General features: G+C 70.2%; 50 protein-coding genes (2 of these 50 running past the window's edge). 17 read left to right on the top strand and 33 right to left on the bottom strand.

Translation table 11 applies throughout. The features are described 5' to 3' along the window. Both ACWD3I_RS09465 and ACWD3I_RS09460 read right to left on the bottom strand, forming a co-directional pair. Window positions 1-123, bottom strand: the start of a protein-coding gene (locus tag ACWD3I_RS09465; RefSeq protein WP_365401666.1) for a pyridoxamine 5'-phosphate oxidase family protein. Its footprint begins 390 nt before the window's first position; the window shows 123 of its 513 coding nt (coding positions 1-123); the start codon lies at window positions 121-123; its stop codon lies beyond the left edge, outside the window. Window positions 124-175: 52 nt separating this feature from the next. Continuing rightward, window positions 176-904 carry a helix-turn-helix transcriptional regulator gene (locus ACWD3I_RS09460; protein ID WP_365401663.1) on the bottom strand — a complete coding sequence of 243 codons (729 nt, stop codon included), beginning with the start codon at window positions 902-904 and terminating at the stop codon, window positions 176-178. A gap of 157 nt (window positions 905-1,061) precedes the next feature. On the opposite strand from ACWD3I_RS09460, the gene ACWD3I_RS09455 reads away from it, so the two are divergent. Together ACWD3I_RS09455 and ACWD3I_RS09450 are read left to right on the top strand one after the other, a co-directional pair. Next, window positions 1,062-1,946 carry a hypothetical protein gene (locus ACWD3I_RS09455; RefSeq protein ID WP_365401660.1) on the top strand — a complete coding sequence of 295 codons (885 nt, stop codon included), beginning with the start codon at window positions 1,062-1,064 and terminating at the stop codon, window positions 1,944-1,946. Between the two features lie 357 nt (window positions 1,947-2,303). After that, window positions 2,304-5,300, top strand: coding sequence for a bifunctional [glutamine synthetase] adenylyltransferase/[glutamine synthetase]-adenylyl-L-tyrosine phosphorylase (locus ACWD3I_RS09450; RefSeq protein WP_365401657.1), 2,997 nt, complete (start codon window positions 2,304-2,306; stop codon window positions 5,298-5,300). Here the strand turns inward: ACWD3I_RS09450 and ACWD3I_RS09445 are convergent. Beyond that, window positions 5,288-6,238 carry a DMT family transporter gene (locus tag ACWD3I_RS09445; RefSeq protein WP_365401654.1) on the bottom strand — a complete coding sequence of 317 codons (951 nt, stop codon included), beginning with the start codon at window positions 6,236-6,238 and terminating at the stop codon, window positions 5,288-5,290. The two genes, ACWD3I_RS09450 and ACWD3I_RS09445, sit on opposite strands and share 13 nt — an antisense overlap. Window positions 6,239-6,309: 71 nt before the next feature. Here ACWD3I_RS09445 and ACWD3I_RS09440 point away from each other — a divergent pair, with 71 nt between their 5' ends. Beyond that, a complete protein-coding gene (locus ACWD3I_RS09440) occupies window positions 6,310-7,206 on the top strand; it encodes a LysR family transcriptional regulator (protein ID WP_365401651.1) in 897 nt (298 codons plus the stop codon). Here ACWD3I_RS09440 and ACWD3I_RS09435 read toward each other — a convergent pair. Then, a complete protein-coding gene (locus tag ACWD3I_RS09435; RefSeq protein ID WP_365401647.1) occupies window positions 7,169-8,035 on the bottom strand; it encodes a phosphatase PAP2 family protein in 867 nt (288 codons plus the stop codon). The two genes, ACWD3I_RS09440 and ACWD3I_RS09435, sit on opposite strands and share 38 nt — an antisense overlap. 132 nt (window positions 8,036-8,167) lie before the next feature. After that, the gene (locus ACWD3I_RS09430; protein ID WP_046257830.1) at window positions 8,168-9,202 is read right to left on the bottom strand and encodes a LacI family DNA-binding transcriptional regulator; all 1,035 of its coding nucleotides are present in this window, start codon (window positions 9,200-9,202) and stop codon (window positions 8,168-8,170) included. Window positions 9,203-9,614: 412 nt separating this feature from the next. On the opposite strand from ACWD3I_RS09430, the gene ACWD3I_RS09425 reads away from it, so the two are divergent. From ACWD3I_RS09425 to ACWD3I_RS09405, 5 genes are all read left to right on the top strand, one after another. Then, window positions 9,615-10,886 (top strand): extracellular solute-binding protein, encoded by a 1,272-nt coding sequence (locus ACWD3I_RS09425; RefSeq protein WP_365401642.1) that lies wholly within the window; start codon window positions 9,615-9,617, stop codon window positions 10,884-10,886. 102 nt (window positions 10,887-10,988) lie between these two features. Beyond that, window positions 10,989-11,993 carry a carbohydrate ABC transporter permease gene (locus ACWD3I_RS09420; RefSeq protein WP_365401639.1) on the top strand — a complete coding sequence of 335 codons (1,005 nt, stop codon included), beginning with the start codon at window positions 10,989-10,991 and terminating at the stop codon, window positions 11,991-11,993. A gap of 13 nt (window positions 11,994-12,006) precedes the next feature. Continuing rightward, the gene (locus tag ACWD3I_RS09415; protein WP_365401636.1) at window positions 12,007-12,927 is read left to right on the top strand and encodes a sugar ABC transporter permease; all 921 of its coding nucleotides are present in this window, start codon (window positions 12,007-12,009) and stop codon (window positions 12,925-12,927) included. 214 nt (window positions 12,928-13,141) lie between these two features. After that, window positions 13,142-14,824, top strand: coding sequence for a glycoside hydrolase family 13 protein (locus ACWD3I_RS09410; RefSeq protein WP_365401633.1), 1,683 nt, complete (start codon window positions 13,142-13,144; stop codon window positions 14,822-14,824). A 161-nt stretch (window positions 14,825-14,985) separates the two neighbouring features. Next, window positions 14,986-15,783 carry a tetratricopeptide repeat protein gene (locus ACWD3I_RS09405; protein WP_365401630.1) on the top strand — a complete coding sequence of 266 codons (798 nt, stop codon included), beginning with the start codon at window positions 14,986-14,988 and terminating at the stop codon, window positions 15,781-15,783. A 29-nt stretch (window positions 15,784-15,812) separates the two neighbouring features. Here the strand turns inward: ACWD3I_RS09405 and ACWD3I_RS09400 are convergent, their stop codons facing one another. Then, window positions 15,813-17,879, bottom strand: a complete 2,067-nt coding sequence (locus ACWD3I_RS09400) for a carbohydrate-binding module family 20 domain-containing protein (protein ID WP_365401627.1) — start codon at window positions 17,877-17,879, stop codon at window positions 15,813-15,815. A gap of 191 nt (window positions 17,880-18,070) precedes the next feature. On the opposite strand from ACWD3I_RS09400, the gene ACWD3I_RS09395 reads away from it, so the two are divergent. Further along, window positions 18,071-19,456: an alpha-amylase gene (locus ACWD3I_RS09395; protein WP_365401624.1), complete on the top strand. Its 1,386-nt coding sequence runs from the start codon at window positions 18,071-18,073 to the stop codon at window positions 19,454-19,456. Here the strand turns inward: ACWD3I_RS09395 and ACWD3I_RS09390 are convergent. Then, on the bottom strand, window positions 19,432-19,797 hold the full coding sequence (locus tag ACWD3I_RS09390) for a hypothetical protein (protein WP_365401621.1): 366 nt from the start codon (window positions 19,795-19,797) through the stop codon (window positions 19,432-19,434). The genes ACWD3I_RS09395 and ACWD3I_RS09390 overlap by 25 nt on opposite strands. Before the next feature lie 173 nt (window positions 19,798-19,970). Between ACWD3I_RS09390 and pulA the strand changes: the two genes are divergently transcribed. The 3 genes from pulA (at window position 19,971) to ACWD3I_RS09375 (ending at window position 27,490) form a co-directional block, all read left to right on the top strand. Beyond that, complete coding sequence (gene pulA / locus ACWD3I_RS09385; protein ID WP_365401618.1) at window positions 19,971-25,376, top strand: pullulanase-type alpha-1,6-glucosidase; 5,406 nt, start codon at window positions 19,971-19,973, stop codon at window positions 25,374-25,376. 71 nt (window positions 25,377-25,447) lie between these two features. Then, complete coding sequence (locus tag ACWD3I_RS09380) at window positions 25,448-27,070, top strand: fused response regulator/phosphatase (RefSeq protein ID WP_365401615.1); 1,623 nt, start codon at window positions 25,448-25,450, stop codon at window positions 27,068-27,070. A gap of 66 nt (window positions 27,071-27,136) precedes the next feature. After that, a complete protein-coding gene (locus ACWD3I_RS09375; RefSeq protein ID WP_365401612.1) occupies window positions 27,137-27,490 on the top strand; it encodes a 5-carboxymethyl-2-hydroxymuconate Delta-isomerase in 354 nt (117 codons plus the stop codon). On the opposite strand, the gene ACWD3I_RS09370 is transcribed toward ACWD3I_RS09375, so the two are convergent. The 5 genes from ACWD3I_RS09370 to ACWD3I_RS09350 form a co-directional block, all read right to left on the bottom strand. Then, a complete protein-coding gene (locus tag ACWD3I_RS09370; protein WP_365401609.1) occupies window positions 27,487-28,176 on the bottom strand; it encodes a TetR/AcrR family transcriptional regulator in 690 nt (229 codons plus the stop codon). The genes ACWD3I_RS09375 and ACWD3I_RS09370 overlap by 4 nt on opposite strands. A gap of 56 nt (window positions 28,177-28,232) precedes the next feature. Beyond that, window positions 28,233-29,246: a PDR/VanB family oxidoreductase gene (locus ACWD3I_RS09365; RefSeq protein WP_365401606.1), complete on the bottom strand. Its 1,014-nt coding sequence runs from the start codon at window positions 29,244-29,246 to the stop codon at window positions 28,233-28,235. Further along, complete coding sequence (locus ACWD3I_RS09360) at window positions 29,246-30,133, bottom strand: metal-dependent hydrolase (RefSeq protein WP_365401603.1); 888 nt, start codon at window positions 30,131-30,133, stop codon at window positions 29,246-29,248. The genes ACWD3I_RS09365 and ACWD3I_RS09360 overlap by 1 nt, the downstream gene beginning before the upstream one ends. Window positions 30,134-30,234: 101 nt before the next feature. After that, window positions 30,235-32,154, bottom strand: a complete 1,920-nt coding sequence (locus tag ACWD3I_RS09355; protein WP_365401600.1) for a hypothetical protein — start codon at window positions 32,152-32,154, stop codon at window positions 30,235-30,237. A gap of 49 nt (window positions 32,155-32,203) precedes the next feature. After that, window positions 32,204-32,716, bottom strand: a complete 513-nt coding sequence (locus tag ACWD3I_RS09350) for a tetratricopeptide repeat protein (RefSeq protein ID WP_365401597.1) — start codon at window positions 32,714-32,716, stop codon at window positions 32,204-32,206. Between the two features lie 116 nt (window positions 32,717-32,832). Here ACWD3I_RS09350 and ACWD3I_RS09345 point away from each other — a divergent pair, with 116 nt between their 5' ends. Further along, complete coding sequence (locus ACWD3I_RS09345) at window positions 32,833-33,246, top strand: hypothetical protein (RefSeq protein WP_266893378.1); 414 nt, start codon at window positions 32,833-32,835, stop codon at window positions 33,244-33,246. Window positions 33,247-33,300: 54 nt separating this feature from the next. Here ACWD3I_RS09345 and ACWD3I_RS09340 read toward each other — a convergent pair whose 3' ends face one another. The 10 genes from ACWD3I_RS09340 to ACWD3I_RS09295 all read right to left on the bottom strand — a co-directional run bounded on the left by ACWD3I_RS09340 (window position 33,301) and on the right by ACWD3I_RS09295 (window position 43,332). After that, on the bottom strand, window positions 33,301-34,875 hold the full coding sequence (locus ACWD3I_RS09340) for a DUF1996 domain-containing protein (RefSeq protein WP_365401594.1): 1,575 nt from the start codon (window positions 34,873-34,875) through the stop codon (window positions 33,301-33,303). A gap of 180 nt (window positions 34,876-35,055) precedes the next feature. Next, window positions 35,056-35,709 (bottom strand): LuxR C-terminal-related transcriptional regulator, encoded by a 654-nt coding sequence (locus ACWD3I_RS09335; RefSeq protein WP_266893382.1) that lies wholly within the window; start codon window positions 35,707-35,709, stop codon window positions 35,056-35,058. Beyond that, window positions 35,694-36,959 (bottom strand): sensor histidine kinase, encoded by a 1,266-nt coding sequence (locus ACWD3I_RS09330; RefSeq protein ID WP_365401590.1) that lies wholly within the window; start codon window positions 36,957-36,959, stop codon window positions 35,694-35,696. Before ACWD3I_RS09330 ends, ACWD3I_RS09335 begins: the two co-directional genes overlap by 16 nt. 54 nt (window positions 36,960-37,013) lie before the next feature. Then, window positions 37,014-38,039, bottom strand: coding sequence for an SDR family oxidoreductase (locus ACWD3I_RS09325; protein WP_451084057.1), 1,026 nt, complete (start codon window positions 38,037-38,039; stop codon window positions 37,014-37,016). A 69-nt stretch (window positions 38,040-38,108) separates the two neighbouring features. Beyond that, window positions 38,109-38,681, bottom strand: a complete 573-nt coding sequence (locus ACWD3I_RS09320) for a winged helix-turn-helix domain-containing protein (protein WP_365413673.1) — start codon at window positions 38,679-38,681, stop codon at window positions 38,109-38,111. Between the two features lie 299 nt (window positions 38,682-38,980). Continuing rightward, the gene (locus ACWD3I_RS09315) at window positions 38,981-39,901 is read right to left on the bottom strand and encodes a DUF6891 domain-containing protein (RefSeq protein ID WP_365413671.1); all 921 of its coding nucleotides are present in this window, start codon (window positions 39,899-39,901) and stop codon (window positions 38,981-38,983) included. An 87-nt stretch (window positions 39,902-39,988) separates the two neighbouring features. Next, complete coding sequence (gene glnII, locus ACWD3I_RS09310; RefSeq protein WP_365413669.1) at window positions 39,989-41,017, bottom strand: glutamine synthetase; 1,029 nt, start codon at window positions 41,015-41,017, stop codon at window positions 39,989-39,991. A gap of 351 nt (window positions 41,018-41,368) precedes the next feature. Then, window positions 41,369-42,025, bottom strand: coding sequence for an RlpA-like double-psi beta-barrel domain-containing protein (locus ACWD3I_RS09305; protein ID WP_365413667.1), 657 nt, complete (start codon window positions 42,023-42,025; stop codon window positions 41,369-41,371). Between the two features lie 97 nt (window positions 42,026-42,122). Further along, window positions 42,123-42,914, bottom strand: a complete 792-nt coding sequence (locus ACWD3I_RS09300; protein WP_365413665.1) for a hypothetical protein — start codon at window positions 42,912-42,914, stop codon at window positions 42,123-42,125. Window positions 42,915-42,972: 58 nt separating this feature from the next. Continuing rightward, window positions 42,973-43,332, bottom strand: a complete 360-nt coding sequence (locus ACWD3I_RS09295; protein ID WP_365413663.1) for an arsenate reductase family protein — start codon at window positions 43,330-43,332, stop codon at window positions 42,973-42,975. Between the two features lie 174 nt (window positions 43,333-43,506). Between ACWD3I_RS09295 and ACWD3I_RS09290 the strand changes: the two genes are divergently transcribed. Beyond that, the gene (locus ACWD3I_RS09290) at window positions 43,507-43,815 is read left to right on the top strand and encodes a hypothetical protein (RefSeq protein WP_365413661.1); all 309 of its coding nucleotides are present in this window, start codon (window positions 43,507-43,509) and stop codon (window positions 43,813-43,815) included. Between the two features lie 64 nt (window positions 43,816-43,879). Here ACWD3I_RS09290 and ACWD3I_RS09285 read toward each other — a convergent pair whose 3' ends face one another. Next, a complete protein-coding gene (locus ACWD3I_RS09285) occupies window positions 43,880-45,067 on the bottom strand; it encodes a winged helix DNA-binding domain-containing protein (protein WP_365413659.1) in 1,188 nt (395 codons plus the stop codon). Between the two features lie 420 nt (window positions 45,068-45,487). Here ACWD3I_RS09285 and ACWD3I_RS09280 point away from each other — a divergent pair, with 420 nt between their 5' ends. Further along, window positions 45,488-46,846 carry a DUF2252 domain-containing protein gene (locus ACWD3I_RS09280; RefSeq protein WP_365414100.1) on the top strand — a complete coding sequence of 453 codons (1,359 nt, stop codon included), beginning with the start codon at window positions 45,488-45,490 and terminating at the stop codon, window positions 46,844-46,846. 18 nt (window positions 46,847-46,864) lie between these two features. On the opposite strand, the gene ACWD3I_RS09275 is transcribed toward ACWD3I_RS09280, so the two are convergent. Then, a complete protein-coding gene (locus ACWD3I_RS09275) occupies window positions 46,865-48,469 on the bottom strand; it encodes an alpha/beta fold hydrolase (protein ID WP_451084056.1) in 1,605 nt (534 codons plus the stop codon). 29 nt (window positions 48,470-48,498) lie between these two features. After that, the gene (locus ACWD3I_RS09270; RefSeq protein WP_365402841.1) at window positions 48,499-49,011 is read right to left on the bottom strand and encodes a DUF1269 domain-containing protein; all 513 of its coding nucleotides are present in this window, start codon (window positions 49,009-49,011) and stop codon (window positions 48,499-48,501) included. 230 nt (window positions 49,012-49,241) lie between these two features. Here ACWD3I_RS09270 and ACWD3I_RS09265 point away from each other — a divergent pair, with 230 nt between their 5' ends. Next, the gene (locus tag ACWD3I_RS09265) at window positions 49,242-49,526 is read left to right on the top strand and encodes a hypothetical protein (protein WP_365402838.1); all 285 of its coding nucleotides are present in this window, start codon (window positions 49,242-49,244) and stop codon (window positions 49,524-49,526) included. 31 nt (window positions 49,527-49,557) lie between these two features. Here the strand turns inward: ACWD3I_RS09265 and pspAB are convergent, their stop codons facing one another. The 5 genes from pspAB to glnA form a co-directional block, all read right to left on the bottom strand. After that, window positions 49,558-50,142, bottom strand: a complete 585-nt coding sequence (pspAB, locus tag ACWD3I_RS09260; protein ID WP_365402835.1) for a PspA-associated protein PspAB — start codon at window positions 50,140-50,142, stop codon at window positions 49,558-49,560. Window positions 50,143-50,147: 5 nt separating this feature from the next. Further along, window positions 50,148-51,065, bottom strand: coding sequence for a zinc metalloprotease HtpX (htpX, locus tag ACWD3I_RS09255; protein WP_365402833.1), 918 nt, complete (start codon window positions 51,063-51,065; stop codon window positions 50,148-50,150). Window positions 51,066-51,161: 96 nt separating this feature from the next. After that, window positions 51,162-52,598: a hypothetical protein gene (locus ACWD3I_RS09250; protein WP_365402830.1), complete on the bottom strand. Its 1,437-nt coding sequence runs from the start codon at window positions 52,596-52,598 to the stop codon at window positions 51,162-51,164. A gap of 76 nt (window positions 52,599-52,674) precedes the next feature. After that, window positions 52,675-52,932 (bottom strand): SCO2583/SCO2584 N-terminal domain-containing protein, encoded by a 258-nt coding sequence (locus ACWD3I_RS09245; protein WP_365402828.1) that lies wholly within the window; start codon window positions 52,930-52,932, stop codon window positions 52,675-52,677. A gap of 121 nt (window positions 52,933-53,053) precedes the next feature. After that, window positions 53,054-54,463, bottom strand: coding sequence for a type I glutamate--ammonia ligase (gene glnA / locus ACWD3I_RS09240; protein ID WP_365402825.1), 1,410 nt, complete (start codon window positions 54,461-54,463; stop codon window positions 53,054-53,056). A gap of 199 nt (window positions 54,464-54,662) precedes the next feature. Between glnA and ACWD3I_RS09235 the strand changes: the two genes are divergently transcribed. Further along, window positions 54,663-55,133: an RDD family protein gene (locus ACWD3I_RS09235; protein WP_365402822.1), complete on the top strand. Its 471-nt coding sequence runs from the start codon at window positions 54,663-54,665 to the stop codon at window positions 55,131-55,133. A 65-nt stretch (window positions 55,134-55,198) separates the two neighbouring features. On the opposite strand, the gene ACWD3I_RS09230 is transcribed toward ACWD3I_RS09235, so the two are convergent. From ACWD3I_RS09230 to lipA, 3 genes are all read right to left on the bottom strand, one after another. Further along, on the bottom strand, window positions 55,199-55,900 hold the full coding sequence (locus tag ACWD3I_RS09230) for a DUF4191 domain-containing protein (protein WP_365402819.1): 702 nt from the start codon (window positions 55,898-55,900) through the stop codon (window positions 55,199-55,201). A 60-nt stretch (window positions 55,901-55,960) separates the two neighbouring features. Beyond that, window positions 55,961-56,161 (bottom strand): SCO2195 family GlnR-regulated protein, encoded by a 201-nt coding sequence (locus ACWD3I_RS09225; RefSeq protein ID WP_361477094.1) that lies wholly within the window; start codon window positions 56,159-56,161, stop codon window positions 55,961-55,963. Between the two features lie 258 nt (window positions 56,162-56,419). Next, a protein-coding gene (gene lipA, locus ACWD3I_RS09220; protein WP_365402816.1) for a lipoyl synthase crosses the window boundary here: on the bottom strand, window positions 56,420-56,500 show its final stretch. 909 nt of this gene lie beyond the right edge of the window; the window shows 81 of its 990 coding nt (coding positions 910-990); its start codon lies beyond the right edge, outside the window — the gene reads right to left on this strand; it ends in the stop codon at window positions 56,420-56,422.

Raw genomic sequence — 56,500 nt, 5'->3', positions numbered from 1 at the left:
CGTGGAGATCCAGAACAGCTCGGCCTGGTTGAGGATCTTCAGCGCCTCGGACCAGTCGGTCGCGGTGGCCGTGCCGTCGCTGTAGCGGGTGTCGAGGCGGGCGTCGGGTTGTCTGTCGGACATCAGCGGCCTCCCTTCGCAAGGGCAGACCCGCGGCGGATCCGGAACTCATCGGTCAGGGCGCTTCCGCCTCGGGGAACACCCGCGCCACCGCCGCGATCCTGCTCGACACCCCCAGCTTGCCGAAGGCGTTCTCGAGGTGCTTGCGGACGGTGCTGGGGGAGACGACCAGTTGTTCGGCGATCCGCGGAGTGTCGAGCCCCCGGGCCACGCAGCGCAGGACGTCCAGTTCCCGGTGGGTCAGCGGTACGGGAGGCCGACGCCTGTGGGCGGCCTCGCGGTAGATCGCGTAGATGTGGGGCGCCAGCAGTTCCAGGGTCGTCATCTCGAGGTCGCTGAACGGCCTCGGTTCCGTGCGGAAGAACTGGAAGACGCGGGTGCGGCCGGGGGCGGTGGGCAGGGCGATGACGGCGATGGAGGGGAACGGGCGGAGGAACTCGGTGTAGATCGGCAGGTTCCGCAGCTCGCGCAGCGACAGGAAGTCGGCCATCTGAGTGGTCTCGGGGCCGGCGCGCGCCAAGGTGACCTGACGGCACTGCGGGTGCTGGTGACGCCACTGCCAATAGGCCTCCATCGGGCCCTGCTCCTCGTCGAACGGCGTCTCCTGCTCGTTGAGGCAGATCCTGGTCGGGATGTCCAGCTCCGAGAACCAGGCGCAGTCGCAGGGGACGAGCTGTTGCAGGCCGACCAGCAGGGACTTCGGCGGCACGTCGTCCGAGGGGGCGCGCCGGGCCTCCTCCAGGACGTCCGCCATGCGCCGCAGATGAGCCTCCGCCGTCGTCATGCCGCCTCCCGAGGACAGTCCCCGCCTCCCGCGAACGTACTCCCGCGCTGTCCGTGAACACCGGGGATTCGTCAAATGACGAATGGGCCCGGGCGGTCGCCAGGAGCATCGTCGGTTCCGGCAGCACTCCGGCTGCCGGAGGACACGGAGGCATCCCATGCGTTCCCACCTGCGCCCCTACGACGGTCGCGGCCACCCGCGTCCGCACCGGCGCGCCGCCCTCGCCACGGGCGCCGCCATGCTCGTCGCGGCCCTGCTCGCCACCGGCTGCCAGGCCGGGACCACCAAGGCCGCCCCCGAGGCCGCGCCCGACAAGGCCGAGGCCTTCACCACCGTGCGCTTCACGCTCGGCCCCCGCGGCGGCGTCCAGTTCCACGGGGCCTCCCGCGAGGCGGTCACCGCGGCCGGGTCCTACGCCGTCTCCGCGGGCCGCGCACACCCCTTCGCCCGCCCCGACGGGCGGCTGCTGGTGGTGCTGCGGCACTGGCCCGAGGCCCGTACGGAACGGGCCTCGCGCGGGTGGGCGCCCCGGCGGCTGGTGCCGCCCGAGGAGGCCGCGATCGAGACGGGCTTCCTGGTCGACACCGGGGACTGGGTGCGGGCCGACCTCGACGGACACCCGTTGCAGTGGTTGCGTGACGACACGATCCGCGTCGACACCACGAACGGCACCGTCGGCGACCTCAGCAGTCTGACCCTGTCCGGACCGCACGGGGGTCGGTCCGGACAGCCCGTCCCGCCGCCGGGCGACCCCGGTTGCGAGAAGCCCTCGCAGCTGGTCCTCCCGTCGGTCGAGCCGGGCGCGTCCGTGACGGCCGTACTGACCCGGCTGCGCGCCCGCTGCCTCGACGTCCAGTACGCCACCCTGCCCGGCAAGGGCACGCCCGGCACCGTCCAGCGGGTGTACGTCCCCCTCGCCGGTCACCCCGTCGCGGCCGCCTTCCTGCCGCCCCTCGAAGGCACCACGGCCCCGGGCCGCATGCCCGGCGACAAGGTCCTCACCGACGCATCCCGCCCGGCCACGGTGGTGGTAACCCGCTGACACCGTCCCGGCGCCCGGGCGACCACATCCTCCGCCCGGGGCGTCTCGGGCGTCCCGGTGTCCTGACGCCCGGCGGGCGCTGCCTGGCCTCGGTGTCCGGTGCATCCTCGCTTCGCCGCCCTGGCGTACGGCCACCACTTCCGAGCCCCGAGCCCCGAGCCCCGAGCCCCGAGCCCCGAGCCCCGAGCCCCGGCGTCCAGACGCTTCCTCGCCCCCGGCGCCCCGCGTCCCGCGCTCATTCCCCGTGCCCGACCCCCGGCGCCAACCCGCCCCCACCCGCTCGATCCGCCCCGGCGCTTCTCTCACCCTCTCCGGTTAGGCTCAAGCTCGTACGACCTTGATCGGAGGAGGCCGAGGATGACGGCGCCGGGGCGCAGGAGCAGTACCTTCAGTCGGCTGCTGCGGCACGGGTTCACCGATCCCTCGGCTGCCGAGCGGCTGCTGGACGGCCCGGAGCTGACCGGCGTACGCAATGATCCGGTGCTCCTCGAAGCCCTCGGCGCCACCGCGGACCCCGATCTCGCCCTGCACGGCCTGGTGCGGCTGCTGGAGGCGCAGCCCGGTCCCACCGCCCGGCGTGAGCTGCTGGACACGGTGATAGCGGCCAAGCCGTTGCGCGACCGGCTGCTGGGTGTACTGGGGGCCTCCGCCGCGCTCGCCGAGCATCTGGCCCGGCATGCCGGGGACTGGCAGGCGCTCGTCATGTACGAGCCGCGCGATCTGCACCCCGGCGTGGAGGAGTTCGAGCGCGGGCTCGCCGAGGCCGACGACCCCGTCTCCCTGCGTGTCGCCTACCGGCGCTGTCTGCTGTCCATCGCCGCCCGTGACGTGTGCGGCACCACCGACCTCGCCGAGACCGCCGCCGAGCTCGCCGACCTCGCCACCGCGACCCTGCGCGCGGCCCTCGCCATCGCCCGCGCCGCCGCCCCCGACGAGGCCGCGCTGTGCCGGCTCGCGGTCATCGCGATGGGCAAGTGCGGTGGCCATGAGCTCAATTACGTGTCCGACGTCGATGTGATCTTCGTGGGGGAGGCCGTCGAGGGTGCCGACGAGGGCAAGGCCCTGCGGTCCGCCACCAAGCTCGCCTCGCACATGATGCGGATCTGCTCCGAGACGACCGTCGAGGGGTCGATCTGGCCCGTCGACGCCAACCTCCGGCCCGAGGGCCGCAACGGTCCGCTGGTGCGGACGCTCGCCAGCCATCTCGCCTACTACCAGCGGTGGGCCAAGACCTGGGAGTTCCAGGCCCTCCTCAAGGCCCGTCCGGTCGCCGGGGACATCGAGCTCGGCGAGGAGTACGTCAGCGCGCTGGAACCCCTCGTCTGGAAGGCCGCCGAGCGCGAGAACTTCGTCGCCGACGTGCAGAAGATGCGCCGCCGGGTCGTCGAGAACATTCCGGTCGCCGAGGTCGAGCGCGAGCTGAAGCTCGGCCCCGGTGGCCTCCGCGACGTCGAATTCGCCGTGCAGCTCCTGCAGTTGGTGCACGGCAGGGCCGACGCCTCCCTCCGCAGCGGCACCACCCTCGACGCGCTCCAGGCCCTCGCCGCCGGCGGGTATGTCGGCCGCGACGACGCCGTGCAACTCGACGACGCCTACCGCTTCCTGCGCTCCATGGAGCACCGCATCCAGCTCTACCGGCTGCGCCGCACCCACCTCGTCCCCGAGGACGACGCCGACCAGCGCCGTATCGGCCGCTCCCTGGGCCTGCGCACGGATCCGGTCGTCGAGCTGAACCGCGAGTGGAAGCGGCACACCAGTGTCGTACGGCGGCTGCACGAGAAGCTCTTCTACCGGCCGCTGCTCGACGCCGTCGCCCAACTCGCGTCCGGTGAGACCCGGTTGAGGCCGGAGGCGGCTCGGGAGCGGCTGGTCGCGCTCGGGTACGCCGACCCGGCGGCGGCCCTGCGGCACCTGGAGGCGCTCGCCTCCGGCGTCACCCGCAAGGCCGCGATCCAGCGAACCCTCCTTCCGGTACTGCTGGGTTGGTTCGCCGACTCCGCCGACCCGGACGCGGGGCTGCTCAACTTCCGCAAGGTGTCGGACGCGTTGGGCAAGACCCCCTGGTATCTGCGGCTGCTGCGCGACGAGGGTGCCGCCGCCGAGAACCTCGCGCGCGTGCTGTCCGCCGGGCGCCTGGCCCCCGACCTGCTCATGCGCGCACCGGAAGCCGTGGCGCTGCTGGGCGACAGCGACAGCGCCGGACTCGCCCCGCGCGGCCGGGCCGGCCTGGAGCAGGAGATCCTCGCCGCGGTGAGCCGCGCGGACGGTGCCGAACAGGCGGTCACCGCGGCCCGCGGAGTACGCCGCCGCGAACTGTTCCGTACCTGCGCCGCCGACATCGTCGGCTCCTACGGCACCGAGACCCAGCCCGCCGAGGCCGACCAGGGAGCCCTGGTGGACCGGGTCGGCGGCGCCGTCTCCGACCTCAACGCGGCGACCCTCGCGGGCACCCTGCGCGCCGTGGTCCGCGACACCTGGGGCGACACCCTGCCCACCCGGTTCGCCGTCATCGGCATGGGCCGCTTCGGCGGTCACGAACTCGGCTACGGCTCCGACGCGGACGTCCTGTTCGTCCACGAGCCGCGCAACGGCGTGCCCGAGCAGTCGGCCTCCGAGGCCGCCAACAAGGTCGTCTCCGAGATGCGCCGCCTGCTGCGGCTCCCGAGCGCCGACCCGCCCCTGCTGATCGACGCGGACCTGCGCCCCGAGGGCAAGTCCGGGCCGCTCGTAAGGACGTTGAAGTCGTACGAGGCGTACTACCGCCGGTGGTCCTTGGTCTGGGAGTCACAGGCGCTGTTGCGGGCCGAAGTCGTCGCCGGCGACGAGGATCTGGGGCAGCGTTTCATCGAGCTGATCGATCCGCTGCGGTATCCGGCGGAGGGGCTCGGTGACGATGCCGTACGGGAGATTCGGCGGCTGAAGGCGCGGATGGAGTCGGAGCGGCTGCCTCGCGGCGCCGACCCGAAGCTGCACACCAAGCTGGGGCCGGGGGGACTGTCCGACGTCGAGTGGGTCGTGCAGCTCATGCAGTTGCAGCACGGGTGGGCGGAGCCGGGGCTGCGGACCACGCGGACGCGGGAGGCGCTTGCCGCGGCGTGCGCCGCGGAGCTCATCGCCGGGGAGGACGCCGAGATCCTCGATGAGGCCTGGGTGTTGGCGACTCGGGTGCGGAATGCGGTGATGCTGGTGCGGGGGCGGGCCGGGGACACCTTCCCCACGGACCCTCGTGAACTGGCCGCCGTGGGGCGGTACTTGGGGTACGGGCCAGGGCATGTGGGGGACATGCTGGATGACTATCGGCGTACGGGGCGGCGGGCCCGGGCTGTGGTGGAGACGCTGTTCTACGGGGCGTGAACTCCAGTTTTCGGCTGCGGCGCCGTCGTGGTTGCTCGCGCCCGCGCGGCGGCAGCCGCAGATTCAACACAGCCCCGCGCCCCTTTGGGGCGCGTCATGGCCACGCCGGTCAACACGATCGCCATGCCTGCCAGCACGCGGATCCCCACCTCCTCGCCCAGTAGCAGTGCACCCAGCGCCACCGAGACCACCGGCAGCAAGTAGCCGACCGTCGCCGCGGTCGTCGCGCCCTCGTCCGCGATCAGGCGGTAGTTGAGGTAGAAGGTCACGCCCGTGCCCAGGACGCCCAGGGCGGTCACCGCGAGGAGGGCGGTCATGTCGGCGTCGACCGGGCCCGCGACCGGAAGGGACAGCGTCGTCCAACCCGTCGCCATGAGCAGTTGCGCCGCGGACATCGCCATCGGCGCCTGCTTGTCGGTGAGTTTGCGGGCCATGTACGCGAACGCCACGGCATAGCTGGCCGCGGCCCCCAGCAGGGCCAGCGCGCTCCAGCTCAGCAGGCCCGAGCGGTGCCAGGGGGCGAAGATCAGGACCGTGCCGGCGAAGCCGAGGAAGAGACCGGCGAGGCGTACGGGGTGCAGGCCGCGGTCGGTGCCGAGGAGCAGGCCGATCAGCAGTGACCACAGGGGCGTTGTCGCGTTCAGGACGCCCGCGATACCCGAGTCGAGGCTCTGCTCACCCACCGCGAACAGGGCGAACGGGATGGCGTTGCAGAACAGCGCGGCCACGACCAGATGACCCCAGGTGGCCCGTGAGCGGGGCAGTCGCTGACCGGCCGAGCGGGCCAGTACCAGCAGGGTCGCCGTGCCCAGCACGCAGCGGACGATGGTGATCTGCGCGGGGGAGAGGCCGTGGTTGAGGGCGAGCTTGATCCAGAGGAACCCCGAGCCCCACAGGAGGGCGAGGGCGGCCATGCGGAGCGTGGAGGCGGGAGACATGCCTCTACGGTCCGGGAGGGGACGCGTGAGGACAAGTGAAGAGTTCTGGATGAGTTGTTAAGCTGTGCTACATGCTGGATGTGCGTCGGATGCAGGTGCTGCGGGCCGTGGTGAGCAGCGGGTCGGTGACGGGGGCGGCGACGCTGCTGGGCTACACGCCCTCCGCCGTGAGCCAGCAGATCGCCGCGCTGGAGAAGGAGACGCGGACGGATCTGCTGGAACGGGTCGGGCGGGGGGTGCGCCCCACGGCGGCGGGGCTGCTCCTGACCGAGTACGCGGACGCGATCAGCCGCCAGGTCGCCGAGGCGGAGACCGCCCTGGCGGATCTGCTCGCGGGGCGGACGGGCCGGCTGTCGGTGCGGTACTTCGCGACGGCGGGCGCGTCCCTGGTCGCCCCGGCGGTCGCCCGGCTGCGGACGGAGCATCCCGGCGTGCAGATCGAGCTGAAGCTCATCGACCCCGAGGATCCGTTGCCGGACGTGCGGGAGGGCCGGGCGGATCTGGCGCTGGTGGTGGGGCCACGAGCCTCCGGCCAGGAGGGCGTCCGGTTCCTGCACCTGCTGGACGACCCGTACCTCGCGGTACTTCCCGAGGGCCACCGTCTGGCGCATGCCGAAGTGCTGGAGATGTCCGACCTCGCGGAGGAACCCTGGGTCGGCAGCGAATGGCCCGGCCCCTGTCTCGACGCCCAGCTCGCCGCGTGCGAGACGGCGGGCTTCCGGCCACGCTTCGTGGTCGAGAGCGAGGACTACGTCACCGCCCAGGGGTTCGTCGCGGCGGGGCTCGGGGTGAGCCTCATCCCGCGGCTCGGGCTGGGCGTCGGCGTCCGGCCGGGAGTGGTCGTACGGGAACTGCGGAGCCCGCAGCCCGCGCGCTCGATCTACGCGGCCGTACGCGAGACGGCCCCGCCCCAGCCTGCGCTACGGGCGTTCATCGCGGCGATGCGGGCTGCGGCCGGGGCTGCTTGAGGGCCGCCGCAGGCACCAGCTGCGGCAAGCGGTACGGCAGGGCGCCGTACCAGAGCCGTGCCACCGTGAAGCCGAAGGCCAGGCACAGGATGCCGCCCACCGCGTCGAGCCAGAAGTGGTTGGCGGTGGCGACGATGACCACGAGGGTGGCCGTCGGGTAGAGGAGGCCCAGGACGCGCACCCAGGGCACCGACGCCAGCGCGAAGATCGTCAGGCCGCACCACAGGGACCAGCCGATGTGCATGGACGGCATCGCGGCGTACTGGTTCGACATGTTCTTGAGGTCGCCGGAGGCCATCGAGCCCCACGTCTGGTGGACCATGACCGTGTCGATGAAGTCGCCGCCGTTCATCAGGCGGGGCGGGGCCAGCGGATACAGGTAGTAACCGACGAGGGCCACGCCGGTCGTCGCGAACAGCACCATGCGGGTCGCCGCGTAACGGCCGGGATGACTGCGGAAGAGCCACACCAGGACACCGAGCGTCACCACGAAGTGCAGCGTGGCGTAGTAGTAGTTCATGCCCACGATCAGCCAAGTCACGGAATTCACCGCGTGGTTGACCGACTCCTCGACCGCGATCCCCAGGTCGTGCTCGACCCGCCAGATCCAGTCGGCATTGCGCAACGCCTCGGCCTTCTGCTCCGGGACCGCGTTGCGGATCAGTGAGTAGGTCCAGTAACTCACAGCGATCAGCAGGATCTCGAACCAGAGGCGGGGGCGGCGCGGGGAGCGTAGCCGGCGCAGGAAGCCCGGCCTCGTATCGGCCGCGACAGGCTGGTGAACGGCCTCTTCGCGGCCTTCCAGTGTCGTCACGGTCGAATCACCCATGGACACAGAGTCTGCCAGAAAAGCCCTTGCCCCCAGATCATCCCTCGGTCCTGTCCGGGACGCATGTCCTACGGCGGGACGAGTCCCCGGACTCCTACCAGCGCAGGGGAACAGAAACCCGGATTCTCCGCCTTAAGGACGATTCCGGTCCCCAGGGGCCGAAGCTGTCGAACCGCGCACCACCAGCTCCGGCATGAACACGAACTCACTGTGCGGAGCGGGCGTCCCGCCGATCTCCTCGAGCAGCGTGCGCACCGCGGCCTGGCCCATCGCCGGCACCGGCTTGCGGACCGTGGTGAGAGGCGGGTCGGTGAAGGCGATCAGCGGGGAGTCGTCGAAGCCGACCACCGAGATGTCCTTCGGCACGTCCAGACCGAGCTGCCGCGCCGCCCGTATCGCACCCAGCGCCATCATGTCGCTCGCGCACACCACCGCCGTGCAGTTGCGGGAGATCAGCGCCGTGGCGGCCGCCTGACCGCCCTCCAGGGTGTACAGCGAGTGCTGGACGAGCTCCGTCTCGACCGTCTCCGCGGTCAGGCCCAGCTGGTCCTGCATCGCGCGGACGAAGCCGTCGATCTTCCGCTGGACGGGCACGAACCGCTTGGGGCCCAGTGCCAGGCCGATCCGCGTGTGCCCCAGCGAGATCAGATGCGTCACCGCGAGCGTCATCGCCGCGCGGTCGTCGGGGGAGATGAAGGGCGCCTGCACCTTCGGCGAGAAGCCGTCCACGAGGACGAACGGCACACCCTGGCCGCGCAGCTGCTCGTAGCGCTGCATGTCGGCGGAGGTGTCCGCGTGCAGTCCGGAGACGAAGATGATGCCGGCCACGCCCCGGTCGACGAGCATCTCGGTGAGCTCGTCCTCGGTGGAGCCGCCCGGGGTCTGGGTGGCGAGGACGGGGGTGTAGCCCTGCCGCGTCAGCGCCTGGCCGATGACCTGGGCCAGTGCCGGGAATATGGGGTTCTCCAGCTCCGGCGTTATCAGACCCACCAGGCCCTCGCTGCGCTGCCGCAGACGCACCGGGCGTTCATAGCCGAGCACGTCGAGTGCGGCCAGCACGGACTGGCGGGTGGTGGAGGCGACGCCGGGCTTCCCGTTGAGGACGCGGCTGACAGTCGCTTCACTGACCCCCGCCTGTGCAGCGATGTCGGCAAGCCGTGTGGTCACAGGGGTGGACTGTACCGCCCGTATCTGCCCTTGCACACCAATTGGACGTCGCGACCGACCTGTTGGCCGGCCGGGTCCGGGTTGCTGCGTCATCGCGCTCCCTCGTGAAAGTGATGGCAAGAGCTTGCAGAGTCTTGCACAACCCCTGTTGTGCCGCCCCACCGCCGGAAACAAGCGTCTCACGGCGGTTGCCGAGAGGTCACGCCCGGATAACTTCGATGATGTCTTGCACTTTTTTGCTGCAAGACCTTTCGCGTCGCTTACATCGCTGTTACGTTCGGCCACGCCCGGCGGCCGCAACGGCGCAGTCGGACAGCGGCAGGGACGGCGGACGGGACCGCCACCTGCACAAGCAGGGCGGCAGACGGGGCCATCCCTGCAGCACACGGGCTTTCACCCTCAAGGAGAACTCATGCGGCGTGGCATAGCGGCCACCGCGCTGGTGGCGTCCCTCGCCCTCGCGGCGACGGCCTGCGGCGGAGACAGCGACAGCGGCGACAAGGCCGACGGCCCGGTCACCATCACCTGGTGGGACACCTCCAACGCCACCAATGAGGCGCCGGTCTACAAGGCCCTCATCAAGGAGTTCGAGGCCGCCAACAAGGGCGTCAAGGTCAAGTACGTCAACGTCCCCTTCGACCAGGCGCAGAACAAGTTCGACACCGCCGCCGGCGCCTCGGGCGCCCCGGACGTGCTGCGCTCCGAGGTCGGCTGGACCCCCGCCTTCGCCAAGAAGGGCTTCTTCCTGCCGCTGGACGGCACCGAGGCCCTGGCCGACGAGAGCAAGTTCAAGTCCAATCTGATCGAGCAGGCCAAGTACGAGGGCAAGACGTACGGCGTCCCGATCGTCACGGACACGCTCGCCCTTGTGTACAACAAGGAGCTCTTCGAGAAGGCCGGCGTCGAGGCCCCCAAGACCTGGGACGACCTGAAGAAGGCCGCCGCCACGATCAAGGACAAGACCGGCGTCGACGGCTACTGGGGCTCCACCCAGGCCTACTACGCCCAGTCCTTCCTCTACGGCGAGGGCACCGACACCGTCGACGCCGACGCCAAGAAGGTCACGGTCAACTCGGACGCCGCGAAGAAGGCGTACGGCACCTGGCTGAGCCTCTTCTCCGGCAAGGGCCTGCACAAGGCCGACACCACCGCCGACGCCTACGCCCACATCCAGGACGCGTTCGTCAACGGCAAGGTCGCCTCGATCATCCAGGGCCCGTGGGAGATCACCAACTTCTACAAGGGCGCCGCGTTCAAGGACAAGAACAACCTCGGCATCGCCACCGTCCCGGCCGGCTCCACCGGCAAGGCGGGCGCCCCCACCGGCGGCCACAACCTCTCGGTCTACGCCGGCTCCGACGCCGCCCACCAGAAGGCCTCGCTGAAGTTCCTCAACTTCATGACCTCCGCGAAGTCCCAGGCGACCATCGCGCTGAAGAACTCCACGCTGCCGACCCGTGACGACGCCTACACCACCGAGGTCAAGGCCGACCCGGGCATCGCCGGCTACGGCACGGTCCTCTCCGCCGCCCAGCCGCGCCCGGCGCTGCCCGAGTACAGCTCCCTGTGGGGCCCGCTGGACACCGAGCTGCCCAAGATCGCCGGCGGCAAGGAGTCCCTGGACAAGGGCCTGAGCAACGCCGAGACCGCGATCGCCAAGCTGGTCCCGGACTTCTCCAAGTAAGCCCCGAGCGGCCGCCGGATCCCCCGGTTCACGGGGGGAGGGATCCGGCGGTCATCGGCCTGTGAGCCGTACACCCCTTGAACTCCCAGAAGGTGTCGAACCATGACAGTCGCCATCGACCGCGCGACCGGCAAGCGCCGCGGTGACCGCGGGCAACGCCCCGGGCTGGGCCAGCGCCTGCGGCACGGATACCAGAAGCACTGGTACGCGTACGCGATGATCGCCCCGGTGGCGGTCGTGCTCGGTGTCCTCGTGCTGTACCCCCTGGTGTACGGCCTCTACCTCACGCTCACCGACGCCAACAGCCTCAACACGGCGCGGCAGATCGGCGTCAACCACATCGACGCCACCTACAAGTTCATCGGCCTCGACAACTACGCCGACATCCTCTGGGGCGACACCGCGTACGACCGCTTCTGGTCGCACTTCATCTGGACGATCGTCTGGACGGCCGCCTGTGTGGCCCTGCACTACGGCATCGGCCTCGGCCTCGCCCTGCTGCTCAACCAGAAGCTCCGCGGCCGCACCTTCTACCGGCTGATCCTGATCCTGCCGTGGGCCGTGCCGACCTTCGTCACCGTCTTCGGCTGGCGGTTCATGCTCGCCGACGGCGGCGTCATCAACAGCTTCCTGGAGACCCTCCATCTGCCGACACCACTGTGGCTGGAGGACACCTTCTGGCAGCGGTTCGCCGCGATCATGGTCAACACCTGGTGCGGTGTGCCGTTCATGATGGTCTCGCTGCTCGGCGGACTCCAGTCCATCGACGCCTCGCTCTACGAGGCCTCCGAGATGGACGGCGCCAACGCCTGGCAGCGGTTCCGGTACGTCACGCTGCCGGGTCTGCGGTCCGTCAGCTCCACCGTCGTACTGCTCGGCATCATCTGGACCTTCAACCAGTTCGCCATCATCTTCCTGCTGTTCGGCAACACCGCCCCGGACGCCCAGATCCTGGTCACCTGGGCCTACTACCTCGGCTTCGGACAGCAGCCGCGTGACTTCGCCCAGTCGGCCGCCTACGGCATCCTGCTGCTGGCCGTCCTGATCGTCTTCACCTCCTTCTACCGCCGCTGGCTGAACCGCAACGACCAGCAGCTCGCGATCTGAGGCAGGAGTCACCATGAGTACCTCAACCCCCTCCGAGATCAAGGCGGACCGTCCGGTGACCCCGCAGGTCCTCGAAGCCTCCCGGCCGCGCAAGGGGCGCGGACGCGAGCAGCGCAGCCTCGCCGGCTCGCTCGCCTCCCACGGCATCCTGACCGTCGCGAGCCTGATCGCGCTGTTCCCGATCGCCTGGCTGGTCTATCTCTCCCTCGGCCCGGACAAGGACGACTACCTCCACCCGGGCGGCATCTGGGACAAGATGACGCTGGACAACTACTCGTTCGTCCTGGAGCACACGAACTTCTTCGACTGGCTGAAGAGCTCGCTGATCGTCTCCCTCGGCACCACCGTCATCGGTGTCTTCGCGGCGGCCACCACCGGCTACGCGGTCTCCCGCATGCGGTTCCCCGGCTACAAGAGGTTCATGTGGGTGCTACTGGTCACCCAGATGTTCCCGATAGCCGTACTCATCGTGCCGATGTACCAGATCCTCTCGGAACTGCAGCTCATCGACACCTACCTTGGGCTGGTCCTCGTCTACTGCGCGACCGCGGTGCCCTACAGCGCCTGGCTGTTGAAGGGCTACTTCGACACCATCCCGTTCGAGATCGACGAGGCAGGACGCGTCGACGGACTGACCCCCTTCGGCACGTTCTTCCGGCTGATCCTGCCGCTCGCCAAGCCGGGTCTGGCGGTCGCCGCGTTCTACAACTTCATCACCGCCTTCGGTGAGGTCGCCTTCGCCACCACCTTCATGCTCGACGACCAGAAGTACACGCTCGCCGTCGGCCTGCAGAGCTTCGTCAGCGAGCACGACGCGCAGCGGAACCTGATGACGGCGGCGGCGGTGTTGATCGCCATACCGGTGTCGGCGTTCTTCTACCTCGTGCAGAAGAACCTGGTGACCGGCCTCACCGCGGGCGGAACAAAGGGGTAGGTGCCGCGTTCTGCCGTCGGTCGGCCTCAGCGCCGTCGTGGCTGGTCGCGCAGTTCCCCGCGCCCCTGTGTGTGGGGGCGTTGCCCCCTCCACACACCTAGTACCCGAGGCGGCCGTGGTTGCCATCCGACCCCGCTGTGACCGCGGCCGCCTCGTCACCACCCGCCCCCCCGTACCCCCACCTGAACCGATGACTCCGTTACGCAAGGACGCCATGAGCCAGCAGCACACTGCCGACCCGGCCCCGACCTCCGCCGTAGCCACCGTCGCCCGGCACCGCGACTGGTGGCGGGACGCGGTGATCTACCAGGTCTATCCGCGCAGCTTCGCCGACAGCAACGGCGACGGCATGGGCGACCTGGAAGGCGTACGCTCCCGACTCCCGTACCTGCGCGACCTCGGCGTGGACGCCGTGTGGCTCAGCCCCTTCTACGCCTCCCCGCAGGCCGACGCCGGCTACGACGTCGCCGACTACCGGGCCGTGGACCCCATGTTCGGCAACCTGCTCGACGCGGACGCGCTGATCCGCGACGCGCACGAACTGAACCTGCGGATCATCGTCGACCTGGTCCCCAACCACTCCTCGGACCAGCACGAGTGGTTCAAGCGGGCCCTGCGCGAAGGCCCCGGTTCGGCCCTGCGGGACCGCTACCACTTCCGCCCCGGCAAGGGCGAGAACGGCGAACTCCCGCCCAACGACTGGGAGTCGATCTTCGGCGGCCCGGCGTGGACGCGGGTCACCGAACCGGACGGCTCGCCCGGTGAGTGGTACCTGCACCTCTTCGCCCCGGAGCAGCCCGACTTCAACTGGGAACACCCGGCGGTCGGCGACGAGTTCCGCTCCATCCTGCGCTTCTGGCTGGACATGGGCGTCGACGGCTTCCGTATCGACGTGGCGCACGGCATGGTGAAGGCGGAGGGTCTGCCGGACCTCGGCGACCACGACCAGCTGAAGCTGCTGGGCAACGATGTCATGCCGTTCTTCGACCAGGACGGCGTGCACGACATCTACCGCCAGTGGCGGACGATCCTCGACGAGTACTCCGGCGAGCGCATCTTCGTGGCCGAGGCATGGACACCGACGGTCGAGCGGACCGCCAACTACGTCCGCCCGGACGAGCTCCACCAGGCCTTCAACTTCCAGTACCTGGGCACCGCGTGGGAAGCGGCGGAACTCCGCGAGGTGGTGGACCGCACGCTGGAGGCGATGGCCCCGGTGGGCGCACCGGCGACGTGGGTGCTGTCGAACCACGACGTGACCCGCCACGCGACCCGCTTCGCCAACCCGCCCGGCCTCGGCACCCAGATCCGCACGGCGGGCGACCGCGAGCTGGGCCTGCGCAGGGCCAGGGCGGCAACCCTGCTCATGCTGGCGCTGCCCGGCTCGGCATACGTCTACCAGGGCGAGGAGCTGGGCCTCCCGGACGTGGTGGATCTGTCCGACGACGTCCGCCAGGACCCGGCGTACTTCCGGGGCGCCGGCCAGGACGGCTTCCGCGACGGCTGCCGGGTGCCGATCCCGTGGACACGGGAGGGCTCGTCGTACGGCTTCGGCACGGGCGGCAGCTGGCTGCCCCAGCCGGCGAGCTGGGCCGAGCTGAGCGTGGAGGCCCAGACGGGCGTGCCGGGCTCGACGCTGGAGCTGTACCGCACGGCACTGGGTCTGCGCCGCTCCCAGCCGGACCTGGGCGCCGGCGAGTCGGTGGAGTGGCTCCGCGCCCCCGAGGGCGTACTCGCCTTCCGCCGCGGCGAGTTCGTCTGCGTCGCCAACACCAGCGGCGAGTCGGTCACGACCCCGTCCTACGGCCGCGTCCTGCTCACCAGCGGTGAGATCACGGAGGCGGACGGCGAGACGAAGGTCCCCTCGGACACGACGGTGTGGTGGACGACGGCCTGACGGTCGTCCTCCCCGGACAGGGCCCGCTGCCTGCTGAGGCGGCGGGCCCTGTGCTGTCGGGGCCGCCGGCCGTATCGGTGTCCGGCGTGCGTCCTCACGTAGCCTCACCACCTGTGAACATCGCATGGGCGGTACGGGGAAGCGCGCAGGACGGGGCTGACATGGAGCGCCTCTCCGAGCTCTGGAACGAAGACGCGTACGAACAGGTCGAGGCCGAGGCCAGGGCGCTCCAGGCGAAAGCGGAACGCCTGCGCAAGCGTCCCCGGGGTCTTGTCCTGGGGCAGTTCGCCAGGTTCATGGCCACGGCCGCGGCGTGTGGCCACGGGCGCGGTGCGCGGGTGCTGGACGAGATGGAATCCCTCGCGGCGGAGCTGCACGACACCGCCGGGCCGTACCGGCTGCTCCTGCTGGGTGTGCGCAGGAACCGCATGGTGGTCCTCAACGCCGAGCGGCGCTTCGGTGAGGCCGAGGCGGAAGGGGCGGCCGTACTGCGCGAACTGGCGCGGCTCCAGCATCTGACGCAGGTGTGGCGCCTGGAGCTGTCCGTGCTGGCCGGCCTCGTCGACGCGCTGTGCGGACAGGCCCGCCACGAGGAGGCCGAGGACATCGCCCGAGGGAATCTGCCCCGCGCCGAAGGACGCTCGCTCGTCGCCCTGCACTGCGGCCTGGTCGACAACCTGAACGCCCAGGGGCGTCACACCGAAGCGCTCACCGAGGCACGTCGATTCGCCCCGCCCCGGGTCCGGGAGCAGAGCGGAAGACTGGACATGGGCACGGCTGCCGCCCTGCACGGTCTGGGACACCGGAGCGAGGCGGAAACGGCAGCCCGCCAGGCGCTGACCGACTGCGAACGGTCTCTGCATCCGGAACACCCGCGCCTCCGGCAGGTCCGCACCCTGCTGGCCGGCATCACGGCCGACGACCCACCGGAGCCGACAGCCGAAGGGACCGCCCACTGATCGAGCGGCCCCTTCGGGTCAGGGACGGGTCACTTCCAGGTGTCGCCGGTGCTGTAGCCCGACGAACTGCCCGTCGTGTACGCGCGGTTGGTGCCGGACTCCCAGGTCACGGTCCCGGAGCTGTTCTTCTTGATGAATTTGTACTCGAAGGCCGTGCTCTTCGGCACGATCACCAGCTTGCTCCACGTCGGGTACGAGGCCGACGACAGCGGGATCGCATCAGCCGTGTTCCAGGAACCGAGGGCGGCGATGGAGCCGACCACGTAGACGCTCGTGCCCAAGTCGGTCGTGGCGGTGACATTGAAGGTCACGTCGGTGGCGTTGGCGCTCGCCACGTTCCAGGAGTTGTTGAACCCGACCGCCGAAGTCGTGCTGGACGCCGACCTGTTGGCGTTGGACTCCCAGGTGACATTGCCTGAACTGTCCTTTTTGATGTACTTGAACTCGAACGACGTGTTCACCGGCACGCTCACCGACCCCGACCAGACCGGGTAGCCGGACGACGACAGCTTCACCGCCTTCGACGTGTCCCACGAACCCAGTGCCGAGATCGAGCCGACCACGTACACGTCCTGACCGGACGTCGTCGCCGCGTACTCGTTGAACGTCGCCGTCACCGTCGAGGTCGAGTCGTCATCGTCCTCGCACGTCGTGCACGGCGTGAACTCACCGTCGTAGAAGGCGATCGCGCTCTTCGCGGGAATCGTGAGGGTCGCACTGCCGCCCGACACGGTCACCGTCGTCGCGCCGTTGTCGACGACGTTCGCGTACGTGCCGTCGGCCATGCCCGTCGCGAAGGTGTACGTCACCGCCGACGAGCCGTTGTTGATGGCCACGTAGCCCGCCGTGCCCCGCCCGAAGCCGATCACGCTCGACGACTTGGTCGACCAGTTGGACACCGACTCCGAACCGACCGCGTTGTGCCACTTCACCATGCCGGTGATGGCGGTGTCCCGCTGGAGGCAGTACCAGCCGCCGGCGCAATCGGTGTCGGTCACGAAGCCGCTGGAGTTCGGCGGGGCCTGGTCCGAGGAGGAGAACTCGAAGCCCGAGTAGACCGTCGGGGTGGACCACTTGTAGGCGAGCTGGAAGACGTTCGCCAGCCGGTAGGTGTCGCCGTCCTTGTAGCTCATGTGCAGACCGTTGCGCTCGGTGTCGTGGTTCGTCACGAAGGACACCGAGTTCGCCGGGGTCAGCGCACCGGACGAGGGCAGGGACTCCAGGTCGGACACGTTGCCCTGGAACGACGACTTCAGCTTGCTCGCGTAGTCGAAGTCGAGGACGTCACCGGCGGAGTAGTAGTCGGAGGCGGCCGGCGTCGCACCCGGGTACACCTCCTGGAAGATGTACGGCGCCGAACCGGCCGTCGTCGTGTTCAGCTTCGCCCGGATCGCGTTCAGGTCCGCGACCGGCATGTGCTTCGCCGCGTCGATCCGGAAACCGTCCACGCCCAGCGCGATCTGCTTGTTGAGGTACGCCGCGATGCCCGAGCGGACGTCGTCGTCCTCCGTCTCCAGGTCCGGCAGGCCGAGGAGTTCGCAGTTCTGGATCTCGTTGAGGTTCGACCAGTCGTCGATGATCAGGTCGGAGTCGCTGCACTCGGCCGACGTGTGGAAGTCGTCCGGGTCCCAGTCGGGGGTGTCGTACTTGTTGGTGATCGTCGTGCCGTTGTAGCCGGTGCCGGTCTGCGCGGCGGTGTGGTTGATCACCGCGTCCGTATACACCTTCACGCCCGCGTCATGGCAGGCGTCCACCATCGAGGCGAACTGGGCCGCCGTCCCGAAGCGGCCGCTGAGGTTGTAGGAGTACGGCTGGTAGACGTCCCACCAGTAGTAGTTGGACTGCTTCAGCGACTCCGACGGTGGTGCGACCCACACCGCGCCGTAGCCGTTGGGGCCGAGCACGTCCGTGCACTCGGAGGCGACCGAGTTCCAGTTGTAGGACCAGAGGTTGGCGATCACATCGCCCGAGGTCGTGGCGTCCGCCTGGGCGGGTGTCGCGGGCAGCGCCATCGCGCCGGCCAGCGCGAGAGCACCGGCGGCCGCGGTGGTCGCGGCACGGCGGAGGACACCCGGGGGACGGTGTCTGGCGGTCATCGGCGGCTCCGGGGGAGAAGGGGCGGCATTCAACAACTCGTGAGCGTGGGGGAGTTGAGAAGGGCACGTCAAGGTTGTGGATGAAAGTTCTTGCTGTGAGTTTCAAGCCCCTTGCTGTAAACCTTTCGTTAGCGGTACGTTCTCGCCGGCGCCGGGCAAAGACGCCTGGCCGTCACGCAAGGAGCCCCCACGTGATATCGAGATGGTCCGCAACCGCCGGCGCCGCGGCCACCGCGCTCGCCACCGCGGCAGCCGTCCTGGCCCCCACGACCGCCGCCGCCTCGCCGCCCGGCACCAAGGACGTCACCGCCGTCCTCTTCGAGTGGAACTTCGCCTCGGTCGCCAAGGAGTGCACCAACACCCTCGGCCCCGCCGGCTACGGCTATGTCCAGGTCTCCCCGCCAGCCGAGCACATCCAGGGCTCGCAGTGGTGGACCTCGTACCAGCCCGTGAGCTACAAGATCGCCGGTCGTCTCGGCGACGCCGGCGCATTCCAGACCATGGTGACCACCTGTCACAACGCGGGCGTGAAGGTCGTCGTCGACACCGTCATCAACCACATGTCCGCGGGCAGCGGCACCGGTACCGGCGGCTCGTCGTACACCAAGTACAACTACCCGGGCCTGTACTCCTCGTACGACTTCGACGACTGCACGTCGACCATCAGCGACTACACCAACCGCACCAACGTCCAGAACTGCGAGCTCGTGGGCCTCGCCGACCTGGACACCGGTGAGGAGTACGTCCGCGCCACCATCGCCGGGTACATGAACACCCTGCTCGGCTACGGCGTCGACGGCTTCCGTATCGACGCGGCCAAGCACATCCCGGCGACCGACCTGGCCAACATCAAGTCGCGGCTCGGCAACACGTCGGTCTACTGGAAGCAGGAGGCCATCTACGGCAGCGGAGAGGCCGTCCAGCCGACCGAGTACACCGGCAACGGGGACGTGCAGGAGTTCCGTTACGCCTACGACCTCAAGCGGGTCTTCAACAGCGAGAACCTCGCCTATCTGAAGAACTACGGCGAGGGCTGGGGCTACATGAGCAGCTCGGTCGCCGGTGTCTTCGTCGACAACCACGACACCGAGCGCAACGGCAGCACCCTGAACTACAAGGACGGCGCCAACTACACGCTGGCCAACGTCTTCATGCTCGCCTACCCGTACGGCGCCCCGGACATCAACTCCGGCTACGAGTGGTCCGACACGGACGCGGGACCGCCCAACAGCGGCTCGGTGACCGCCTGCTGGCAGGACGGCTGGAAGTGCCAGCACGCCTGGCCGGAGATCCTCCGCATGGTCGCGTTCCGCAACGTGACCCGCGGTGAGTCGGTCACCGACTGGTGGGACAACGGCGGCGACGCGATCGCCTTCGGCCGGGGCGGCAAGGGCTACGTCGCGATCAACCACGAGTCGAGCAGTCTGAGTCGTACGTACCAGACCTCGCTGAGCGCCGGGACGTACTGCAACGTGCAGAACAACACGACGGTGACCGTGAACTCCAGCGGCCAGTTCACCGCCACCCTCGGCGCCAACACCGCGCTCGCGATCTACACCGGCAAGCCCAGCTGCTGAACCGCTCCACCCTCGGGACGGCCACCCCCGCCGCGGCGCATGGGTGGCCGTCCCAGTATCTCGATGTACATGATCCGGCCGTACACGACGTCGAGGATCAGATCGCCCTTCGAGGGCAGCAGCGGCACGCAGCGATGACCCGGGCCGTAGGGCTGCCCGTTCGGATGCTCCGCCGTCCGGATGCTCTGGCAGAAGTCGTCGCCGCAGCCGCAGTCGCCGAACATCCGGACGTCCCAGACGCAGATGGCCAGCCAGTGTTCCCCCTCCTCCGTCAGGAGGGCGGCCAGTTCGGCGACGAGCTCCGGGTGGAGGTCGCGAACGAGGGGCGGTTCGTGCTCCATGCCGGGACGGTAGCCAGGGGTGACCGCGTAGGCGACCGATTATCAGACCAACTTCCCCTCCTGAAAGTTCTTTCCGTTACTTTCAGGACTCTTGCTGTAAGCATTACGGCGGCGATACGTTTCGCGCGGGGTCGGACCCACGTAGAGCCGCCGCAATCGCAAGGAGTCCATCTGTGATACCGAGATGGCCGTCGCCGTCGAGGCGTCGTTCCGCCCATGCCGGACGGGTCGCCGCGGTCACCGTGACCGCGCTGGCCGCAGCGCTCGTCCAACCCCTCGTGGCGCGGGCGGACACCCCGCCTCCGCCCCCCTCCGACGCCAAGCTCGCCTCGGCGCCCGCCCGGCACGACTCCACCCGCGAGCAGTTCTACTTCGTCCTGCCGGACCGCTTCGCCAACGGCGACACCGGCAACGACAAGGGCGGGCTGACGGGCACCCGCCTCGCCACCGGGTACGACCCCACCGACAAGGGCTTCTACCAGGGCGGCGACCTCAAGGGTCTGACCAAGAAGCTCGACTACATCAAGGATCTGGGCACCACCTCCATCTGGATGGCCCCGATCTTCAAGAACCAGCCCGTGCAGGGGACGGGGAGCGACGCCTCCGCCGGCTACCACGGTTACTGGATCACCGACTTCACCCAGGTCGACCCGCACTTCGGCACAAACAAGGACCTGGAGACCCTGATCTCCAAGGCCCACGCCAAGGGCATGAAGGTCTACTTCGACGTCATCACCAACCACACGGCCGATGTCGTCGACTACGAGGAGAAGTCCTACGACTACCTCTCCAAGGGCGCGTTCCCGTACCTGACCAAGGACGGCGAGCCCTTCGACGACACCGACTACGCCGGAACGGGCGACTTCCCGGACGTCGGTTCCGGTTCCTTCGCGCGCACGCCGACCGTCGCCGCCGCGAAGAAGACCGCCAAGGTCCCGTCGTGGCTCAACGACCCGACGATGTACCACAACCGTGGGGACTCCACCTTCGCAGGTGAGAGCTCCGACCAGGGCGACTTCTCCGGCCTCGACGACCTGTGGACCGAGCGTCCCGAGGTCGTCAGCGGCATGGAGAAGATCTACGAGAAGTGGGTCCGCGACTTCGACATCGACGGCTTCCGGATCGACACCGTGAAGCACGTCAACCTGGAGTTCTGGACCCAGTGGGCGACCGCCCTCGACTCCTACGCGGCCGAGCACGGCCGCGACGACTTCTTCATGTTCGGCGAGGTCTACTCCGCCGACACGTCGATCACCTCGCCGTACGTCACCCAGGGCCGCCTCGACGCCACGCTCGACTTCCCCTTCCAGGAGGCGGCACGGCAGTACGCCTCCCAGGGCGGCAGTGCGCAGAAGCTGGCCTCCGTCTTCGGCGACGACTACAAGTACACGACCGACAAGGCCAACGCGTACGAGCAGGTCACCTTCCTCGGCAACCACGACATGGGCCGCATCGGGTACTTCCTGAACCAGGACAACCCGAAGGCGACCGACGCCGAGCTCCTCGCCAAGGACAGGCTCGCCAACGAGCTGATGTTCCTCAGCCGCGGCAACCCGGTCGTCTACTACGGCGACGAGCAGGGCTTCACCGGCGCCGGCGGCGACAAGGACGCCCGCCAGACCATGTTCGCCTCGAAGACGGCGGACTACCTCGACGACGACGAGATCGGCACCGACCGCACGCACGCGAGCGACGCGTACGACACGAGCGCGCCGCTGTACCGGCAGATCGCCGCGCTGTCCAAGCTCCGCAAGGCCAACCCCGCCCTCGCCGACGGCGTCCAGACCGAGCGCTACGCGGCCGACGGCAGCGGGGTCTACGCCTTCTCGCGCACCGACGCCAGGACGGGCACCGAGTACGTCGTCGCCTTCAACAACGCCGGTGAGGCGAAGTCGGCGACCTTCGCGACCGGTTCGGCCGGGATGGCGTTCAAGGGGATCTACGGCGGTGACGCTTCCCTCAAGAGCGACACCGACAAGAAGATCACCGTCACCGTCCCCGCCGGCTCCGCGATCGTCCTCAAGGCGGCCGGCAGGCTCGCCAAGCCCGCCACCGCGCCGACGCTCACCCTCAAGGCCCCCGCCACCGGCGCCACCGGCACGGTCGAGATCAGTGCCGACGTCGACGGCGGACAGCTCAACCGCGTGGTCTTCGCCGCGCAGGTCGGCAACGGCAAGTGGCGGACGCTCGGCTCCGCCGACCACGCGCCGTACAAGGTCACGCAGGTCATCGGGGAGGACGTGGCGGCCGGAACGGCCCTGCGGTACAAGGCCGTTGTCATCGACTCGGCCGGCCGCACCGCGAGCACCACGGCGGCCTCCACCACCGGCACCCCGCCCGCCGAGGAGACCCCCACCGCCTCCTCCCGCGACTACGCGATCGTCCACTACAAGCGCACCGACGGCGACTACGCGAACTGGGGCCTGTACGCCTGGGGCGACATCGCCGACGGCGAGGCCACGAACTGGCCGGACAGCCACCCCTTCGTCGGGCGTGACGCCTACGGTGCCTTCGCCTACGTCAAGTTGAAGCCGGGCGCCTCCGGTGTCGGCTTCCTCGTCATCGACAAGGACGGCAACAAGGACGTCTCCGCCGACCGCACGATCGACGTCACCAAGACCGGCGAGGTCTGGATCGAGCAGGGCAGGACGGACGTCGTCACCGAGAGGCCCGACTACCCCGCGCAGGACAAGACCAAGGCGGTCCTGCACTACCACCGGTCCGACGGGAACCACGACGGCTGGGGACTGCACGTCTGGACGGGCGCCGCGGACCCCACGGACTGGTCCAAGCCCCTCGAGCCGGTGAAGACTGACGCCTATGGCGCGGTCTACGAGGTACCGCTCACCGACGGGGCCACCAGCCTCAGTTACATCCTCCACAAGGGCGACGAGAAGGACCTGCCCAGCGACCAGTCGCTCGACCTCACGGCCAACGGCCACGAGGTGTGGCTGGTGAACGGCCAGGAGAAGTACCTGCTCCCGCAGCCCGCGGGCTCCGCGGCCGCCCTCGACCTGACCACCTCCAAGGCGGTCTGGATCGACCGGAACACGGTCGCGTGGAACGGCTCCGACGCCGCGGTCTCCACCCAGCTGCTGTACAGCCGCGACGGCTCGATCGCGGTCAAGGACGGCGCGCTGACCAGCGACGACGAGCGCTGGCTCCGTCTGTCGAAGACCACCCTGACCGATGCGCAGAAGGAGAAGTTCCCGCACCTGGAGGACTACACCGCCTGGTCCGTCGACCCGCGTGACCGGGACCGGGTGCGCGAGGCCCTCAAGGGCCAGCTCGTCGCCTCCCAGCGGGCCGTGAACGGTGCCGTGCTCGCGGCCACCGGCGTGCAGATCGCCGGCGTGCTCGACGACCTCCACCCGGCCGCGACCAAGGCCGACCTCGGCCCGACGTTCGACAGGAGCGGCCGTCCGACGCTGTCCGTCTGGGCACCGACCGCGCAGAGCGTCGCACTGGAGCTCGACGGCTCCACGGTGAAGATGAGGCGCGACACATCCACCGGCGTCTGGTCCGTCACCGGCCCCAAGTCCTGGAAGGGCAAGGAGTACCGGTACGTCGTGAAGGTCTGGGCGCCCAGCGTCCAGAAGGTCGTCACCAACAAGGTCACCGACCCCTACTCGGTCGCCCTGACCGCGGACTCCGAGCGCAGCCTCGTCGTCGACCTGGACGACAAGTCCCTCGCCCCGAGCGGCTGGTCGACGTACACCAAGCCGAAGGCCACCCCGCTCAAGGACGCCCAGATCCAGGAGCTGCACATCCGGGACTTCTCCGTCGCGGACAAGACGGCCACTGACCCGGGTACGTACCTCGCCTTCACCGACAAGAACAGCGACGGCTCCAAGCACCTGAAGGAGCTCGCCAAGTCGGGCACCTCCTACGTCCATCTCCTCCCGGCGTTCGACATCGCCACCATCCCCGAGAAGAAGTCCGACCAGACGACCCCCGACTGCGACCTGGCCTCCTACTCGGCCGACTCCGACAAGCAGCAGGAGTGTGTGGCGAAGGCGGCCGCGAAGGACGCCTACAACTGGGGCTACGACCCGTACCACTACACGGTCCCCGAGGGCTCCTACGCCACCGACCCCGACGGCACCGGGCGCACGGTCGAGTTCCGCGAGATGGTCAAGTCCCTGAACGAGGACGGCCTGCGGGTCGTCATGGACGTCGTCTACAACCACACGGCGGCCGGCGGCCAGGCCGACACCAGCGTCCTCGACAAGCTCGTCCCCGGCTACTACCAGCGGCTCCTCGCCGACGGCTCGGTCGCCAACAGCACCTGCTGCGCCAACACGGCGCCCGAGAACGCCATGATGGGCAAGCTGGTCGCCGACTCGATCGTCACCTGGGCCAAGGAGTACAAGGTCGACGGCTTCCGCTTCGACCTCATGGGCCACCATCCGAAGGCCAACATCCTGGCGGTCCGCAAGGCCCTGGACGGGCTGACCCTCGCCAAGGACGGCGTCGACGGCAAGAAGATCATCCTGTACGGCGAGGGCTGGAACTTCGGCGAGGTCGCCGACGACGCCCGTTTCGTGCAGGCCACTCAGAAGAACATGGCCGGAACCGGCATCGCCACCTTCTCCGACCGGGCCCGTGACGCGGTGCGCGGCGGCGGCCCCTTCGACGAGGACCCCGGCGTACAGGGCTTCGCGTCCGGGCTCTACACCGACCCCAACTCCTCGAAGGACAACGGCACCACGGCCGAGCAGAAGGCCCGTCTGCTGCACTACCAGGACCTCATCAAGGTCGGGCTGAGCGGCAACCTCGCGCAGTACACGTTCACCGACACCGACGGCAAGGAGGTCACCGGCGCCGAGGTCGACTACAACGGCCGGCCCGCCGGTTACGCGGACGCGCCGGGCGACGCCCTCGCCTACGCCGACGCGCACGACAACGAGTCGCTGTTCGACGCGCTGACGTACAAGCTGCCCGCCACGACCGGCGCGGACGACCGCGCCCGGATGCAGGTCCTCGCCATGGCGACCGCGACCCTCTCGCAGGGTCCGTCGCTCTCCCAGGCGGGCACCGACCTGCTGCGCTCCAAGTCCCTGGACCGCAACTCCTACGACAGCGGCGACTGGTTCAACGCCATCCACTGGAGCTGCCAGGACGGCAACGGCTTCGGACGCGGGCTGCCGATGGCGGCCGACAACGAGTCCAAGTGGTCCTTCGCCAAGCCCCTGCTGGGTTCGGTGAAGGTGGGCTGCCCGCAGATCGAGGGGACCTCGGCGGCGTACCAGGACCTGCTGAGGATCCGTTCGACGGAGAGCGTGTTCTCCCTCGGCACGGCCGCGCAGGTGCAGTCGAAGCTGTCCTTCCCGCTGTCGGGCAAGGAGGAGACACCGGGCGTGATCACCATGGAACTCGGCGACCTCGTCGTGGTGTTCAACGCGACCCCGCAGGCCCAGGAGCAGCGGGTGGCCGCCCTGGCCGGCACGGCATACGGGCTGCACGAGGTCCAGGCGGCGGGCGCGGACTCTACCGTCAAGACGTCGTCCTACGAGCGGGTTTCGGGCACCTTCGCCGTTCCGGGACGGACTGTGGCCGTATTCTCCCGCAAGTCCTGACAAGGGCATTACCTTGGTGGGGCAGACCCGGATCCGGGTCTGCCCCATCGTGCTGTCCAAGGGCTGAACACATGGACGTCAACGGAGACCTGACAGGCACGACCGTGATGGTCGTGGACGATGCGGAGGCAAGCCGGTACGCCATGAGCACCCTGCTGAGCCGTGCGGGCCACCGGGTCGTTCCGGTCGCCACCGGTCACGAGGCGCTCGCCGAACTCGACGATCGGCTGCGCAAGGGCACCCTGCCGGACGTGGCCCTCGTCGACGTGGGCCTGCCGGACATGAGCGGCTTCGAACTGTGCCGTCTGTTCAAGGAGCGGCCGCACACGGCCGGGCTGCCCGTCGTGCACTTCTCGGCCGCCAACGTGGCGCCGGTCGACTGCTGCGAGGGCCTGGACGCGGGGTTCGAGGCCTATCTGAGGGTGCCCGCCGAGCCCCTGGAGATCGAGGCCGTGGTCCGCGCCGCCGTGCGCAACGCCCAGGTGCGGGCCGACGACCGGGCGCTGGTACGACGGCTGACACTGCTGTCGGAGACGATCGTCACCATCCAGGCGGCGCGCTCCCTGCCGGAACTCACCGACGCGGCCGCCGAGGGCATCTCGCGGGTCACCGGCACCCCCGCCGCCGTCTTCGTGCTGGACCAGGACGACCGGCTGTACCGGGGCCTGTCCCGGGACCGCATCCGTGTCGCCCTGCCGGACGAGGGGGCCGACCGGGCGGTGGCCGCTCTGCTCCAGCGGCTCACCCGGGGACAGGCCGTCGGCGTACAGCTCACGACGGTGCCCTCGCCGCTGTGGCCGGCCGGGTACTTCCGGCCCGGCGTGGAGCACGATGCCCGGCTGGCGCTCGTCCGCACGCAGGACGGCAGGGCCACGGTGTGCCTGGCCGCGCCCGCGCGCGGGATGCGGAGGCTGGGACCCGAGCGCGAGAGCCTGCTCGCCCAGCTGACCCAGGCCACCGCGTTCGCCGCAGAACCGCTGCTCATGTACCAGGTGGAGCGGCATGTCGCCCTCACGCTCCAGCACAGCTTCCTGCCCCAGCCGCACAAGCTGCCCGAGCTGCCGGGCATGGACGTCGTGGTCCGCTATGTGCCCGCCTCCCCGGAGACCGAGATCGGCGGCGACTTCTACGCGGCGCTGCGTACCGACGAGGGTGTGCTCACCGCGGTCGGCGACGTCGTCGGGCACTCGCTGGACGCGGCGACCGTCATGGTGGAGCTCCGGCACGCGCTGCGCGCCTACGCCGTCGAGGACAGCGACCCCGCCGTGCTCGCGGAGCGCCTCGACCGGCTGCTCCAGCGCTACCACCCCGACCTCACCGCCACGGTCTGCCTGGCCCTGATCGACCCCGGCACCGGGCGCACCCTGATCGCCAACGCGGGTCACATCCCCCCGCTGATCGTCCGGGACACCGGCAGCGCCGACTACGTCAAGGCGGCCGGTCCGCTGCTCGGTGTCGGGCTGCCCCACCCGCCGACCACCGAGCTCTTCCTCGAACCCACCGACCGGCTCCTCATGGTCACCGACGGCCTGATCGAGACCCGGGGCACGGACCTCTCGGCCTCGATGGAGCACCTCCGCGCGGCCGCCGCCGGCTCCCTGCCCGGCCTGGACGCCCTGTGCGACACCCTGCTGGCCTCCTTCGGCCACGACCGGGAGGACGACATCGCGATGCTGGCGCTGCGGCTGCGGTGAGACGGTCCTGTGAGGGCTTTCGTACGACGGTTAGGGTGCCCTCGTCGACCTAGAACAGGAGTCCTCATGCCGCAGATCACCGTCGAACGCTCCCCGTATTTCGACCATGTCGACTGGGAGGAGTTCGCCCTGGCGCTGCACCCGGTCGTCGTCGAGACGGCCGCCGCGAAGCTCGAGGCGTGCAAGACCCGGGTGCTGCGCACCGAGGACGAGGCGGTCGGCGGCGAGAAGCAGAACCACGCGATCGTGAACGTCTCGATCGCCCTGCTCGCCGGACGGTCGGACGAGACCAAGGCGAAGCTCACCGAGGCCGTCGTGGACCTGTTGCGCAAGCACGTCGGGCCCGAGGACGGCGTCACCGTGCACCTCTCCGCCGAGGTACGCGACCTGGACGCGTCCTACACCAAGGCCGTGCTCTAGGACGCCAGCGCGATCAGCCGGGCCGCCAGGTCGGTAAAGGGGCCGTCGGTCGGCTCGTCCCTGAGCATGTGGCGCAGCAGCGCGGCCATCTCCTCGTCGTGGGCCGCGCTCACCGCGGCCAGGGCGGCGAAGTCGTGCACGAGCTGAACCTCCAGCTCGTCGCGCGGGATGCGCCGGCCGTCCAGCCAGATCAGCGCGGTCGACTCGGCGAGCGAGATCCAGGAGCGGATGATCAGTTCCAGCCGCGCGGGCGGGTTCTCCACCCGCAGATGCGAAAGGATCTGGTCATACGCGGCCTGCCGTACGGAGTCGATGAGCGCGTTGGTCGCCGAGGAGCCGACGGCCGGGCCGCCCCGCATCAGCGCCGCGAAACCGGGCCCGTGGTCGTCCACGAAGTCGAAGTACCGGCGCATCACCCGCAGCAGCCGCGTGCCCAGCGGCCCTTCCTGCGCCTCGACGAACCGGTCCGCCAGATCGTCGGCCGCACGCTTCAACGCGGCCTCGTAGAGGCTGAGTTTGCCGGGGAAGTAGTGGTAGACCAGCGGGCGGGAGATGCCTGCCGCGGTCGCTATCTCGTCGATGGAGACATCGTCGGGCGAGCGTTGGCTGAACAGTTCGAGGGCAACGCCGATCAGCTGCTGCCGCCGCTCCTCGACTCCCATTCTTCGCCGTACCCCGGTAGTCATGCGAACACCTTACCGATCGGATCCGGCCCGGAACGGCCCGGTCCGGACACGCGTGTTCACATATCCAGCACAAGTCGCTCACTTCGCGCGCGCGAAACGCAGATCAGCATCGAGTCCCCGCGCTCCGCGTCCGTCAGCAGCTCGTCCCGGTGGTCCACCTCGCCCTCCAGCACCCGCTGTTGGCAGGTCCCGCAGAAACCCTGCTCGCAGGAGTAGAGCGTGTTCGGCAGTTCCCGGCGCACCGCGGCCAGTACGGAGGAGTCCGCCGGGACTGTCAACGTCCGCCCGCTGCGCCGGAGTTCGACCTCGAACGCGGCGCCCGGCGCGGTGGCGCGGGGCGTGAACCGCTCCAGGTGCACCTGCGGGAACCGCTCCTCGACCGCCGCCATGAGCCCTTCGGGACCGCAGCAGTAGACGGCGGCCCCCTCGGGCACGTCCAGCGCGCCGAGTTCGGGCGCACCGGCGACGACGGTCACCTGGTCCAGTTCCTCGAGCTCCGCCACGAACGGCATCGACTCCCGTGACCGCCCGCAGTACAGCAACCGCCACTCCGCCCCGTCCGGCAGCGCCCGCAGCATCGGCAGGATCGGTGTGATCCCGATGCCGCCCGCGACGAAGACGTACGAGGACGCCTCGACGAGCGGGAAACGGTTGCGCGGCCCGCGCACCTCCAGCTCCATGCCCGCGGCCACCTGCTCGTGCACCTCGCGCGAGCCGCCCCGCCCGTCCGTCACCAGCCGGGTCGCCACGGTGTACGACGAGGTGTCCGCCGGGTCCCCGCACAGCGAGTACTGCCGGACAAGGCCGGACGGCAGGACGAGGTCCAGGTGCGCGCCGGGCTCCCAGCGTGGCAAGTCCCTTCCCTCCAGGCGCAGTTGCACGACCCCGTCGGCGGCCTCCTCGCGCGAGGCCACCAGCAGCCGCAGCGCCCGCGACCGGGGCCGCCCGGAGACCGGCTCGTCCAGCGCGGGCATCGGCCACAGCGGCGAGGCCCGGATACGGCGGCGCATCGATCGGCGGGTGAGGAACGCGGCCCCCGCGACGAGCGCGACGGTCAGCGGCTTCGGCATCACGCGGCCCCCTTCTCGGCCGCGAGGGCCGCGACGGCGGCGGGGGAGGAGGCCAGATAGGCGACGGCCTGCTCGGTGCACCCCTCCTGGGAGGGGTGGTAGGCGCGGCTCAGATAGCGCGGTATCGACCTGAGCATGTCGCCGGTCCCGGGCAGCACACCGCGCCGCCCCCGGACGTGGAAGTCCTTGAAGCTCGCCCTGCCGTCGGTCAGCGTCGGGTCGTTCGCCATGAAGAAGCGGGCCCCGCGCTGCCACAGGAACACCAGCGTCGTGAACGCCGTGGCCCAGGTGCGCACCCGGCGCCGGTAACTGCCGTCCACATGCTGGAAGAGGTCGAAGGCGACCGAGCGGTGCTCGACCTCCTCGGCGCCGTGCCAGCGCAGCAGGTCCAGCATGGTGGGATCGGCGCCTCGCCGGTCCAACTCCTTTGCGTTCAGCACCCAGTCGCCGAGGAAGGCGGTGTAGTGCTCGATGGCCGCGATGAGGGCCACGCGCTCCAGGAGCCACCACTTGCGCGCCTTGCCCGGCGGCAGGGTCCGGTCGCCGAGCAGCTTCTCGAAGAACCAGTCGATCTGCGCGGTGTAGGGCGTCGGATCGAGACCCAGCTCCTTCAGATGCGGCAGCACCTCGTCATGGGCCTGCGAGTGCATGGCCTCCTGGCCGATGAACCCGATGACGTCCTCGCGCAGTCGCTCGTCCCTGATGAGCGGCAGCACTTGCTTGTAGACGTGCACGAACCAGCGCTCGCCGGCCGGCAGCAGAAGATGGAGCACATTGATGGTGTGCGTGGTGAAGGGATCGCCGGGCACCCAGTGCAGCGGGGTGTCCTCCCAGGCGAAGGACACCTTCCGCGCCTTGAGCGGCACCCGGTCCGGCGTGTTAGACATGGCGTCAATGTACTGACGGGTAAGTCTTCCGGGAACCCTTGTGCACACTCTTGTTTACGTCAGTGTCAGCAAGCCCGTTCCCGACACGGCCCGCTCCCGGCCTACCGCAGCCCGTTGATCGACCGGCCGTCCTCCAGCGTCCCCTTCAGCCCGGCCTGCGCGCCTTCCTTCGTCTTCACGGTCAGCAGGTTGCCCCGGGCGGAGCCGCTGACCGCACCCGTCGCACCGACCGACGCCGTGTCCTTGCTGCCGGCCGCCAGCAGATACCAGTTGCCCGCCTCCGACTTCCACAGCACACCCGCCAGCACATGCGGGTCCCGCGGTCCGCACGCCGGGACGTTCTCGGCCTTCGCCGCGACCGCCCCGTACGCCCCGCCCGGTGTGCGGAACTGCGCCAGCACACGGGTGCCGCCACCACGCCAGGTCTCGGCGCGCGTGCACACCCAGTCCGCGGCACCGCTCGCGTCGGGCAGCCGCTGCTCGGCGTACGGCCACGCGTTCACCGTCCGTACGCCCGCCGAGCGCATCGCCGACAGGGAGCAGGCGTACGGCGCCCAGGTGCGCAGCGCCTCCGCGCCGGACGCCTCGTGGAGGGCGCCGGGGCGGCCGGTGGTGAGCCGGGCCGGGACCAGTTCGCCGAGGTCGCTCATCAGACGGGTGCCGCTGCGGTCGGTCAGCTGGAGGACGTTCCAGGACGTGCAGCTGCCGGTCTGCTGGGCGGGGCCGGCCAGCGGCGAGGTCACCCCGTCGGTCACGGTGAGGGCCATCGTGCCGGCGGAGGGCTTCAGAAGGTCCCGCTCGGCGGCCTTCGTCACCCAGGGCGCCATGAGATAGCGGACATTGCCGTCGGCCCGGCCCAGCACGACCGCGCTCGCCTCGGCCGACGTCGCCCCGTCGACCCGCGCGAAGTCGAGGGCCGCGCCCTGCGTGCCGTCCCTCGGCTCGGCGTAGCGGGCGATGCGCAGACCGTCGTAGAGGATCACCACGCGCGCGTTGTCGACGTTCCCGGCGTACAGGAGCTGGGCCGGTCCCGAGGGGCCGCCGGACGGGGTGGCGGGGGTCGCGGAGACCCGTACCGTCTCGCCGGGGCGGGCCCAGACGGCGAGGGCGCGGCGCAGCAGCGCGGTGTCGTCGGTGAGCTCGCCGCGGGCGGGCCACACGGAGAAGTCGTTGCGCGAGGCGGCCTGCCAGGCGGTGGCCGGGACCCTCGTCACCTGGCCCGGGTCGAGGGCGGCCTGGGCGGCCGGGTTCTGCGCGTACGCGGGAGCGGCCGCGCCGTCCGGCCCCCAGCCGTCGCCGGGCAGGCCGAGCAGTGCCCCGCACACGGTGACGGCCACGGCGGCGGCGAGCGCGGCCTTCATGTGCTGCCGGCGCCGCATCAGATCGGTGGGCCGGGCCTGGAGCGAGCAGGGGTCGAACTCGGCGGAGTCGAGGAGCGGGTACTGAGCCGGGACGGTGTCGGCCTCCTCCAGCGCCTCGTCCGGCTCCGCCGCACCGGCCGCCGTCAGTACCCGGCGGACATCGCCGTCCGGGAGCCGCTCCAGGCCGCGCAGTACGTAGGCGGCGCGGCCGGGGCCGGACAGGGCGGACAGTTTCTGGTCCAGGGCGAGTTCATCGGCCCCGCCCGAGCGGGGGAAGAGCCTGAGCCCCCACACCTGGGGGAGCAGCGGCGGCAGCTGGGAGCGCTTGGGCCACGCCTTGCGGGCCAGTGGCAGGCCCGCCTCCAGCGCCGTACGCAGCACTTGGAGGCGGACGAGGGCGTATCCGGGGTCGCCGTCGCGGCCGGTCGACTGGGCCGGGATGACGGGCGTGGAGGCACGGCCCCGGGGCAGGGCGCGCTGGGTGAGGGCGTGCGCGGTCAGGACCCGCCGGTTGCGGCCCAGGCTCGGCGGCAGCACCAGATAGGCGAGCCGGACGAGCCGTGGGTAGTGCTCGACGAGCGCGGCCTCGGCCTGTTCGACGTCGACGAACGGCTCGGGGGAGGCGGGTGCGGGGGGCGGGGCGACATCCTGTGACTGCACGTTCAGCAAAACGAGCGAATCGTTGGTTGGTCACCACCGTCCGGGTGGCTCAGCTCCCCGACGGATCCTCCGGCTCGACCAGCGCCCGCGCATAGTTGGCCATCGACCGCTGGTAGCGCGGCAGATGGGGGGCCAGCGCGCCCAGGACGAGCGAGAGGCCCTCGCGGTCCCGGCCGAGGCTGGACAGGCACAGTGCCAGACACGCTCGTACGGCGTCGTCCAACTCGTCCGAGGGGGCGTCCAGTTCGGGTGTCAGCAGCTTGACGCCCTCTTCGGCCTGTCCGATGTTCCGCAGCGAGCTGGACAGCTGGATCTTGGCGCGGCGGCCCTTGTAGCCGCTCAGCCCCAGCGCCAGCGCCTCGCGGTACAGCGGGGCCGCCTTGTCGGAGTGTCCGGTCGAGTCCCAGGCGCAGGCCCGCTCGAAGGGGCCGTCCGGGCTGCCGTCGGGTAGCTCGGCGACAAGCGCGTCGATCACCGCCCGGAAATCGGCGGCCCGGTCCTCGGGATACTCGTCGAAAGTGGCCCAGGCGGCCGTGATCTGCTGTTCCCAGTCCTCGTTCACCGGCACACTGTCGCACGGGTGTGCCCACGGAGACAGCGGATTTGAGCACACCTTGCCCCACAGCCGTATGGAAGGGGACGGGCACCCAGGCCCATGGGAAGGTTCCGGAGGAACAGATGAGGTTGACCCGATCGATGCTCGCGGTTGCCGCGGCGGCTCTTGTACTGACCGGCTGCGGCTCCGGTGGCGACGACGACAAGGCCGCCGTACCGGAGACGGCGACCGGCAGCCTCGAGCACCTGGCCGCCGAGGTGGGCTGCGCTCCGACCATCCAGATCGACGCCGACGAGATCCGCCAGGCCTCGTGCCGCAAGAGCGACGCCGACGGCAAGTTCATCCTGGCCACCTTCGCCACCGACCGCGGCCAGCGCGAGTGGATCAACGGGGCCAAGGACTACGGCGGCCACTACCTCGTCGGCCGCAAGTGGATCGCCGTCGGCGAGACCAAGACGGTGACCACCCTGCGCGCCACGCTCGGCGGCGACATCGAGGAGGGCCAGGACCACACCGCGCACTCCGGCAGTCACTGAGCACGAGAAAGCCGGCGGTGGGAAATCCCACCGCCGGCTTTCTCATGCGCTAGCTCACTGGCACTTCTTGCCGGTGTTGATGCAGTTGACCAGCTTGTTCATCGTGTTCGCGGAGAAGAAGTTGATGAAGTCGTTGTGGTCGGTGATCGGCTTGTGCAGGTTCTCCGGGAAGGTGTCCACCGCGTACGGGTTCACGACCGTCCCGTTCTCGATGGTCGGGGCCGGAACGTTGTAGACCAGCCGGACCTGGAGCTGCGGGATCGCCTTGAAGTTGTTCGCGCAGGTGCCGTCGGCCTGGACGAACGCCACGTGGGTGCGGTGGTTGGCACTGTCGATGTTCTGACCGTCCCAGCAGCTCTGGAAGTTGGTCGTGCGCACCACCTGGCTGCCCTGCGGGCAGATCGGGTACTTGTCCTCGAGCTGGACCTTGTTCTCGAAGCCGGTGCAGCTCCAGTTCACGTTGGCGTTGGCGTTGCCGTTGACGAACGCCTTGGCGTCACCGGTGATGATGCGCAGGGCCGTCGGCATCGCGACGACGTTGCCCTTCTTGTTGCCGACGAACTTCAGCTGCGCCTGCGCGGGCTGGAGGATCTTGCCCACGTTGCCCTCGGTGCCACCGCCGGCCGCGTTCTGGTCGAAGTCCTGCGTACCGTCCTGCAGTCGCAGCACCGGCCAGAAGTACGACGACTTGTCGCCCTGGTTCTGGCAGGTGGTCTGTGCCCCGGCCAGTTCCTGGTCGCTCGCGAACGCGTCGTTGCTCTGGTTGCCGACGTAGTCGTGCAGGTGGTGAGCACCGTTGGAGACACCGGGCGCCACGATCACGTTGTCCGTGTTGTGGTTGTCGTTCCCGTTGGTGCCGCACTTGGTGGTGAAGGTGCCTCGCGAACCCGACCGGCCGTTCGCCGCGAGCCCGTTGGCGCCCACACCCAGCTGGGCGTTGGCCTGGACCTGCGTGATGTCCACGAAGTCGGCGGCCGTCGGGCCGTTGCCTCCCTGGCCGTTCTGCTGGCCGTTGCCCTGGTCCTGACCCTGGTCCTGGCCGTTGTCCTGGCCCTGGTCCTGACCGTCGCCCTGCTGCTGACCGTCGCCCTGCTGCTGGCCGCCGCCGTTCTGCTGACCGCCGTTGTTCTGGCCGGTCTCGCCGTCGTTGGTCTGCGGCTGCTCGGCCGGGACGCCGGTGCATCCGGCGAGCTGGCCCAGGTTGGTGTTGGCGCCGCCGGCGCGCTGGATGTTGATCCGGATCCGGTCCAGAGCCGCGGTCCGCTTGTCCTTGAGCGGGCCGAGGATCGCGTTCTGGACGAATCCGGAATCGTTCGACTGGGCCTGGCGCGTGGAGGCGAGCCGGGCGTAGGCCTCGGTGATCTGCTTGTCCAGGTTCGCCAGCTCCGTACTCACGCCGGACCGGGCCCCGTTCGGGACGTTCGTCAGCTTCTGACCGACGTCCGGGCACTGGATCGTGGCGATCTGTGCCCCGGCGGCCTTCACCTGGTTCTGACCGGACCCCGACTCATGCGCCGAGGCGTAGAAGTTCGCCCATACAAGCCCGCCCCCACCGAGCGCTAGGGCTGCCGACCCGGCCACGACCTTGGTGGTCATCGACGTACGGCGTTTGCGAATGTTGCGTCCCATGGAACTCCTCTGACTTCCTTGCGGGGCGTCGAGTCGCCCGACAGGAGTGAAGCGGCGTCGTTCCATACGGACGTGACCCCAGGGGTGTTCAGTCGCCTCACAAACAAATCAGAGGATTACTCGGCTGCCGGGCATCAACAATCCCCTGAACAGCGGAGGTTACAGAAAATCAGCAACCGTTCACCGGCCCTGGTCCAGATAGGCGAGGACCGCAAGAACGCGTCGATTGTCGTCGTCCGACACCTCGAGGTCCAGTTTGGTGAAGATGTTGGAGGTGTGCTTGGCAATGGCCCGTTCTGTGACGACGAGCTGTCCCGCGATCGCCGCGTTGGACCGGCCCTGCGCCATCAGCTCCAGCACCTCCAGCTCCCGTGGGGTCAGCCGGCCCAGCGGCTGGTCCGCGGCGGCCCGCCGGGACAGCAACTGCTGGATCACCTGAGGGTCCATCGCGGTGCCGCCCGCCGCCACCCGGTGCACGGCGTCCACGAACTGTGCCGCGTCGAACACCCGGTCCTTCAGCAGATACCCCACCGCGCCGGTACCGTCGGCCAGCAACTCGCGCGCGTACAGCTGCTCCACGTGCTGCGACAGCACCAGCACCGGAAGCCCGGGCCGCGCCCGACGGGCGTCGAGCGCACACTGCAGGCCCTCGTCGGTGTGCGTGGGAGGCAGTCGTACGTCGACCACGGCGACGTCCGGCTCCAGCTCGGCCAGCGCGCGGGCGAGCTCGGGGCCGGACTCGACGGCCGCGGCGATCTCGAAGTCGTGGGCTTCCAGCAGCCGGACCAGTCCGTCGCGCAGGAGGAACAGGTCTTCGGCTAGGACAACACGCAAGGGATCTCCATGGTCACCATGGTGGGACCGCCCGCGGGGCTGCTGACGGCCAGGACGCCGTCGAATGTACCCAGCCGGCGCTCGACCCCGGCCAGACCCGAGCCCGCCCCGATCGCCGCGCCGCCCTTGCCGTCGTCGGTGACGGTGATCCGCAGCATGCCCTCGGTGTGGTGCAGGTCGATCCAGAGCCGGTCGGCGCCGGAGTGCTTCACGGCGTTGGTGAGGACCTCGCTGATCGCGAAGTACGCCGCCGCCTCGACCGGCGCGTCCGCCCGCCCGGGCAGCTCCACCGTGACCTCGGAGGGCAGCGGCAGCCGCAGCGCCAACGCCTTCACGGCGTCCCCCAGTCCGCGCTCGGCCAGCACCGGCGGATGGATGCCGCGGACCAGGTCGCGCAGTTCGGCCAGGGCGTCGACGGAGGACTTGCGGGTCTGCGCGAGCAGCTCCTTGGCTTTCCCCGGGTCCTTGTCGAGGAGCATCTCGATGGTGCCCAGGTCCATGCCCATGGCGACCAGCCGGGCCTGCGCCCCGTCGTGCAGATCCCGCTCGATGCGCCGCAGTTCGGCGGCGGAGGTGTCCACGGCATCGCGCCGCGTCTCGGTCAGCACCCGCACCCGCTCGGCGAGCTCACCCTGGCCGGCACCGAGAACGGCCTTGGTGAGCCGGAAGTGCACCTGGAGCGCCCGGGGCGCGAAGAAGTGGCCGAAGAAGAGGATGACGAGCCCGAGGGCGGCGGCGGCCAGCGCCGAGGCCTGTCCGGTGACGGGGACGAACCCGTACCAGTACCCGTCGGGGAACACCCGCCACAGCCCCGCCGCCAGCGCGAACCCCTCCAGGGGGTAGAGCACGAGCACGGCCGGCAGCAGCGCGGTGACGAAGCCCGCCGTCATGTCGACCGGCAGCCACCGGAAGTCCCGCCAGGTCGCCGGGTCCCGCAGCATGCCGAAGGTGCGTGTCCACGGGTTGGCGTCCTCGGGGATCGGCCGGTACGCCGACGGGATCCGCACCCCGCCCCACTCGGCGGCGAGCACCCGCCGCCAGTCCGCGAACGCCCGTACGCCGGTCAGCACCCATGGTGTGGTGACGATCCCGACCCCGATCGGGATCAGCGCGAAGGACACCAGGGAGAGCGTGAAACAGAGCACGGCCCCCGGCAGCGCCACCAGCGCCAGCCCCAACCCCCGAACCGCCGCCCGCCCCATGCCTTTTGCCCCTGTGCGACCGCTGTCGCGCTGTGTCTCGATGTCCATGGCAGCCAGTCTGGCCGAGGGAGGCGGGCGGGGGCACGGGGCTTGACCACCGGGTCAGGGGGTGGTGCTGGGTACACCCCCGCCGAGGCCCAGCACCTTCGCCTCCACCGCCGGGTCCAGCCCCACCGCGGGCCGGTCGGGCCGCTGTGGCGCGGTGCCGCCGATCTCCCGCAGCCAGCTCCAGGTGTCGGCCACGGTTTCCTCGACCGGCCGGCAGCGCAGCCCCGCCCCGACGGCCCGCGAGACGTCGGCACCGTGCAGCGCGGCCTCCAGATCACTGCCCGGCGGCACCCACACCGGCAGCTGGGTCCACGGCTCGATCCCGGCGCCGAGCACCACGTCCGGGTCGGTCCACCGCAGGTCGGCGGCGCCTCCGGTCACCTTCGCGCAGGCGTCGAGGAGCGCGCCCATGGTGGTGTGCCCGCGCTCGCTCATCAGGTTGTACGGCCCGCTCAGCTCCCGCTCCACCCCGTCCAGGATCCACTCGGCGAGGTCGCGGACATCGACGTACTGCAGCGGCAGATCCCGCGGCCCGGGCGCCAGCACCGGACCGCCGCGCGCGATCCGGGTCAGCCACCACGGCAGCCGCCCGATGTTCTCGTACGGCCCGATCAGCAGCCCCGACCGGACGAGCAGCGAGCGGTCCGCGCCGAAGACCTCGGTCGCGGCCAGCTCGCCGCCCAGCTTGTCGCGGGCGTAGTCGCTCTGCCCGGAGTCGGACGAGGCGCCCTCCACCAGGGGAGCGTCCTCGGTGTAGCCGACGGGCGGCGCCCAGGCGTACACCGAGCAGCTCGACACATACACGTACCGCCCGACGCGGTCCCGCAGCAGCCGTGCGGCGTCACGCACCGCGGACGGTGCCGCCGACCAGGTGTCGACGACGGCGTCCCAGGAGCCGCCGCTCCCGGCGAGTGCGGCGAGCCCGTCGGGCGTGGTGCGGTCGCCGTGCAGCGACCGCACCCCGGCCACGGGTGTGTGCCGTCCCCGATGGAAGACGGTCACGTCCCAGCCGCGCCCGAGGGCCGCCTCGACGACGGCCCGTCCCGCGAACTCCGTACCACCCAGCACCAGAAGTCTCATGTCACAGACTCTGCACGCCGAAGCGGCCGTACGGGACGGATCTCTGCCGTCAGCAGAGGACCGGTGCCGTCAGCGCCCGGTCGGCGGGGAGTACTTGTAGCCGACCCGGCGGATCGTCTGGATGGCCTGGCGGTTCTCGGCGCCCAGCTTGCGGCGCAGCCGCGCGATGTGGACGTCGACGGTACGGCCGTCGCCCACATGTCCGTAGCCCCACACCGTGGTGACCAGCTGGTCGCGGGTGTGCACCCGGTGCGGGTGCGCGACGAGATGGGCGAGGAGTTCGAACTCGAGGTAGGTGAGGTCGAGTTCCGCGCCGTTCACCTCGGCGGTGCGCTGCACGGTGTCGATACGGACGAGCGGGTCGCCGTCGGCCTCGCCGGCCTCGCCGGCCTGGCCCGCCGGGTCCGGCAGGAGGGGCGGCTGCTGGTCGGCCGGGACGAGCACCAGGTAGCCGATCATCGGCGGCTGACCCGGCAGGGTGGGCAGGGTGTGCTGCGGTGCGGGCAGCCAGGTGGCGCCGGGCGGCAGGAAGTCCACCACGCCGGGGACGTCGTCCGGGCCGACGGCCCGGAGTCGATGCCGTGCGCCGCTCTCGGACGGGGTGGGGAGAGTGGCGGTGGACAGGGAACGAGTGGTCGCCATGAGAAGTCAGCTCTTTTCGCGCGAGGAGGTTCGTCGGTGGACGTACGTCGACTGCGCGCTGGCCGAAGGCCGAAGGGGTGTACGGCTTTAGAGGGCCCGCGCGTTCACCGCGCGGCAACACACCCGGTCGAAGTCATGGTGCTGACGAGAGGGCCAGAACGGCTCGAGGTCATGGCGACCTGTCGCGCTGGGGTTCTGGAAGCTGGCCATGCGCTCATTGAAGCAGACACAGGCCCGCAACAGGAGACTCCTCTCACTGCTTGGACGCTTCCTCGACGTGAAATCGAGCGTGGTGTGCCTCACCCCACCAGGCGTTTGCGCCAGACCAGGGGAGTGACGGTGATGGTCTTGTCCGCACTGCCGTCCCACTCCGTGGACAACCCGGCGGCATCGAGAGCGGCGACGATCTTGCGGCCCACGGCGGCGGTGGCCTCCGGGCTGTTGTCGATGTCTCCGTAGTAGAGGGTGAGTTCGTCGTGCTCGGCCGCGCTACGGGTGCACTGGTAGTGGAAGAAGACGAACCCCCGGGCGCCCGCGTCCGCCATCTCGGCGCCGATCTCCGCCTTCCCGCAGCCGCCGCAACAGGTGAAGTTCTCCCGCGCGACGACGCCGTCCTTCTCCAGCGCGGCGAACGCCCGCTCCAGGCGGTCCGGGTCGGTCGGCCCTGACCAGGTCTCCTGCTCCTCGACCCGCTCCAGCCACAGCCGCTCGACGATCGGGCGGGCCTGGGCGGTGGTGAGCCGGTCCTCCACCATGTACACGGTCTCGCGGATGATCTCCTTGATGCCGAGATAGCCGTCGGCGAGCGTCTCGCGCACGTACTTCTCGGCCTGCGCGGCGACCTCCGGGTCGGGCGGAGGCACCTCCTGGGGCGCCGCGAGCTCGTCGCGGTGCCAGGTGACCGAGGCGTCCCAGTCCTTCTCCTGCCGTGCCCAGCGCGCCATGACGTCCGCGACGAGGTCCGGGTCCGTCACCTCGGTCACCCACATGTGGGGGACGGAGCCGGTGCGGTGCTGGAACTCGTAGACCCCACCCGGCTCGTGGGCGACCTGGATGAACACCGCCGGCCGGTCCGGTATCCGCTGCACGATCAGGAAGTGATCGCCGCCGCCCCCGATCCGGTGCACCAGTTCACGCAGGCGTGCGGCCGAAATCCGTGTGTGCGTCTCGTTGTTCTCCGTCTCGACCTTGATGTCGAGCGGGCCCCCGTCGATCTCCATGCCCCCACCTTCGCACGTCCCGCTGACAACGCACCGAGGGGCGCCCACCGAAGGTGGACGCCCCTCAAGAAGCTACTGGTCGGCGGATCAGACCTGACCGGCCTTCTCCAGCGCGGAGCAGCACGTGTCGACGATCAGACGCGTCACCAGGTACGGGTCGACGTTGGCGTTCGGACGGCGGTCCTCGATGTAACCCTTGCCGTCCTTCTCGACCTGCCACGGGATACGGACCGAGGCGCCACGGTTGGAGACACCGTAGGAGTACTCGTTCCACGGGGCGGTCTCGTGCAGACCGGTCAGACGGTCGTCGATGCCGGCGCCGTAGTTCTTGACGTGGTCCAGCGGCTTGGAGCCCTCACCGAGCGACTCGGCGGCGGTGATGATCGCCTCGTACGTCTCGCGCATCGCCTTGGTGGAGAAGTTGGTGTGCGCGCCCGCGCCGTTCCAGTCGCCCTTGACCGGCTTCGGGTCCAGGGTGGCCGAGACGCCGAAGTCCTCGGCGGTGCGGTAGAGCAGCCAGCGGGCGACCCACAGGTGGTCGGAGACCTCCAGCGGGGAGACCGGGCCGACCTGGAACTCCCACTGACCGGGCATGACCTCGGCGTTGATGCCGGAGATCGCCAGACCCGCCTTCAGGCAGTTGTCCAGGTGCGCCTCGACGACGTCACGGCCGAAGATCTCGTCGGCGCCGACACCGCAGTAGTAGCCGCCCTGGGGGGCCGGGAAGCCGCCCTTGGGGAAGCCGAGCGGGTAGCCGTCCTTGAAGAAGGTGTACTCCTGCTCGATGCCGAAGATCGGCTCCTGAGCGGCGAACTTCTCGGCGACCTCGGCCAGCGCGGCACGGGTGTTGGAGGAGTGCGGCGTGAAGTCGATGTTGAGGACCTCACACAGGACCAGGATGTCGTCGCCGCCACGGATCGGGTCCGGGCAGGTGAACACCGGCTTGAGCACGCGGTCGGAGGAGTGCCCCTCGGCCTGGTTCGTGGAGGAACCGTCGAAGCCCCAGATCGGCAGCTCGGCGCCCTTGGCGGAGTCGGCGAGTATCTTGGTCTTCGAGCGAAGCTTGGCCGTCGGCTCGGTGCCGTCGATCCAGATGTACTCAGCCTTGAAGGTCACGGGACACATCCTTCGGGGTGGGTCTCTAGGCGCATGTGCGGGTGCTGCGGCGCTGCGGCACTGAAACGCCGCGCTTGATGCCCGGCAGCCTGTCAACAGGCGATTTCCCGATCATTGCTCCAATGTGAACCCCGTGTTACCTGGTGGTTCTGTGGCGCGTCTCACCTCGTGAGGGCGGCCGCTGTGCGGAAGCCGACACGGAAAGCCGACAGAAACCCCTGTTCACGGCTGCGCGGCGGCGCAGTGCGACGGCTCGTATGCGATGCGGTTGCCGAAGACATGTCGGTCCTGCTGCTCGTGGCCGCGAACAGCAGGACCTGTGACACGTACGAGATTCCTACGCCGTCGGCATCACCCCACCTTCTCGATCAGAGCCCGTCGGATCAGGAACTTCCCGGGCTCGCGGACCTGCTCGAAAGCGGCGTTGTTCAGCAAGGCGCAGCTGCCGGAGACCGAAGTGACCTCCACCGTCGTGGACTTGTTGTTGTCCAGGTTGGTGACCTTCAGCTTGGTCCCCGCCGGGAACTGGTTGCTGGAGGCGGCAGGCGCCCCGCCCTCTCCGGAGAGGGTGACGGTGGAGCCGTTGCAGACCTGCCGGCCCGAGGCGCCGGCCGGTGCACTCGGTGCCGCACTCGGGGCCGCGCTCGCCGCAGCGCTCGGCGTGGCCGGCTGTGCCGCCTGGGAGTCCTGAGCCGACTCCCCAACGGCGCACCCGGACGCCTCTTGCTGCACCTTGATCTGTGCGATGACGGCCTCACGGTTGGCGATCCGGGCCGTGGACTGCGCGTCCGGAGCGGCCCGTTGGCCGTCGATGAACTTCTGGTTGTTGCCGAGGGCGGTGGCGAGTCCCTGGCAGACGACCGAGTCGGCCTTGGTCTGCACATTCTGCGGAGCCTGCGAGGCGTTCGAGGTGCTCGCCATGACGAAGGCCCCGCCACCCGCCACCGCGGCCGCACCGACGAACAGCGCGACCTTCTTGCCCGTACTGACAGTTCTCCTACGCGACATGCGCGCCTCCTGAAGAGGTCGGGGAGCGTACGCCGCTATGTACGAGATACCGAACGAGGTTACTCAGCGGTTACAGGAGTCACTGAAGTAACCTGCGTCACACGGAACTTGGATCCTCGTACGCCACCACGTTGTCGTCGGCGTACTGGAGGAGATCCTCGGTCTCCTCGGTGATCACGGCCTCGTCGGTCTCCGCCCCGTCCCCCCACTGTCCGTTGGCGAACACCACGGACCGCACGGTCATCAACCGCCGGAACACCCCGGCCGACCCGGGCGGCACGATCGGCAGCCCCGCCTCCGGCGGCGGATCGAGCGACACCACCTGATAGGTCACCGGGTCCATCGAGGCCATCGCGAACACCTTCGAGGCGTCCTGGACGGTCCGGAAGCTCAGCACGGTCACCGTCACCTGCGACCGCCGCTCGGTGTCCGTGAACAGCGCGGCGGTCAGCCGCTCGCACCCCTGCCCCTCTTGGATCAGCGCGGCCAGCTCCGGTGACATGCCCTCGGAGCAGTCGGTGGTGGTGGCCAGGTCGACGCGCTCGTACCGGGAGCCGTCGTCGAGGCGCACGCTCTTCGCGGGGAAGGCCTGCTCCGGGCGGATCACGGGCCGGGAGAGCAGGGAGGGCAGCGCGGACGGGGCGCCGGAGGGCAGGGACGCGGTGACGGACGCGGCCGCCGACGACGGGGGAGCGGCCGCCTCCCCGTCACCGTCTCCGCCCGTGTACAGCACGGCTCCCGCGGTGATCGCCGCGACGAGGACGACACCCGTCCCCGCGGCCACCGCGCGCCGGGTGCGCCGGCGTCGACGTATCCGCTCCTGCTCGACCACCCACTGGGTGTACGGGTCCACGGCCCCGTACGGCGTTCCTTGATCACCGAAGGTCATGGCGGCGGAGGGTAACAGCGTCGAGGCCCCGAACTCCCGCTGCCGGACAATCGCCTGCTTACCGGGACAGAGCATCCCGTACGGCTTCGTCGGTGCGGCCGACCACCGCCGTTCCGTCCTCCGCCGTGATGATCGGCCGCTGGATGAGCTGGGGATGCTCGGAGAGCGCCTTGATCCAGCGGTCCCGCGTCGACTCGTCCCGGGCCCATTCCTTGAGCCCGAGCTCCTTGGCGGCGGCCTCCTGGGTGCGGGTGATGTCCCACGGTTCGAGGCCGAGGCGGTCGAGTACGTCCTTGATCTCGGCCTCGCTCGGTACGTCCTCCAGGTAGCGGCGGACGGTGTAGTCGGCGCCCTCGGCGTCGAGCAGGGTGAGGGCGCTGCGGCACTTGGAACAGGCCGGGTTGATCCAGATCTCCATGCCGCCCACGGTACGCGAAAACCCGTTCTCCACCTGGGTCACAGCGGCCCCGAAAGCCCTTGTGGCCAGGGCCTTTTGTCAGTGGCGGAGGGTAGAATAGTAGAAGTGTTCGAGGGTGTTGCGGGGGGCGTCGTGGCCCCCCGTGGACGCCCTGACCGCGACAGGAGGATGCCTGTGCCCGCTGCCGCACTGAAGCCGTTGCCCACCCAGTCGACCGCTCAGCACCCGGTGTTGCTGGACCTGCCGTACGCGCCCGTGGAGAAGCGCGCACTGCCGCCCGGACGCCCGCGCGAGTGGTACATCACGCACAACCGCCGCCTCAAGGCGATGCGGCTCGCCATCGCCCTGCTCGACTCGGGCGTCTATCTGCCCGACCAGGCCCGCAACGAGACGATACGGACCACGGCGGAGACGATCGGCGTCCATCCGCCGTCGGACACGACGTGCCACATGGTGCGGGCGCTGATGCGTTACGCGCGGTGAGCCATGGCGCCGGGTACCCCGTGCCGCTCGGGGCACCCGGCGCCGTCTCGCCACCGGCCATCCCTCACCCGGCCAACTCCCGCTCCAGCGGTGTCCGGAACCTCGGCGTCACCCGGGTCGCCCCCACCCACCCCCGCAACCGCTCCGCCTCCACCCCGATCGCCGCTTCCGCCTCACGCCCCACCCCCTCCTTCTCCAGCACCCGCCACACGATCTCCCCGTCGGCGCGCTGGGCCCAACCCCCCACCACCCGCCCGTTCCACCACACCGTCGGCCCCACGTTGCCGCTGCGGTCGAAGAGCTGGGGCCGTAGTTCCGGCGCCAGATACCAGTCCCGCTGCCGCCACCCCATCGCCGTCGGATCGAGGGCGGGCAGCAGTGCGGCCCAGGGCTCCACCGGCCCGGCCACCGGCTCGACGTCCCCCGCCGTGACCCACCCCGTGCCCTCGTCCAGAGCCACCGCCTGCGCCCCGATCGCGGCCAGCGCCCGCCGGACGTCCGTCACCTTCCAGCCCGTCCACCACTTGAGGTCGTCCTCCGTGGCCGGCCCGCACACCGCGAGCCAGCGACCGAGGAGGTCCGCCTGTGCCGCGGCGACGTCGAGTTCCGGATGCGCGGGCGCCACGGCCCAGCGGAACTGCGAGGACGTCCAGGAACCGAGCGGCCGCCCCCGTACGACCTTCCCCTCGGTCCCCAACACCCTCAGCAGCCGGGTCGAGACAGTGTGGACCCCCTCGTAGCTCTTCCCTGCGGCGTACGCGAACTGCTCCCGCAACCGCGGCTCGTCCAGGGCGAGTTCGGACGCCGTCGCCTCACCCCGCCGCCCCAGCGCGGCCAGCGCCGACTCCTCGACCGCCGCCAGCCACACGGCATCCGGCGCCCCCGCCTTGGCCATGTCCTTGACCAGCCCGGCACGCTCCCGCGCGGCGACGGTCACGCCGGTCGAGGCATGCACGACCGCGACCAGCTCGGCAGGGAACACGAACACCGTGTGCCGCATGCCGTGCATCCGCACCAGCACACGATCCTCGTACAACGCCCGCTCGGTCTCACCCACGGTCTTCACCGACTCCACCAACCGAGCCCCCACGGCCAGATACACGGCCGCCGGATCACTCCCATGCAGAGCCACAAGCGCCGAGGCCACCTCCTCCGGCCGCCCAGCCCTCACCTCCCGCCCCAACCGATGCCGCACCCCAAGCCGCCCCCGCCGCTCCCCGACCCCGACGTACCGCTCCCGCCCACCACCCATACCAACCTCCACCCGTCCGCTGCCCCCATCCTCCCCGCCCCCACTGACAACCGCCCGACACCGCCCCAGCGACTACCGACCCAATGCCCCACCCGTGCCCTTCAACGGCGTCCGAGGCCGAGGGCCTGCCGTCCCGATCCCCACCCACCCGTGTCTTTCAGCCCGTCCGGCGTTTGAGGACGAGGCCCTTCGGGCCGGCGGGGGCCCAGGGGGCGGGGTCGAAGGGGCGGGGTCGAAGGGGCGGCAGCCCCTGGGGATGGGAACGGGTGAGGGCGGCGGGGGCGAAAACCCTCCGGGCGCACCCACATCCCGTCACCCGATCGCCGTACCCGACATGCGCAGCCCCCCGTCCCACGCTTCCCTGCGAACAGGAGGCGGCACGGCGGACCCGGGAGGCGCGATGCACAGGCAGGGCGGCAGATGACCACCCTCGGCACCTCCCGCACCCCCACCGACCGAGCCACCCAAGGCCGGGCCGCCCGCAAACGCACCCCCCGCTCCGCCCACGCCGCCTGGATCCCCTCCATCGACCGCCCGGACCCCGTCGCCGTACTGGAGCGCCAGGGCCGCGACCGCCTGCCGGAGCTGCTCCCGATCCGGTACGGCCGTATGACCGCCTCGCCCTTCGCCTTCCTGCGCGGCGCCGCAGCGGTGATGGCCGCCGACCTCGCCGCCCAGCCCCGCACCGGCCTCACCGTGCAACTCTGCGGGGACGCACACCTCCTCAACTTCGGCCTGTACGCCTCACCGGAACGCTCCCTGCTCTTCGACCTGAACGACTTCGACGAGACGTTCCCCGGCCCCTTCGAGTGGGACGTCAAACGGCTCGCCGCGAGCGTCGTCGTGGCCGCCCGCGAGAACGGCCACAGCGAGGCGAAGGCGCACCGTGCCGCCGTGGAGGCGACGGCCGCGTACCGCACGTCCATCCACCGGCTCGCGGGGCTCGGCGAACTGGCCGTCTGGTACGAGCGGATGGACGCCGACACCCTGCTCCCGCTCGTCCGTTCGGCCCGGCACCGAAGGCGCGTCGAGTCGAGCCTGACCCGGGCCCGCCGCCGCACCAGCCTCCAGGCCCTCGGCAAGCTGACGGAGGTCGTCGACGGACGCCACCGCATCATCAACGACCCACCGCTGCTGGAATCCGCCGGCACCTCCGACATGGCGGCCCTGCGCAAGATCTTCAGCGACTACCGCTCCACCCTCTCCGAGGAGCGGCGCCTCCTGCTGGACCGCTACCGCTTCGTCGACGCCGCCCGCAAGGTCGTCGGCGTCGGCAGCGTCGGCACCCGCTGCTTCATCGTCCTGCTCGCCGGACGGGACGCGGACGACCCGCTGTTCCTGCAGATCAAGGAGGCGCGGAAGTCCGTACTGGAGGAACATCTGCCGCATGGCCCCTACGTCCACCCCGGACATCGCGTCGTGGCCGGCCAGCGCCTGCTCCAGGCGGCCGGCGACATCTTCCTGGGCTGGATGACCGGACCCCAGGGACGGGCCTACTACTGGCGCCAGCTGCGCGACATGAAGGGCTCGGCGGACGTCGCCGGTATGACCCCGGCTGCCCTCACCTCGTACGCCCGGCTCTGCGGCACCGTCCTCGCCCGGGCCCACGCCCGCTCCGGCGACCGCATCGCCATCGCCGCATACCTGGGCAGGGGCGACACCTTCGACCAGGCCGTCGCCGAGTTCGCCCTGACCTACGCCGCCCAGACCGTCACCGACCACGCCACCCTGACCGCCGCGGTCGCCGCGGGAGTGGTGAGAGCGGCCCCGGAACTCTGACGACCCGCGACCGAACCCTCAGGCGTACCGCTCCAGCAGCCCGCCCACATAGGCCTCCAGCCGCCCGCCCAGCACCGCCGGCGTCAGCTCGGTCCGCCCCAGCTCGCGCCACGGCCCCGCCAGTTTCCCGGCGTCGGGGGCGTAGGCGAGGGAGTCGAGCAGCCGCCAGTACAGGTGATCCGCGCCATCCCCGAGCCGACGTCCGCCCTGGGCCTCGTAGCGGTCCCGGAAGCCGAGCCCGTGCTCCGGCCCGTGCAGCAGCGCGAGCGCCGTCGAGCAGTGGGCGACGTCCAGGTCGGCGGGGCCCCACGAGGTCTCGACCCAGTCCACGACACCGCTGATCCGCAGGTCGTCGGTGAAGAGCACGTTCCCGGGGTGGTAGTCCCGGTGCAGGAAGACACCTTCGTACGACGGTGGATCGCGCCGGATGACGTCCACGGCCCGCTCCCACAGCGCGCCCTCGGGCACGCGCACCCGCTCCGGTGACGTCCAGGCCTGATAGGCGCGCGGGCGTTCGTCGGGTACGACCTGGTGGATCCGGACGAGTTGGGCCGCCAGCCGATCGAGCCGCCGCACGAGACCCTCCTCGTCGACCCGCACCCGGCCGGGCAGCCGGGACATCAACAGGCCCGGGTGATCGCTGTGTTCGGCCGTGGCGTCCACGGCGAGCAGCTCGGGGACCGGGATGCCGTCCTGGCCGGCGAGCAGTGTGAGGACCGACGCCTCACGGTTCAGCAGGCCGGGCGCGTGATGCCGGAAGAAGGGCTTCACGAAGGACCGCAGGACCAGGTCCGAGCCGTCGTCGAGGGTGAGCCCGCGCATCTGCGAGCTCCAGCCCCCGGACAGGAACCGGGTGGTGGCGACCGTACGGCCCGCGGGCAGCTGCTTGGCCACCCACGCGCGGGTCGCCGTCCAGCCCTCGACGAGCAGCGCGTCGACGAACTCCCGCCGGTCGTCGGCGTGATCGTGGAACCAGAGGCCCAACCGGTGCTGCGCGTCCGGGACATCGAGGCGCGTGTACTGCGACCGTGCGGCCAGCGCGTCCTGGACGGCCTCGGTCACGGCGGGCGGGACGACCTCGTCGTGGCCCGGCACCGCGAGCACCGCCCGCCCCTCGTACGCCCGCAGCGCGTCCAGCGCGGGCGCCCCGCGCCAGCTGTCCGGGGTGCGCAGGATCGCGCGGAACCGGCTGTCCCCGCTGCCGAACGGCACGTCCCACGCCTCGGCCGCGTACACCGCCGGCGAGCACAGCCCGATCGCCGTCACGCGCTCCCCGTAGTGCCGTACGAGATCCGCCACCGTCTGCCCGCTCATGCTGAACCCGACGAGGACCAGAGGCCCGTCCGCCGGCACCCGCGCGTCGATCACCGCGACGGCCTGCTCGAAGCGCCGGCGCAGGCTCAACTCCCGCAGCTCACCCGTGGATTCGCCGTGCCCGGAGAAGTCGAGGGCCAGGACACCGCAGCCCCGGCCCGCGAACTCCTCCCATACCGGCGTCAGCCGCTCCTTGCTGCCGTTGCCCGCCCCGTGCAGCAGAACGGCGGTGGCCCGGTCCGGGCCACCGCCGCCGTACACCCCGCTGAGCAGTTCGCCTTCATGGTGCTGAGTGAACGAGGAGATCATGACCTCATTCACTCATGGCGGCCCCGGCGTCAGGAAGCGGATTCCGCCTTCGGGGACCGCGCCGCCGCGATCGCCTCGCGCAGATGGTCCTCGTCGGCCTGGCTCAGCGAGGTCTGCACCAACTGGCCGCCGAACGGGATGAGTTGGGGGATCACCTTGTCCTGGGCGGCCTGCTTGACCAGGACGAACAGCGCGGCGGCACCCGGCCGCAGGTTCTGGCTGAGGTCCTTCATGAAGTTGTCGTTGATGCCGGTGTCGGTGACCGCGCCCCCGGCGGCGCCTGCCGCCGCGCCCACCGCCGCACCGAGCAGCGGGGCCAGGAAGAGCAGCCCGATCACCCCGCCCCACAGGGCGCCGCCCGCCGTGCCCACGGCGGTGTGGTTGACGGCCTGGTGCAGCTTGATCCTGCCGTCCTCGCGCCGCTCGACGACCACCACGTCCTCCAGCTCGACGAGATGCTGCTTGGACAGCTCGATCACCTTCTCGCGGACCTGGTTGGCGGTGGCGAGGTCGTCGTAGGCGACGACGAACAGATCACTCATCCGGAAACACCCCTTAGCAGTGCAATATGGCGTTTCGCCCGACTTTAGGGTGCCGGAATGCGGGGCGCACGCCAGGGAGCGGGAAAAAGGAGATGCACACGCAGTGACCGTCTCCCTACGCTGGACACGCATTGCGGAGCTGCTCCCCACCGCTTGCCGCAGGACCGGTTTCACCGGGCGGCCCCGGGGCTACTCTGCTGCTCACCCACCCACGCACACGGAGGCCCGTGATGGGCACCATCGTCATGGCCGGGGCCGCGGTCCTGGTCGTCCTAGGATTCGGAAACCACGTCTACTGGCTCGCCGCAGCTGCCGTGCTCTTCCTGTACACGCAGTACGGGCGGGGTGCGTCCTCGACGCCCTCCTCCCGGGGCGGCCCCTCGTCCGGGGTCATGCCCAGCGACTACCGGGCGTACCGGGAGCGCCGTGACAAGCAGGCCAAGTGGGAGCGCCGCTACCGCCGCGACCGCCCCTTCGAGTCCCGCCGTCAGGAGCGCGAGAAGAAGGGCAAGTGAGCCTTTGCCGGGCGCTCCCCGGTCGCCGGTGTCACAGGCCGGGGGCGCCCCACACCGGGAACCAGCGGCTCAGATCCTGCTCGATCCGCAGATCGTCCCCGAGAGCGGCTCTGACCCGCAGTTCCAGCGCGTTGTCGCGCCGCTGCCCTCCGTCGGGCAGTGGCGCGAACGGGAACCAGGTGCCGCGTTTGTAGAGGTAGACCAGCGCGAGCGTACGGCCCTCGCCGTCACGGAAGCCGGCCAGCGAGCACAGCAGTTGCGGGCCGAAGCCGTTGACCTCCATCGAGGCGTTCACCGCGTGCAGGTCGTTCACGAGCTGGGGAAGCTCGTCGGTGGCCCGCTCGGAGACCAGCCAGGAGTAGCCGTACTCGTCGCGCCGCAGCTGGACCGGGGGGCCGTCGCGGTCGGCGTCCGCGTCGAGGAGCGCCTGTACCTCGCGGTGCGTCTGCTCGAAGGCGGCGCCCTCGACCGTGGCGAAGCACACCGCCCCGCTGCCGGTCGGGGTGAACCCCGCGGCGGCCTCCAGGGTGACGGCCGCCGACGGCAGTGCGAAGAGCCGGTCGAGATCGGGCGCCACCGGTTTCGTACGCCCGAGCAGAATGTCCAGCAGCCCCATGGGTGTCAGTCCGCCTTCCCCGGGGTCGCGGCCTCACCCAACTCGGTGGAGATCCGGCCCAGTTGATCCAGTCGCTGTTCCAGACTCGGGTGAGTGGAGAAGAGCCGGGCGATGCCGGGCTCGGACCCGAGGGCCGGGGTGAAGTAGAAGGCGTTGAACGCCTGCGCGGTCCGCAGATCCTTGGTGGGGATCCTCGCGATGTCCCCGGAGACCTTGGTGAGCGCGGAGGCCAGTGCCGAGGGCCGCCCGGTCAGCTGGGCGGCGGCCCGGTCGGCGGCCAGCTCCCGGTACCGGGACAGCGCCCGGATGAGCAGGAAGCTGAGGGCGTACACGGCGGCCGAGACACCCATGATCCCCGCGAAGACGACGGCCGTGTTCTGGTCCTTGCGCCCGCTGAAGATCTGCGAGTAGAACGCGAACCGCACGATGAGCCCCGCGAGGACGCCGAGGAAGGAAGCGACGGTGATGACGGCGACGTCCTTGTGCGCCACATGCGACAGCTCGTGGGCAAGCACACCCTCCAGCTCCTCCGGCTCCAGCCGCCGCAGCAGGCCCGTCGTCACACACACCACGGCATGATCCGGATTCCGCCCGGTGGCGAAGGCGTTCGGCATGTCGATGTCCGACACGGCGACCACCGGCTTGGGCATGTCCGCGATGGCACACAGCCGGTCGACGACCCCGTGCAACTCCGGATACTCCTCCCGCTCCACGACCCGTCCCCGCATCGCGAACAGCGCGACCCGGTCGGAGAACCAGTACTGCGCGCCGAGCATCCCCGCGGCGATCACCACGACCAGCACCCAGGACTTCAGCAACACGATCAACGCGGCAACGAAGGCCACGTACAGCAGTCCGAGCAGAAAAAGCGTGACCGCCATACGCACGGTCAGCCGCCGATCGCTCCGGAAACGGCTCTGCATCTGCATCACCCCGCAGTCAGGCACTCGCCCCGCTGCCCAGTGTGCACCCGGCCCCACCATGAAGCGGTCGTGATCACCTCTAGGACCAGCAAAGGTTCAGTCCTTGAGGCCGGCCTCCCACTTGCGCCGTTTCAGCACGTACCCGCTGAACAGATGCGCACCACGGTCGAGCAGTTCACCCACCTCCACCGTCCCGGGCGGCACGTCCGCCGTCGGGTGCCAGCGCTGCACGGACTGCCCGGCCCACCGCCGGAGTCTGTCGTCCGGGTCGCCGAGCAGCGCGACGGAGGCCCGCAGCCGGACGAGCCCGCAGCGCGCGTGCAGCAGCCGGAACGCGGCGACCCGTACATGCCGGGGCCGCTCCACCGCGAGCCGCTCCATCAGCCGGTCGGCGTCCAGCGACCCGACCGACGGCAACAGCGCGGCGGTCGCCTCCCGCACCACACCGGGCGCCGGATCGTCGAGAAGCGGCAGCAGCCGTCGTACGTCCACCACGTCCAGCCCCCGCAACCCCGCCACGGCCCGCGCCCGCACCCCCGCCGCCGGGTGGTCGAGCAGCGGCCACAGCAACTCTGCGTCCACCCGCTCCCCGCACTCCGCGAGCCCGATCACGACCCCCGGCGACAGACCCTCCGCACGCGCACACCGCTCCCGGTACCAGGGCAGCGGATCGCCCCCGCCCTGCCGCACGACATACCGCGCACAGGCCCGCACCACCCCCGACCGGTCCCCGAGAAACGCCACCGCCCGCTCCACCCGCCCGGCCCGCCGCAACGCGGTGACCCCGGCCGCCCGGGCCTGCGGCCCACGGGCGGCGAGCAGCGGTTCGAGTACGTCGTCGTGGACCCCGTCCCGGTCCGATTCGGCGGCCAGCGCGGTGTCGGCGCACAGCGACTGCACGACCGGGTCGCTGTCACGTGCGGCGGCCCGGGCCAGCTCGGCGGGGGAGAGGAACCCTTCGTCGACGGCGAGCCGGTACGCGTACCGGCGGACCCCTCGATACGGGTCGGCGTACAACGGGGCGAGCGTCTCCGGGGGCGCGGCCCGCAGCAGCTCGGTGGCCAGAGCGGTGACGAAGTCCCCCCGGTCCCGCCGCCCGATCCGCAGCACCAGGCCCATCACCCGCACCGCAGCCTCGGCGTCGAGCGTCTCCGTCAGCCGCCGCCGTGCCGTCTCCCGCACCGGCGCGGCCCAGTCGGAACACCGCACGACGAGCAGCGGCAGCAACCCGGGACGACCGACGGCCCGCCGCAGAGCGGTCTGCCTGGCCTTGCCCTCACGGTGGCACAGGGCGAGCGCGAGCCGACCCTCGCCGAGCGGCCCGCCGGACAGCAGGGCGTCCTTGACCTCCCGCCCACCCTCGGTCTGCTCCCAGGCCGGCAGCCACACGACCCGTTCCGTGTCCCAGGGGATCGCCCGCACCCCGGCGTCCAGCGCGATCCAGGCGGCCGGATCACCTGTGTCGAGCGCTTCCCGCAGCGGGACCCCTTCCGCGAGCCGCACGGCCGCAGCGGCCCCGTACCAGATGTCCATGCCCACCCCTGACCAGCCCTGATGTGTCCGGCGATGGTAGACAGCGCGACCGCGTCCCGTCGCGCGATATACGGGGCTAGAACGGCGCCCGGAAGTTCGCGTAGCCCAGCAGCACGATGACCGCCGCCACACATCCGAACACGACCGCCGTCGACACCCACGGCGACCGCGGCCGCCGCACCCGCTCGGGCTCCGGCCGGAACGGCTGGGCCTCAGGCGGGTTCTCCTTCCAGCGTGCGGCGAGCATCCGGGCCCGTGCCGAGGGCTCCTTCTCCTCGGCGCCGTCGGCCCACCGGATGTCGAACTCCCGCTCCTCGTCGTCCCGTTCGGCCATCCCCGTAACCCCCGGTCGCCCTTCTCGCACGTCTGTTCCCAAAACCATACGACGGCGCCCCCGCCCTGAGAAACCAGGAACGGGGGCGCCGAGAGAGCCGGGAGGACCGGCCCGGGTTCGATCACACGTCGAAGTAGAGCTCGAACTCGTGCGGGTGCGGACGCAGCTGCAGCGGCGCGATCTCGTTCGTGCGCTTGAAGTCGATCCACGTCTCGATCAGGTCCGGCGTGAAGACGTCGCCCTGGAGGAGGAACTCGTGGTCGGCCTCGAGGCGGTCGAGGACGGCCGGGAGGGAGGTCGGGACCTGTGCGACGCTCGCGTGCTCCTCGGGAGCCAGCTCGTAGAGGTCCTTGTCGATCGGCTCGGCCGGCTCGATCTTGTTCTTGATGCCGTCGAGGCCCGCGAGCAGCAGGGCCGAGAAGGCCAGGTACGGGTTGCCGGAGGAGTCGGGCGCACGGAACTCGACGCGCTTGGCCTTCGGGTTGGAGCCCGTGATCGGGATACGCATGGCCGCGGAGCGGTTGCGCTGCGAGTACACCAGGTTGATCGGCGCCTCGAAGCCCGGGACCAGACGGTGGTAGGAGTTCACCGTCGGGTTGGTGAAGGCGAGCAGCGACGGGGCGTGCTTGAGGATGCCGCCGATGTAGTAGCGGGCCATGTCCGACAGGCCCGCGTAGCCGGCCTCGTCGTAGAAGAGCGGCTGGCCGCCGGTCCACAGCGACTGGTGCACGTGCATGCCCGAGCCGTTGTCACCGAAGATCGGCTTCGGCATGAAGGTCGCGGTCTTGCCGTTCTTCCAGGCCACGTTCTTCACGATGTACTTGAAGAGCTGGAGGTCGTCGGCCGCGGCGAGCAGCGTGTTGAACTTGTAGTTGATCTCGGCCTGGCCGGCGGTGCCCACCTCGTGGTGCTGGCGCTCGACCTGGAGGCCGGAGGCGGCGAGCTGGAGCGAGATCTCGGCGCGCAGGTCGGCGAAGTGGTCGACCGGCGGGGTCGGGAAGTAGCCGCCCTTGTAGCGGACCTTGTAGCCGCGGTTGTTCTCCACCGCACCGGTGTTCCAGGCGCCGGCCTCGGAGTCGATGTGGTAGAAGCTCTCGTTCGCCGAGGTGGCGAAACGGACGCTGTCGAAGACGTAGAACTCCGCCTCGGGACCGAAGTACGCGGTGTCCGCGATACCGGTCGACGCGAGGTAGGCCTCGGCCTTCTTGGCCACGTTGCGCGGGTCACGGCTGTACTGCTCGCCCGTGATCGGGTCGTGGATGAAGAAGTTGATGTTGACCGTCTTGTCGCGGCGGAAGGGGTCGACCCGGGCGGTCGAGAGGTCCGCGCGCAGCGCCATGTCGGACTCGTGGATGGCCTGGAAACCACGGATCGACGAGCCGTCGAACGCGAGCTCCTCGTCCGGGTCGAACGCCTCGACGGGCAGCGTGAAGTGCTGCATGACGCCCGGCAGGTCGCAGAAACGGACGTCGACGAACTTGACGTCCTCGTCCGCGATGAACTTCTTGGCCTCGTCGGCGTTCTGGAACATCCAGCTCCTCCTACTCCCGACGGTTCCATGCCGGGGTGGTAGTTCGTTTGTGCGGCCAGTGCGGTGGCACACGATGACGACGACACTAGGGACGCGTGATTTCTCGGGCGTGACCCATTTGTTTCGCACAAGTTAACCGGACATCCCGCTCCGCACCCCACCTGTCCGCATCCCGAAACGCGGGCAGTACGGTGGACGGGTGGACAAGAGGGAAGCAATCGGATCGTGGCTCTCGGGGCCCCGTGCGGCCGCCGAGCAAGCCGGTGTGGACTTCGGATACCGCGGGCAGCAACTGGGCCTGCCGGAGGAAGGGCCGGGCTCCATCGCCCGGCCGGGGCGGCGGCTCGGAGCACTCGCCGTGGACTGGGCGATGAGCGTTCTGATTGCATCCCAATTGATCACCCAGGGCTACGAAGTCCCGGCGACCTCGAACTGGGCGCTGCTGGTCTTCTTCGTGATGAGCGCGCTCACGGTCGGGACGATCGGTTACACCCCGGGCAAGCGTCTCTTCGGCCTGCGCGTCGTCGACCTGTCGACCGGCCGCCCGAGCCCGCTGCGGGGCCTCCTGCGCAGCGCCCTGCTGTGCATCGCCGTCCCGGCCCTGATCTGGGACCGCGACGGCCGGGGCCTGCACGACAGGCTGGCGCGCACGGTCGAGGTGCGGATCTAGTTCTTCTACGACGAAGGGGGCGCCCGGAGAACTCTCCGGGCGCCCCCTTCGTCGTAGAACGTCGGTCAGCGCGCCTTCGGCCCGCCCTTGGGCAGCTTCATGCCCTTCGGCATGGGCCCCTTCGGCAGCGGCATGTTGCTCATCAGGTCACCCATGGCCCGCAGCCGGTCGTTGGTCGCGGTCACCTGGGGGCCGGTCAGCACGCGGGGCAGCTTCAGCATGCTGGTGCGCAGCTTCTTCAGCGGGATCTGGTCCTCGCCCGTGCCGACGATCAGGTCGTGCACCGGCACGTCCGCCACGATCCGGTTCATCTTCTTCTTCTCGGCGGCCAGCAGGCTCTTCACCCGGTTCGGGTTGCCCTCGGCGACCAGGACGATGCCGGCCTTGCCGACGGCTCGGTGCACCACGTCCTGGCTGCGGTTCATCGCCACCGCGGGGGTCGTCGTCCAGCCCCGGCCGATGTTGTCCAGCACGGCCGCGGCCGCGCCCGGCTGGCCCTCCATCTGCCCGAAGGCGGCCCGCTCGGCCCGGCGTCCGAACACGATCGCCGTTCCGAGGAAGGCGAGCAGGACACCCAGGATGCCCAGGTAGACCGGGTGACCGATCAGGAAGCCGATCGCGAGAAAGACACCGAGGATGAGGATGAAGACACCCGCGAGCACCAGGCCGATCGTCTTGTCGGCCCTGCGGGTCATCTTGTACGTCAGGGCGATCTGCTTCAGTCGCCCGGGGTTAGCGGCATCGGCCGCACTGTCACTTCTCGCCATGCGACGAAGTCTACGTGGCCCGAGGAGCGCCGACGACGGCAGTGTCCCGGAGGAAAACCTTCAGGGACGGACGGTGAACGACCGCTCCAGCACCTGCTGCGCCTCGACCCTGTCCTTGGCGCGGCGGCGGTCCTCCAGGACGGACGTCCAGGCGTTGCGGCGGGCGGTGCGCTGGCCGCTGCTCATGAGCAGCGACTCGACGGCACGGAGTGCATCGGTGAACGACGGGATGGCGGTGGCGCGAACCGGCGCGGCCTGCATGATGGAGGTCCCCCCTCAGGGATAGCGGCTCTGGTGAGTGGTGCACGGGCTGTACAACCAGGGTCACTGATTGGTGTTACCAGGGCGTGACCGACCGGTCAAACACCAATGAAGCCTTGATTTGCGGCACGAGAACGCTGAAGCGGCCCTGGCACCGCCCCCATCTGCGGGGACGGCCCAGGGCCGCGTCAATCGGTCACTACCGGGCGGTAGTTGCTTGTGCTCGGATTCACACGCCCCGAGTGGCACTCCGTGCCATCAGACGGCCTGCGACGCGACGTAGGAATCGCCCCGCTGCGGAGCAGCTGATTGACGCAGTTCGATGGCCATCTGGTAGAG

The organism is Streptomyces sp. NPDC002817 (assembly GCF_053592055.1).
The sequence above is the reverse complement of the archived record's forward strand: the minus strand, read 5'-3'. Positions and strand labels throughout refer to the sequence as shown.

Coding starts and splice junctions, on each gene's coding strand:
- ACWD3I_RS09460 (WP_365401663.1), bottom strand. CDS start 904: ATGACGACGGCGGAGGCTCATCTGCGGCGCATGGCGGACGTCCTGGAG.
- ACWD3I_RS09455 (WP_365401660.1), top strand. CDS start 1,062: ATGCGTTCCCACCTGCGCCCCTACGACGGTCGCGGCCACCCGCGTCCG.
- ACWD3I_RS09450 (WP_365401657.1), top strand. CDS start 2,304: ATGACGGCGCCGGGGCGCAGGAGCAGTACCTTCAGTCGGCTGCTGCGG.
- ACWD3I_RS09445 (WP_365401654.1), bottom strand. CDS start 6,238: ATGTCTCCCGCCTCCACGCTCCGCATGGCCGCCCTCGCCCTCCTGTGG.
- ACWD3I_RS09440 (WP_365401651.1), top strand. CDS start 6,310: ATGCTGGATGTGCGTCGGATGCAGGTGCTGCGGGCCGTGGTGAGCAGC.
- ACWD3I_RS09435 (WP_365401647.1), bottom strand. CDS start 8,035: ATGGGTGATTCGACCGTGACGACACTGGAAGGCCGCGAAGAGGCCGTT.
- ACWD3I_RS09425 (WP_365401642.1), top strand. CDS start 9,615: ATGCGGCGTGGCATAGCGGCCACCGCGCTGGTGGCGTCCCTCGCCCTC.
- ACWD3I_RS09420 (WP_365401639.1), top strand. CDS start 10,989: ATGACAGTCGCCATCGACCGCGCGACCGGCAAGCGCCGCGGTGACCGC.
- ACWD3I_RS09415 (WP_365401636.1), top strand. CDS start 12,007: ATGAGTACCTCAACCCCCTCCGAGATCAAGGCGGACCGTCCGGTGACC.
- ACWD3I_RS09410 (WP_365401633.1), top strand. CDS start 13,142: ATGAGCCAGCAGCACACTGCCGACCCGGCCCCGACCTCCGCCGTAGCC.
- ACWD3I_RS09405 (WP_365401630.1), top strand. CDS start 14,986: ATGGAGCGCCTCTCCGAGCTCTGGAACGAAGACGCGTACGAACAGGTC.
- ACWD3I_RS09400 (WP_365401627.1), bottom strand. CDS start 17,879: ATGACCGCCAGACACCGTCCCCCGGGTGTCCTCCGCCGTGCCGCGACC.
- ACWD3I_RS09390 (WP_365401621.1), bottom strand. CDS start 19,797: ATGGAGCACGAACCGCCCCTCGTTCGCGACCTCCACCCGGAGCTCGTC.
- ACWD3I_RS09380 (WP_365401615.1), top strand. CDS start 25,448: ATGGACGTCAACGGAGACCTGACAGGCACGACCGTGATGGTCGTGGAC.
- ACWD3I_RS09375 (WP_365401612.1), top strand. CDS start 27,137: ATGCCGCAGATCACCGTCGAACGCTCCCCGTATTTCGACCATGTCGAC.
- ACWD3I_RS09370 (WP_365401609.1), bottom strand. CDS start 28,176: ATGACTACCGGGGTACGGCGAAGAATGGGAGTCGAGGAGCGGCGGCAG.
- ACWD3I_RS09365 (WP_365401606.1), bottom strand. CDS start 29,246: ATGCCGAAGCCGCTGACCGTCGCGCTCGTCGCGGGGGCCGCGTTCCTC.
- ACWD3I_RS09360 (WP_365401603.1), bottom strand. CDS start 30,133: ATGTCTAACACGCCGGACCGGGTGCCGCTCAAGGCGCGGAAGGTGTCC.
- ACWD3I_RS09345 (WP_266893378.1), top strand. CDS start 32,833: ATGAGGTTGACCCGATCGATGCTCGCGGTTGCCGCGGCGGCTCTTGTA.
- ACWD3I_RS09340 (WP_365401594.1), bottom strand. CDS start 34,875: ATGGGACGCAACATTCGCAAACGCCGTACGTCGATGACCACCAAGGTC.
- ACWD3I_RS09330 (WP_365401590.1), bottom strand. CDS start 36,959: ATGGACATCGAGACACAGCGCGACAGCGGTCGCACAGGGGCAAAAGGC.
- ACWD3I_RS09325 (WP_451084057.1), bottom strand. CDS start 38,039: ATGAGACTTCTGGTGCTGGGTGGTACGGAGTTCGCGGGACGGGCCGTC.
- ACWD3I_RS09320 (WP_365413673.1), bottom strand. CDS start 38,681: ATGGCGACCACTCGTTCCCTGTCCACCGCCACTCTCCCCACCCCGTCC.
- ACWD3I_RS09315 (WP_365413671.1), bottom strand. CDS start 39,901: ATGGAGATCGACGGGGGCCCGCTCGACATCAAGGTCGAGACGGAGAAC.
- ACWD3I_RS09305 (WP_365413667.1), bottom strand. CDS start 42,025: ATGTCGCGTAGGAGAACTGTCAGTACGGGCAAGAAGGTCGCGCTGTTC.
- ACWD3I_RS09300 (WP_365413665.1), bottom strand. CDS start 42,914: ATGACCTTCGGTGATCAAGGAACGCCGTACGGGGCCGTGGACCCGTAC.
- ACWD3I_RS09295 (WP_365413663.1), bottom strand. CDS start 43,332: ATGGAGATCTGGATCAACCCGGCCTGTTCCAAGTGCCGCAGCGCCCTC.
- ACWD3I_RS09285 (WP_365413659.1), bottom strand. CDS start 45,067: ATGGGTGGTGGGCGGGAGCGGTACGTCGGGGTCGGGGAGCGGCGGGGG.
- ACWD3I_RS09280 (WP_365414100.1), top strand. CDS start 45,488: ATGACCACCCTCGGCACCTCCCGCACCCCCACCGACCGAGCCACCCAA.
- ACWD3I_RS09275 (WP_451084056.1), bottom strand. CDS start 48,469: ATGATCTCCTCGTTCACTCAGCACCATGAAGGCGAACTGCTCAGCGGG.
- ACWD3I_RS09270 (WP_365402841.1), bottom strand. CDS start 49,011: ATGAGTGATCTGTTCGTCGTCGCCTACGACGACCTCGCCACCGCCAAC.
- ACWD3I_RS09265 (WP_365402838.1), top strand. CDS start 49,242: ATGGGCACCATCGTCATGGCCGGGGCCGCGGTCCTGGTCGTCCTAGGA.
- pspAB (WP_365402835.1), bottom strand. CDS start 50,142: ATGGGGCTGCTGGACATTCTGCTCGGGCGTACGAAACCGGTGGCGCCC.
- htpX (WP_365402833.1), bottom strand. CDS start 51,065: ATGCAGAGCCGTTTCCGGAGCGATCGGCGGCTGACCGTGCGTATGGCG.
- ACWD3I_RS09250 (WP_365402830.1), bottom strand. CDS start 52,598: ATGGACATCTGGTACGGGGCCGCTGCGGCCGTGCGGCTCGCGGAAGGG.
- ACWD3I_RS09245 (WP_365402828.1), bottom strand. CDS start 52,932: ATGGCCGAACGGGACGACGAGGAGCGGGAGTTCGACATCCGGTGGGCC.
- glnA (WP_365402825.1), bottom strand. CDS start 54,463: ATGTTCCAGAACGCCGACGAGGCCAAGAAGTTCATCGCGGACGAGGAC.
- ACWD3I_RS09230 (WP_365402819.1), bottom strand. CDS start 55,900: ATGGCGAGAAGTGACAGTGCGGCCGATGCCGCTAACCCCGGGCGACTG.
- ACWD3I_RS09225 (WP_361477094.1), bottom strand. CDS start 56,161: ATGCAGGCCGCGCCGGTTCGCGCCACCGCCATCCCGTCGTTCACCGAT.